Source organism: Pseudomonas sp. DW-iso3 (assembly GCF_058725305.1).
The window spans coordinates 112,742-167,354 of record NZ_JBZXDZ010000007.1 but is presented as its reverse complement, the minus strand read 5'-3'; the positions used below and the strand labels follow the sequence as shown (position 1 = coordinate 167,354).

At 61.6% G+C, this 54,613-nt stretch carries 58 protein-coding genes (1 of these 58 only partly in view); 33 read left to right on the top strand and 25 right to left on the bottom strand.

Annotated elements, in window-relative coordinates:
- The 3 genes in view from AC4PS7_RS21475 to pilG are tightly spaced (at most 46 nt apart) and all read right to left on the bottom strand, a layout consistent with a single transcriptional unit that may run on beyond the window.
- On the bottom strand, window positions 1-324 hold the 5' portion of the coding sequence (locus AC4PS7_RS21475) for a chemotaxis protein CheW (RefSeq protein WP_010207215.1). It extends 201 nt beyond the left edge of the window; only the first 324 of its 525 coding nucleotides appear in the window; the start codon lies at window positions 322-324; the stop codon falls past the left edge of the window.
- Between the two features lie 12 nt (window positions 325-336).
- Entirely contained in the window at window positions 337-702 is a 366-nt protein-coding gene (pilH, locus tag AC4PS7_RS21470) for a twitching motility response regulator PilH (protein WP_010207216.1), read from the bottom strand.
- Between the two features lie 46 nt (window positions 703-748).
- Window positions 749-1,156, bottom strand: coding sequence for a twitching motility response regulator PilG (pilG, locus tag AC4PS7_RS21465; protein WP_010207217.1), 408 nt, complete (start codon window positions 1,154-1,156; stop codon window positions 749-751).
- Window positions 1,157-1,395: 239 nt separating this feature from the next.
- Here pilG and gshB point away from each other — a divergent pair, with 239 nt between their 5' ends.
- From gshB to AC4PS7_RS21430, 7 genes are all read left to right on the top strand, one after another.
- Window positions 1,396-2,349, top strand: a complete 954-nt coding sequence (gene gshB, locus AC4PS7_RS21460) for a glutathione synthase (RefSeq protein ID WP_492179737.1) — start codon at window positions 1,396-1,398, stop codon at window positions 2,347-2,349.
- Between the two features lie 77 nt (window positions 2,350-2,426).
- Complete coding sequence (locus AC4PS7_RS21455; protein ID WP_010207219.1) at window positions 2,427-3,332, top strand: energy transducer TonB; 906 nt, start codon at window positions 2,427-2,429, stop codon at window positions 3,330-3,332.
- Window positions 3,333-3,399: 67 nt separating this feature from the next.
- Window positions 3,400-3,969, top strand: a complete 570-nt coding sequence (locus tag AC4PS7_RS21450; protein WP_010207221.1) for a YqgE/AlgH family protein — start codon at window positions 3,400-3,402, stop codon at window positions 3,967-3,969.
- On the top strand, window positions 3,969-4,406 hold the full coding sequence (ruvX, locus tag AC4PS7_RS21445; RefSeq protein WP_003195067.1) for a Holliday junction resolvase RuvX: 438 nt from the start codon (window positions 3,969-3,971) through the stop codon (window positions 4,404-4,406). Before AC4PS7_RS21450 ends, ruvX begins: the two co-directional genes overlap by 1 nt.
- 81 nt (window positions 4,407-4,487) lie before the next feature.
- Window positions 4,488-4,994 carry a bifunctional pyr operon transcriptional regulator/uracil phosphoribosyltransferase PyrR gene (gene pyrR / locus AC4PS7_RS21440; RefSeq protein ID WP_010207223.1) on the top strand — a complete coding sequence of 169 codons (507 nt, stop codon included), beginning with the start codon at window positions 4,488-4,490 and terminating at the stop codon, window positions 4,992-4,994.
- 24 nt (window positions 4,995-5,018) lie between these two features.
- Window positions 5,019-6,023 (top strand): aspartate carbamoyltransferase catalytic subunit, encoded by a 1,005-nt coding sequence (locus AC4PS7_RS21435; protein ID WP_010207224.1) that lies wholly within the window; start codon window positions 5,019-5,021, stop codon window positions 6,021-6,023.
- Window positions 6,020-7,291: a dihydroorotase gene (locus AC4PS7_RS21430; RefSeq protein WP_010207225.1), complete on the top strand. Its 1,272-nt coding sequence runs from the start codon at window positions 6,020-6,022 to the stop codon at window positions 7,289-7,291. The genes AC4PS7_RS21435 and AC4PS7_RS21430 overlap by 4 nt, the downstream gene beginning before the upstream one ends.
- Before the next feature lie 149 nt (window positions 7,292-7,440).
- Here AC4PS7_RS21430 and AC4PS7_RS21425 read toward each other — a convergent pair whose 3' ends face one another.
- The gene (locus AC4PS7_RS21425; RefSeq protein WP_164673138.1) at window positions 7,441-7,851 is read right to left on the bottom strand and encodes an NINE protein; all 411 of its coding nucleotides are present in this window, start codon (window positions 7,849-7,851) and stop codon (window positions 7,441-7,443) included.
- A gap of 268 nt (window positions 7,852-8,119) precedes the next feature.
- Between AC4PS7_RS21425 and AC4PS7_RS21420 the strand changes: the two genes are divergently transcribed.
- Window positions 8,120-8,758, top strand: a complete 639-nt coding sequence (locus AC4PS7_RS21420) for a C40 family peptidase (RefSeq protein ID WP_021492670.1) — start codon at window positions 8,120-8,122, stop codon at window positions 8,756-8,758.
- Between the two features lie 140 nt (window positions 8,759-8,898).
- Here AC4PS7_RS21420 and AC4PS7_RS21415 read toward each other — a convergent pair whose 3' ends face one another.
- On the bottom strand, window positions 8,899-9,933 hold the full coding sequence (locus AC4PS7_RS21415) for a type IV pilus twitching motility protein PilT (protein ID WP_045791532.1): 1,035 nt from the start codon (window positions 9,931-9,933) through the stop codon (window positions 8,899-8,901).
- Window positions 9,934-9,990: 57 nt separating this feature from the next.
- Between AC4PS7_RS21415 and AC4PS7_RS21410 the strand changes: the two genes are divergently transcribed.
- From AC4PS7_RS21410 to AC4PS7_RS21370, 9 genes are all read left to right on the top strand, one after another.
- A complete protein-coding gene (locus AC4PS7_RS21410) occupies window positions 9,991-10,677 on the top strand; it encodes a YggS family pyridoxal phosphate-dependent enzyme (RefSeq protein WP_010207232.1) in 687 nt (228 codons plus the stop codon).
- 34 nt (window positions 10,678-10,711) lie between these two features.
- Complete coding sequence (gene proC / locus AC4PS7_RS21405; protein ID WP_010207233.1) at window positions 10,712-11,530, top strand: pyrroline-5-carboxylate reductase; 819 nt, start codon at window positions 10,712-10,714, stop codon at window positions 11,528-11,530.
- A 9-nt stretch (window positions 11,531-11,539) separates the two neighbouring features.
- Window positions 11,540-12,130: a YggT family protein gene (locus AC4PS7_RS21400; RefSeq protein ID WP_010207234.1), complete on the top strand. Its 591-nt coding sequence runs from the start codon at window positions 11,540-11,542 to the stop codon at window positions 12,128-12,130.
- A gap of 207 nt (window positions 12,131-12,337) precedes the next feature.
- Window positions 12,338-13,477 (top strand): homoserine O-succinyltransferase MetX, encoded by a 1,140-nt coding sequence (gene metX, locus AC4PS7_RS21395; protein WP_010207235.1) that lies wholly within the window; start codon window positions 12,338-12,340, stop codon window positions 13,475-13,477.
- Window positions 13,478-13,484: 7 nt separating this feature from the next.
- The gene (gene metW / locus AC4PS7_RS21390; protein ID WP_010207236.1) at window positions 13,485-14,105 is read left to right on the top strand and encodes a methionine biosynthesis protein MetW; all 621 of its coding nucleotides are present in this window, start codon (window positions 13,485-13,487) and stop codon (window positions 14,103-14,105) included.
- Window positions 14,106-14,126: 21 nt separating this feature from the next.
- Window positions 14,127-14,561: a DUF4426 domain-containing protein gene (locus tag AC4PS7_RS21385; RefSeq protein WP_010207238.1), complete on the top strand. Its 435-nt coding sequence runs from the start codon at window positions 14,127-14,129 to the stop codon at window positions 14,559-14,561.
- Complete coding sequence (gene rdgB / locus AC4PS7_RS21380) at window positions 14,558-15,154, top strand: RdgB/HAM1 family non-canonical purine NTP pyrophosphatase (protein WP_044288018.1); 597 nt, start codon at window positions 14,558-14,560, stop codon at window positions 15,152-15,154. Before AC4PS7_RS21385 ends, rdgB begins: the two co-directional genes overlap by 4 nt.
- Window positions 15,151-16,353, top strand: coding sequence for a radical SAM family heme chaperone HemW (gene hemW / locus AC4PS7_RS21375; RefSeq protein WP_044288019.1), 1,203 nt, complete (start codon window positions 15,151-15,153; stop codon window positions 16,351-16,353). The genes rdgB and hemW overlap by 4 nt, the downstream gene beginning before the upstream one ends.
- A 19-nt stretch (window positions 16,354-16,372) precedes the next feature.
- Entirely contained in the window at window positions 16,373-16,696 is a 324-nt protein-coding gene (locus tag AC4PS7_RS21370; RefSeq protein ID WP_010207241.1) for a DUF3392 domain-containing protein, read from the top strand.
- 144 nt (window positions 16,697-16,840) lie between these two features.
- Here the strand turns inward: AC4PS7_RS21370 and trmB are convergent, their stop codons facing one another.
- The 4 genes from trmB to AC4PS7_RS21350 form a co-directional block, all read right to left on the bottom strand.
- The gene (gene trmB / locus AC4PS7_RS21365; RefSeq protein WP_010207243.1) at window positions 16,841-17,566 is read right to left on the bottom strand and encodes a tRNA (guanosine(46)-N7)-methyltransferase TrmB; all 726 of its coding nucleotides are present in this window, start codon (window positions 17,564-17,566) and stop codon (window positions 16,841-16,843) included.
- Window positions 17,567-17,575: 9 nt separating this feature from the next.
- Window positions 17,576-18,370 (bottom strand): thiazole synthase, encoded by a 795-nt coding sequence (locus AC4PS7_RS21360; protein ID WP_021492666.1) that lies wholly within the window; start codon window positions 18,368-18,370, stop codon window positions 17,576-17,578.
- Window positions 18,371-18,422: 52 nt separating this feature from the next.
- Entirely contained in the window at window positions 18,423-18,623 is a 201-nt protein-coding gene (gene thiS / locus AC4PS7_RS21355) for a sulfur carrier protein ThiS (RefSeq protein WP_010207247.1), read from the bottom strand.
- 71 nt (window positions 18,624-18,694) lie between these two features.
- Window positions 18,695-19,072 (bottom strand): DUF423 domain-containing protein, encoded by a 378-nt coding sequence (locus tag AC4PS7_RS21350; RefSeq protein ID WP_010207248.1) that lies wholly within the window; start codon window positions 19,070-19,072, stop codon window positions 18,695-18,697.
- A 74-nt stretch (window positions 19,073-19,146) separates the two neighbouring features.
- Here AC4PS7_RS21350 and mtgA point away from each other — a divergent pair, with 74 nt between their 5' ends.
- Window positions 19,147-19,869, top strand: a complete 723-nt coding sequence (gene mtgA, locus AC4PS7_RS21345; RefSeq protein WP_010207249.1) for a monofunctional biosynthetic peptidoglycan transglycosylase — start codon at window positions 19,147-19,149, stop codon at window positions 19,867-19,869.
- Window positions 19,870-19,977: 108 nt separating this feature from the next.
- Here the strand turns inward: mtgA and rpoH are convergent, their stop codons facing one another.
- The 4 genes from rpoH to ftsY all read right to left on the bottom strand — a co-directional run bounded on the left by rpoH (window position 19,978) and on the right by ftsY (window position 24,049).
- Entirely contained in the window at window positions 19,978-20,832 is an 855-nt protein-coding gene (gene rpoH, locus AC4PS7_RS21340) for an RNA polymerase sigma factor RpoH (protein WP_003176698.1), read from the bottom strand.
- Between the two features lie 129 nt (window positions 20,833-20,961).
- Window positions 20,962-21,987, bottom strand: a complete 1,026-nt coding sequence (ftsX, locus tag AC4PS7_RS21335) for a permease-like cell division protein FtsX (RefSeq protein ID WP_010207250.1) — start codon at window positions 21,985-21,987, stop codon at window positions 20,962-20,964.
- On the bottom strand, window positions 21,984-22,655 hold the full coding sequence (gene ftsE, locus AC4PS7_RS21330) for a cell division ATP-binding protein FtsE (RefSeq protein ID WP_003234627.1): 672 nt from the start codon (window positions 22,653-22,655) through the stop codon (window positions 21,984-21,986). The genes ftsX and ftsE overlap by 4 nt, the downstream gene beginning before the upstream one ends.
- Entirely contained in the window at window positions 22,652-24,049 is a 1,398-nt protein-coding gene (ftsY, locus tag AC4PS7_RS21325) for a signal recognition particle-docking protein FtsY (RefSeq protein WP_021492664.1), read from the bottom strand. The genes ftsE and ftsY overlap by 4 nt, the downstream gene beginning before the upstream one ends.
- Window positions 24,050-24,281: 232 nt before the next feature.
- Between ftsY and AC4PS7_RS21320 the strand changes: the two genes are divergently transcribed.
- The 4 genes from AC4PS7_RS21320 (at window position 24,282) to AC4PS7_RS21305 (ending at window position 28,795) form a co-directional block, all read left to right on the top strand.
- A complete protein-coding gene (locus AC4PS7_RS21320) occupies window positions 24,282-25,637 on the top strand; it encodes a M16 family metallopeptidase (RefSeq protein ID WP_010207255.1) in 1,356 nt (451 codons plus the stop codon).
- A complete protein-coding gene (locus AC4PS7_RS21315) occupies window positions 25,630-27,120 on the top strand; it encodes a M16 family metallopeptidase (protein WP_010207257.1) in 1,491 nt (496 codons plus the stop codon). The genes AC4PS7_RS21320 and AC4PS7_RS21315 overlap by 8 nt, the downstream gene beginning before the upstream one ends.
- Window positions 27,120-27,728: a 16S rRNA (guanine(966)-N(2))-methyltransferase RsmD gene (gene rsmD, locus AC4PS7_RS21310; RefSeq protein ID WP_010207259.1), complete on the top strand. Its 609-nt coding sequence runs from the start codon at window positions 27,120-27,122 to the stop codon at window positions 27,726-27,728. Before AC4PS7_RS21315 ends, rsmD begins: the two co-directional genes overlap by 1 nt.
- A gap of 71 nt (window positions 27,729-27,799) precedes the next feature.
- The gene (locus AC4PS7_RS21305) at window positions 27,800-28,795 is read left to right on the top strand and encodes a hydrolase (RefSeq protein ID WP_010207260.1); all 996 of its coding nucleotides are present in this window, start codon (window positions 27,800-27,802) and stop codon (window positions 28,793-28,795) included.
- 29 nt (window positions 28,796-28,824) lie between these two features.
- On the opposite strand, the gene AC4PS7_RS21300 is transcribed toward AC4PS7_RS21305, so the two are convergent.
- Both AC4PS7_RS21300 and AC4PS7_RS21295 read right to left on the bottom strand, forming a co-directional pair.
- A complete protein-coding gene (locus AC4PS7_RS21300) occupies window positions 28,825-29,688 on the bottom strand; it encodes a sulfurtransferase (RefSeq protein WP_010207261.1) in 864 nt (287 codons plus the stop codon).
- Window positions 29,689-29,721: 33 nt separating this feature from the next.
- On the bottom strand, window positions 29,722-30,393 hold the full coding sequence (locus tag AC4PS7_RS21295; protein ID WP_010207263.1) for a TetR/AcrR family transcriptional regulator: 672 nt from the start codon (window positions 30,391-30,393) through the stop codon (window positions 29,722-29,724).
- A gap of 146 nt (window positions 30,394-30,539) precedes the next feature.
- Between AC4PS7_RS21295 and AC4PS7_RS21290 the strand changes: the two genes are divergently transcribed.
- The 5 genes from AC4PS7_RS21290 (at window position 30,540) to AC4PS7_RS21270 (ending at window position 35,171) form a co-directional block, all read left to right on the top strand.
- Window positions 30,540-31,967, top strand: coding sequence for a coniferyl aldehyde dehydrogenase (locus AC4PS7_RS21290; RefSeq protein WP_010207264.1), 1,428 nt, complete (start codon window positions 30,540-30,542; stop codon window positions 31,965-31,967).
- Between the two features lie 28 nt (window positions 31,968-31,995).
- A complete protein-coding gene (locus tag AC4PS7_RS21285; RefSeq protein WP_010207265.1) occupies window positions 31,996-32,541 on the top strand; it encodes a hypothetical protein in 546 nt (181 codons plus the stop codon).
- Between the two features lie 85 nt (window positions 32,542-32,626).
- A complete protein-coding gene (locus tag AC4PS7_RS21280; RefSeq protein WP_042571415.1) occupies window positions 32,627-34,222 on the top strand; it encodes a GMC family oxidoreductase in 1,596 nt (531 codons plus the stop codon).
- Between the two features lie 114 nt (window positions 34,223-34,336).
- Window positions 34,337-34,816 carry a pantetheine-phosphate adenylyltransferase gene (coaD, locus tag AC4PS7_RS21275; RefSeq protein ID WP_003176711.1) on the top strand — a complete coding sequence of 160 codons (480 nt, stop codon included), beginning with the start codon at window positions 34,337-34,339 and terminating at the stop codon, window positions 34,814-34,816.
- Between the two features lie 103 nt (window positions 34,817-34,919).
- Window positions 34,920-35,171, top strand: a complete 252-nt coding sequence (locus tag AC4PS7_RS21270; RefSeq protein WP_003195146.1) for a YfhL family 4Fe-4S dicluster ferredoxin — start codon at window positions 34,920-34,922, stop codon at window positions 35,169-35,171.
- 133 nt (window positions 35,172-35,304) lie between these two features.
- Here the strand turns inward: AC4PS7_RS21270 and mutM are convergent, their stop codons facing one another.
- Both mutM and AC4PS7_RS21260 read right to left on the bottom strand, forming a co-directional pair.
- Window positions 35,305-36,117, bottom strand: coding sequence for a bifunctional DNA-formamidopyrimidine glycosylase/DNA-(apurinic or apyrimidinic site) lyase (gene mutM / locus AC4PS7_RS21265; protein ID WP_010207270.1), 813 nt, complete (start codon window positions 36,115-36,117; stop codon window positions 35,305-35,307).
- Window positions 36,118-36,138: 21 nt separating this feature from the next.
- Complete coding sequence (locus AC4PS7_RS21260) at window positions 36,139-36,951, bottom strand: HDOD domain-containing protein (protein ID WP_175439655.1); 813 nt, start codon at window positions 36,949-36,951, stop codon at window positions 36,139-36,141.
- Between the two features lie 293 nt (window positions 36,952-37,244).
- On the opposite strand from AC4PS7_RS21260, the gene AC4PS7_RS21255 reads away from it, so the two are divergent.
- The 3 genes from AC4PS7_RS21255 to ilvD all read left to right on the top strand — a co-directional run bounded on the left by AC4PS7_RS21255 (window position 37,245) and on the right by ilvD (window position 41,979).
- Window positions 37,245-38,441, top strand: a complete 1,197-nt coding sequence (locus tag AC4PS7_RS21255; protein ID WP_003195152.1) for a class I SAM-dependent rRNA methyltransferase — start codon at window positions 37,245-37,247, stop codon at window positions 38,439-38,441.
- Window positions 38,442-38,574: 133 nt separating this feature from the next.
- Window positions 38,575-39,774, top strand: a complete 1,200-nt coding sequence (locus tag AC4PS7_RS21250; RefSeq protein WP_492179736.1) for an MFS transporter — start codon at window positions 38,575-38,577, stop codon at window positions 39,772-39,774.
- Between the two features lie 363 nt (window positions 39,775-40,137).
- Window positions 40,138-41,979, top strand: a complete 1,842-nt coding sequence (gene ilvD / locus AC4PS7_RS21245; RefSeq protein WP_010207273.1) for a dihydroxy-acid dehydratase — start codon at window positions 40,138-40,140, stop codon at window positions 41,977-41,979.
- Between the two features lie 177 nt (window positions 41,980-42,156).
- On the opposite strand, the gene AC4PS7_RS21240 is transcribed toward ilvD, so the two are convergent.
- Window positions 42,157-43,215, bottom strand: a complete 1,059-nt coding sequence (locus AC4PS7_RS21240) for an HAD family hydrolase (RefSeq protein ID WP_021492660.1) — start codon at window positions 43,213-43,215, stop codon at window positions 42,157-42,159.
- Between the two features lie 241 nt (window positions 43,216-43,456).
- Here AC4PS7_RS21240 and AC4PS7_RS21235 point away from each other — a divergent pair, with 241 nt between their 5' ends.
- The gene (locus tag AC4PS7_RS21235) at window positions 43,457-44,848 is read left to right on the top strand and encodes an L-cystine transporter (RefSeq protein ID WP_021492659.1); all 1,392 of its coding nucleotides are present in this window, start codon (window positions 43,457-43,459) and stop codon (window positions 44,846-44,848) included.
- Between the two features lie 96 nt (window positions 44,849-44,944).
- Here AC4PS7_RS21235 and AC4PS7_RS21230 read toward each other — a convergent pair whose 3' ends face one another.
- A complete protein-coding gene (locus AC4PS7_RS21230) occupies window positions 44,945-45,457 on the bottom strand; it encodes a dihydrofolate reductase (RefSeq protein WP_010207277.1) in 513 nt (170 codons plus the stop codon).
- Between the two features lie 69 nt (window positions 45,458-45,526).
- Here AC4PS7_RS21230 and AC4PS7_RS21225 point away from each other — a divergent pair, with 69 nt between their 5' ends.
- Both AC4PS7_RS21225 and AC4PS7_RS21220 read left to right on the top strand, forming a co-directional pair.
- Entirely contained in the window at window positions 45,527-46,897 is a 1,371-nt protein-coding gene (locus AC4PS7_RS21225) for a DUF2868 domain-containing protein (protein WP_198831506.1), read from the top strand.
- Window positions 46,890-48,257 (top strand): DUF3482 domain-containing protein, encoded by a 1,368-nt coding sequence (locus AC4PS7_RS21220; protein WP_010207280.1) that lies wholly within the window; start codon window positions 46,890-46,892, stop codon window positions 48,255-48,257. Before AC4PS7_RS21225 ends, AC4PS7_RS21220 begins: the two co-directional genes overlap by 8 nt.
- Before the next feature lie 5 nt (window positions 48,258-48,262).
- Here AC4PS7_RS21220 and AC4PS7_RS21215 read toward each other — a convergent pair whose 3' ends face one another.
- The 6 genes from AC4PS7_RS21215 to AC4PS7_RS21190 all read right to left on the bottom strand — a co-directional run bounded on the left by AC4PS7_RS21215 (window position 48,263) and on the right by AC4PS7_RS21190 (window position 54,450).
- Window positions 48,263-48,802, bottom strand: coding sequence for a hypothetical protein (locus AC4PS7_RS21215; protein WP_044288028.1), 540 nt, complete (start codon window positions 48,800-48,802; stop codon window positions 48,263-48,265).
- A gap of 91 nt (window positions 48,803-48,893) precedes the next feature.
- Entirely contained in the window at window positions 48,894-49,448 is a 555-nt protein-coding gene (locus AC4PS7_RS21210) for a phosphonate degradation HD-domain oxygenase (protein WP_492179735.1), read from the bottom strand.
- Window positions 49,448-50,581, bottom strand: a complete 1,134-nt coding sequence (locus tag AC4PS7_RS21205) for a TIGR03364 family FAD-dependent oxidoreductase (RefSeq protein ID WP_492179734.1) — start codon at window positions 50,579-50,581, stop codon at window positions 49,448-49,450. The genes AC4PS7_RS21210 and AC4PS7_RS21205 overlap by 1 nt, the downstream gene beginning before the upstream one ends.
- A gap of 54 nt (window positions 50,582-50,635) precedes the next feature.
- Window positions 50,636-51,649 carry a putative 2-aminoethylphosphonate ABC transporter substrate-binding protein gene (locus tag AC4PS7_RS21200; RefSeq protein WP_010207286.1) on the bottom strand — a complete coding sequence of 338 codons (1,014 nt, stop codon included), beginning with the start codon at window positions 51,647-51,649 and terminating at the stop codon, window positions 50,636-50,638.
- 22 nt (window positions 51,650-51,671) lie between these two features.
- The gene (locus tag AC4PS7_RS21195; RefSeq protein ID WP_031291088.1) at window positions 51,672-53,384 is read right to left on the bottom strand and encodes a putative 2-aminoethylphosphonate ABC transporter permease subunit; all 1,713 of its coding nucleotides are present in this window, start codon (window positions 53,382-53,384) and stop codon (window positions 51,672-51,674) included.
- 1 nt (window position 53,385) lies between these two features.
- A complete protein-coding gene (locus tag AC4PS7_RS21190) occupies window positions 53,386-54,450 on the bottom strand; it encodes a putative 2-aminoethylphosphonate ABC transporter ATP-binding protein (protein ID WP_010207289.1) in 1,065 nt (354 codons plus the stop codon).
- Between the last annotated feature and the right edge of the window lie 163 nt (window positions 54,451-54,613).

Below are 54,613 nucleotides of genomic sequence, written 5' to 3'. Positions count from 1 at the left end.
CACCAACACCCGCCGCTGTTTGCCCGCCTTGGACAGCTCAAGGCCGAGAAAGCCGCCCAGGTCCATTACCGGCAGCAAGCGCCCACGCAGGTTGGCCACGCCCTTGACCCAGGCCTTGACCCCGGGCATCAGCGTGCAACGCGGTTCATGCAGGACTTCGGCGACTTCGCCCATGGGCGCAACATACCAATGCTGGCCCAGGCGAAAGCCGATCCCGCTCCAGCGTTGCAGGCGGGTTTCCTGGGACGGCAGGTCAGCCGCCAGCAGACGGCAACGTTGGTCGATGCCCAACAGCAGCTCGAAGGCGGTTTGCGACTCGGTCATGATGGCGGACCGTCAGCCGGCCAATACCTTGTTCAGGGTGGCAATCAGGGTTTCTTCGTCCACCGGCTTGGTCAGGTAATCCTTGGCGCCCTGGCGCGCGCCCCAGATCTTGTCGGTTTCCTGGTCCTTGGTGGTGATGATGATGATCGGGATGCCGTTGGTTTCCGGCTCCTTGGACAGCTGGCGGGTGGCCTGGAAGCCATTCAGGCCAGGCATCACGATGTCCATCAATACGGCGTCGGGCAGTTCCAGGCGGGCCAGGGCCACGCCATCCGCGCCGTTTTCGGCCTTGAGGACTTGATGGCCATGCTTTTCCAGCATGCCCGTCAGTTTGTACATTTCGGTCGGCGAGTCGTCGACGATCAGAACACGTGCCATGGTTTTCCCCACTACATAGGTGGACGCCGGCCCTTGTGAGGCGGCGTCAGTGTGCTTGTTCTACTGCGGCGAACCCCGGCACGTAGGCCTTGATCGCACCCAGCAGTTCGTCCTTGCTGAAAGGCTTGGTCAAAAACTGATCGACACCGACAATGCGCCCCTTGGCCTTGTCGAACAGGCCGTCCTTGGAGGACAACATGATCACCGGGATCGACTTGAACGCCGGGTTGTTCTTCACCAGTGCGCAGGTCTGATAGCCATCCAGGCGCGGCATCATGATGTCGACAAAAATAATGTGCGGGTGATGATCGACAATCCGGGCCAGGGCATCGAAACCGTCGATGGCCGTGATGACATCGCATCCCACATTCTTCAACAAAGTTTCAGCGGTGCGGCGGATCGTCTTCGAATCGTCGATCACCATCACTCTCAAGGCGTTGGAATGCTGTTCCATATCTGCTCTGCCATCGCCACAGCGAATCGGTTTTCGGTGTGTACTGCCTGATGTTGCACAGGATGAGCGCCACAAGCCTTGGAATTCAAGGGCTGCTGCGCCGTGGCAGTCTTTTTAGCACAGTCTCCGGACGCAATCTATCGAGCAACCGGCCAGGTGGTTTTTCCTTGACCCACAACAGCCACAGCGCCACTCTGACGCCACTTTTATGCGCCCTAATTTGCTAGAGGAAATCCCCCATGAGCGTTCGCGTCGGCATTGTCATGGACCCTATCGCCAGCATTTCCTATAAAAAGGACAGCTCGCTGGCCATGCTCCTGGCCGCCCAGGCCCGCGGCTGGACCCTGTTCTATATGGAACAGCGCGATCTTTACCAGGGCGACGGCGAGGCCCGTGCACGCATGCGCCCGCTGCAGGTGTTTGCCAACCCGCAGAAGTGGTTCGAGCTTGCGGATGAAATCGACAGCCCGCTGAGCGATCTGGACGTGATCCTGATGCGCAAGGACCCGCCGTTCGACATGGAATTCGTCTACTCCACCTACTTGCTGGAGCAGGCGGAGCGCGCCGGGGTGCTGATCGTCAACAAGTCGCAGAGCCTGCGCGACTGCAATGAAAAGCTGTTCGCCACCCTGTTCCCACAATGCACGCCGCCGACCGTGGTCAGCCGCCGCGCCGACGTGCTGCGTGAGTTCGCCGCCAAACATGGCGATGTGATCCTCAAGCCGCTGGACGGCATGGGTGGCACCTCGATCTTCCGTCACCGCGCGGGCGACCCGAACCTGTCAGTGATCCTGGAAACCCTGACCGCCCTGGGCACCCAGCAGATCATGGGGCAGGCCTACCTGCCGGCGATCAAGGACGGCGACAAGCGCATCCTGATGATCGACGGCGAGCCGGTGGATTACTGCCTGGCGCGCATCCCGGCGGCCGGCGAGACCCGCGGCAACCTGGCGGCCGGTGGTCGTGGTGAAGCACGCCCTCTGTCGGACAAGGACCGTTGGATTGCAGCCCAGGTCGGCCCGACCTTGCGTGAAAAGGGCTTGCTGTTTGTCGGCCTGGACGTGATCGGTGAGCACCTGACTGAAATCAACGTCACCAGCCCGACCTGCATCCGCGAGATCGACAATGCGTTTGGCACCAACATCGGCGAAATGCTGATGGCCGCCATTGAGCGCAAGCTGCAAGCCAAGTGATATAGAACAGCCGGACACGCACCAACATTGCGCTATCATGCCCCACCTGTGAAACGCGCGATGTTGGTTTTTTTGTCATGACACTCCCGTCCGAGCTGCCCCCCGAACTCTCCCACAGCGGCGTGCGCCCGGCTGATCGGCTCGGTTTTACCCTGTTTCTGGCAGCGTTGATTCATCTGGCCCTGATCCTCGGCGTGGGTTTCACCATGGTCGAGCCCAAACAGATCAGCAAAACCCTGGAAATCACCCTCGCCACGTTCAAGAGCGAAAAAAAGCCCGAGAAGGCTGACTTCCTCGCCCAAGACAACCAGCAGGGCAGCGGCACCCTCGATAAAAAGGCGGTACCCAAGACCACCGAGGTCGCACCGTTCCAGGACAACAAGGTGAATAAAGTCACCCCGCCGCCGGTGCCCAAGCCGGAGGTCAAGCAGGCCGCGCCCAAGGCTGCGGTGACCACCGTCGCGCCCAAGCCGCAGAAAGCCCCGACCCAGCGCGAAAAGACCAAGACCGAACCCACGCCCGAGCCCGTAAAGCCGGCACCGACATTCGACAGCTCGACGTTGTCCGACGAGATCTCCAGCCTCGAAGCCGAACTGGCCAATGAACAACAGCTGTACGCCAAGCGCCCGCGCATCTACCGGTTGAACGCGGCCTCGACCATGCGCGACAAAGGCGCCTGGTATAAGGACGAATGGCGCAAGAAGGTCGAGCGCATCGGCAACCTCAACTACCCGGAAGAAGCCCGGCGTCAGCAGATTTACGGCAATTTGCGTCTATTGGTTTCAATCAACCGCGACGGCACGTTATATGAAGTGCAGGTGCTGGAATCGTCCGGCCAACCGCTGCTGGACCAGGCCGCCCAGCGCATCGTGCGCCTGGCCGCGCCCTTCGCGCCGTTCAGCGGCGATTTGAACGACGTCGACCGCCTGGAAATTATCCGCACGTGGAAGTTCGCCAAGGGCGATCGGTTGTCGAGCAATTGATGACAATTGCCACCTGCGGCCCATCACCAGCTTGTCAGTTCGCCCCTCCACCGCCACACTATCGAACATGAAAAACGTCAGCCCGACCTACCTCAAGCATCAATTCCTGATCGCCATGCCCCATATGGCCGACCCGAACTTTGCGCAGACCTTGACCTACATCGTCGAGCACACGGCCAATGGTGCCATGGGGCTGGTGGTCAACCGCCCGCAGGAGCTGAACCTGGCGGACATCCTTGAACAACTGCGCCCGGAAGTCGACACACCGGCCCGTTGCCAGGGTGTGCCGATCTACATCGGCGGGCCAGTGCAGACCGATCGTGGTTTTGTGCTGCACCCGACGGGGCCGAAGTTCCAGGCCACGGTCGATCTGGACGGTGTGTCGCTGTCCACCTCCCAGGACGTGTTATTCGCCATCGCGGACGGTGTAGGCCCCGAGCAAAGTGTGATCACCCTCGGATACGCGGGCTGGGAAGCCGGCCAATTGGAAGCCGAGCTGGCCAGCAATGCCTGGCTGACGTGCCCCTTCGACGCGGAAATCCTGTTCAACACCCCCAGCGAACTGCGCCTGGAAGCGGCTGCCGCCAAGCTGCGGGTCAACCTCAGTTTGTTGACCAGCCAGGCGGGGCACGCCTGATGGCTTTACGTCTGATCCTCGGCTTTGACTACGGCACCAAACAGATCGGCGTCGCGGTCGGCCAGGTGATCACCGGCCAGGCCCGCGAGCTGTGCACCTTGAAAGCCCAGAACGGTGTGCCGGACTGGAACCAGGTCGAGGCCCTCATTAAAGAGTGGAAACCCGATGCGGTCGTGGTCGGGCTGCCGTTGAACATGGACGGCACCCCCAGCGACATGTGCCTGCGCGCCGAAAAGTTCGCCCGCCGCCTCAATGGCCGCTACAACCTGCCCTTCTATACCCATGACGAACGCCTCACCACCTTTGAAGCCAAAGGCGAGCGCCGTGACCGTGGCGGACAGAAAGGCAGCTACCGCGACAATCCCGTGGACGCCATCGCCGCCGCCCTGTTGTTGCAGGGATGGCTGGATGAAAACACTGCTTTATTTGAATCCTGACTGACGCGGCTTGCCGCGTCTTTTTACGTTTGAGCCCGGACCTTGCAGGCCCCCGCCGCGCAAGGCCTTGAAGGAGCCACCATGAGCCTGCCGAACCCCGCCGAACTGATCAGCCAGATGGCCACAAGCCTCACGGCCCATCTGCAACACCGCTCTATCAGCGAACCGCGCTTCATCGGCATTCGCACCGGCGGTGTGTGGGTGGCCCAGGCGCTGCTGGAAGCACTGGGCAGCGACTCGCCCCTCGGCACCCTCGATGTGTCCTTTTACCGTGACGATTTCAGCCAGAACGGCCTGCACCCGCAAGTGCGCCCGTCGGCCCTGCCGTTCGAGATCGAGGGCCAGCATCTGGTGCTGATCGACGACGTGCTGATGAGCGGCCGCACGATCCGCGCCGCCATGAACGAACTGTTCGACTACGGCCGCCCGGCCAGCGTGACCCTGGTGTGCCTGCTGGACCTGGATGCCGGCGAACTGCCGATCAGCCCGGATGTGGTCGGCGCCACACTGTCGCTGCAAGCCCACCAGCGGGTAAAATTGTCCGGTCCCACGCCGCTCGAACTCGAACTGCAAGACCTCGCCCTTTAAACCGCCTTGTAAAGAGTCCCCGCGATGACGCCTCTAGATGCCAAGCGCCCGCTGCAGCTCAATGCTCAGGGCCAGTTGCAACACTTCTTGTCCCTCGACGGTTTGCCCCGCGAACTGCTCACCGAAATCCTCGACACCGCCGACTCGTTTCTCGAAGTCGGTGGCCGCGCGGTGAAGAAGGTCCCGCTGCTACGCGGCAAGACCATCTGCAATGTGTTCTTCGAGAACTCCACGCGCACCCGCACCACGTTTGAACTGGCGGCCCAGCGGCTGTCGGCCGACGTGATCACGCTGAACGTGTCCACCTCGTCGGCGAGCAAGGGCGAAACCCTGCTCGACACCCTGCGCAATCTGGAAGCCATGGCCGCCGACATGTTCGTGGTCCGCCACGGCGATTCCGGTGCCGCGCACTTCATTGCCGAACACGTGTGCCCGCAGGTGGCGATCATCAACGGCGGCGATGGCCGTCACGCTCACCCGACCCAGGGCATGCTCGACATGCTGACCATCCGTCGGCACAAGGGCAGCTTTGAAAACCTCTCGGTGGCCATCGTCGGCGACATCCTGCACTCGCGGGTTGCGCGCTCGAACATGCTGGCCCTCAAGGCCCTGGGTTGCCCGGATATCCGCGTGATCGCACCCAAAACCCTGCTGCCGATCGGCATCGAGCAGTACGGTGTGAAGGTCTACACCGACATGGCCGAAGGCCTCAAGGATGTGGACGTGGTGATCATGCTGCGCCTGCAGCGCGAGCGCATGGCCGGTGGCCTGTTGCCGAGCGAAGGCGAGTTTTACCGCCTGTTCGGCCTGACCACCGCGCGCCTGGCCGGCGCCAAGCCGGATGCCATCGTGATGCACCCGGGCCCGATCAACCGTGGGGTGGAGATTGAGTCGGCAGTGGCCGACGGCCCTCAATCGGTGATCTTGAACCAGGTCACCTACGGCATCGCCGTCCGCATGGCCGTGCTGTCCATGGCCATGAGCGGGCAAACCGCGCAACGTCAATTCGAGCAGGAGAACGCCCAGTGAAGCTCAGCATCCTCGGCGCCCGCGTCATCGATCCGGCCAGCGGCCTGGATCACGTCACCGATCTGCATCTGGAAGCCGGAAAGCTCATCGCCATCGGCGCCGCCCCCGCGGGTTTCAGCGCGACTGAAACCATTGACGCCAACGGCTTGGTGGCCGCACCTGGCCTGGTCGACCTGAACGTTGCCCTGCGCGAACCGGGCTACAGCCGCAAGGGCAACATCACCAGCGAAACCCGCGCCGCAGCAGCCGGCGGCGTGACCAGCCTGTGCTGCCCGCCGCACACCAAACCGGTTCTCGACACCTCGGCCGTGACCGAGCTGATCCTCGACCGCGCCCGCGAAGCCGGCAATTGCAAGGTGTTCCCCATCGGCGCCCTGAGCAAAGGCCTGGAAGGCGAACAACTCGCTGAACTGATCGCCCTGCGTGACGCAGGTTGCGTGGCCTTCGGCAATGGCCTGGAAAGCTTTCGCAGCACCCGCACGCTGTTACGCGCCCTGGAATACGCAGCGACCTTCGACCTGACGGTGATCTTCCATTCCCAGGACCGCGACCTGGCCGAAGGCGGCCTGGCCCATGAAGGCGCCGTGGCCAGCTTCCTCGGCCTGCCGGGCATTCCGGAAACCGCCGAGACCGTGGCCCTGGCCCGTGACCTGCTGCTGGTGGAGCAAAGCGGTGTGCGCGCGCACTTCAGCCAATTGACCAGCGCTCGCGGCGTCGCCCTGATCGCCCAGGCCCAGGCCCGTGGCTTGCCGGTCACAGCGGATGTGGCGCTGTATCAGCTGATTTTGACGGATGAGGCGCTGATCGATTTCTCCAGCCTGTACCACGTGCAACCGCCGCTGCGCACCCTGGCCGACCGTGAAGGTTTGCGGGCGGCGGTCAAGTCCGGTGTGGTCTCGGCGATTTCCAGCCATCACCAGCCCCATGAGCGAGATGCCAAGCTGGCACCGTTTGGCGCGACAGAGCCTGGCATCAGCAGTGTCGAACTGTTGCTGCCACTGGCGATGACGTTAGTGGAAGATGGACTGCTGGACTTGCCGACACTGCTGGCACGCCTGAGCGCCGGCCCGGCCGAGGCCTTGCGCCTGCCGGCCGGTAAGTTGGCGGTGGGTTCGGCGGCGGATCTGGTGCTGTTTGATCCGGCCAGCTCGACGATTGCCGGGGAACAGTGGCTGTCCAAGGGTGAGAACTGCCCGTTCATCGGGCATAGCCTGCCGGCGACGGTGCGTTACACCTTGGTGGATGGGCGGATCAGCTACCAGGCCTGATAGAACACATCCAATGTGGACACGGCCCATGTAGGAGCTGGCTTGCCTGCGATAGCATCACCTCGGTTTGGCTCAAAGACCGAGGTGTCTGCATCGCAGGCAAGCCAGCTCCCACACAAGCCAGCTCCCAGATTTGATTGTGTGCAGACTTACCGTCCGGCGTTGCGCTCGGCATTGCGGATCGAAATCTGCGTATTCAACGTCCAGAAGTCATACAGCACCCCCACCAGGAACAAACCGCCGGTCAGCAGGTAGATCAGGCCGGTGATCCATTTGCCCTGGTACATGCGGTGCACGCCAAACACGCCTAGAAACGCCAACAGGATCCAGGCCACGTTGTATTCGATGGGTCCGGCGGTAAAGCGCAGGTCCGCTTCACGGTCCATGGCCGGGATCAGGAACAGGTCGATCAGCCAGCCGATACCCAGCAAGCCCAAGGTGAAAAACCAGATCGTGCCGGTCACCGGCTTGCCGTAATAGAAGCGATGCGCCCCGGTAAAACCGAAAATCCACAGCAGGTAGCCGATCACCTTACTGTGGGTATCTTGCTGCGGACCAATCTGCTGATAGGTGTTCATCGCGTACCTCTTTTGCTTCGATAGATAAATTTTTTCACTTTCTTTGTGACTTTTTTACAGGCGCCCGACGTACGGCAAATGGTATCTTCCCTGCCCTGAAAGCCTTATGCCACCTGACTTGTGTAGGACAATTGCGGCGAATCGTCGCGTTTTTCCTGATTTTGACGTCAAGGTTCAGTCGACAAACGGCCTGAGAACGACACAAAAAGCTGTTATAAAGTTGCGCGCAAACCCATAAGAGCCACGCCTAATGCGACCATTTTTCAAGACATGGCTAACCATTTGCCTATTAATGCCACTGGCCGCCCACGCCACCAATCGTGAGCAACGACTTCCTAACGTTAACGGTTTCACCCCTAAAGTCCACAGCACGCCAAGCACCGCCAAATCGGTAAAGCTGACCGTCAACCGCCCGACTCAAGTGAGCAAGGCCCACAACGGCAAAGCAGTTCCAGGCCTGGTCGGCGTCAACACCAAGCAGAGCAGCACCGTCCTCAGCCGCGCCGTCAACGTGCTCGGTACTCCTTATCGTTGGGGCGGCAGCAGCCCAAGTAAAGGGTTCGACTGCAGCGGCTTGGTAAAATACGCGTTCAACGACGTAGCCGCCGTGGACCTGCCGCGTACTTCCAATGCCATGGCCGCTGGCCACGGGCAGAAGGTTGATCGCAAGGACTTGAAACCAGGTGACCTGCTGTTCTTCAAACTCAAGAGCCGCCAGGTGAACCACGTTGCCATTTACCTGGGCAATGATCGCTTCATCCACGCACCGCGCCGTGGCAAATCGGTCAGCATCGACACGCTGAAGAAGCCGTTCTGGAACAAGAACTACGTGATTGCCAAGCGGGTGCTGCCGAAAGAGCAGAATAACCTGCGGATCGTTCAGCGCTGATTTCAGGCTGAAATGCAGTACCCAATGTGGGAGCGGGCTTGCTCGCGAAAGCGGAGTGTCAGTCAACAGACTAATCGACTGATCTAACGCTTTCGCGAGCAAGCCCGCTCCCACATTTGATTTACATCGCTCTAAAGACCTCATATGTCTGTCGGTACCCTCGCCTTCTCCCGCGCGTCTTCCCGGCTGACCAGCCCCTCCCCGACCAGCACCTTCAAGCTCATATCCAACGTCTTCATCCCCAACGCCCCACCCGTCTGGATCGCTGAGACCATCTGCGCCACCTTGTCCTCGCGGATCAAATTCCGAATGGCCGGCGTGCCCAGCATGATCTCGTGAGCCGCCACCCGCCCGCCGCCGATCTTCTTCACCAGCACCTGGGACACCACCGCTTGCAACGACTCCGACAACATCGAGCGGACCATGGCCTTTTCCCCGGCCGGGAACACATCCACCAGCCGGTCTACGGTCTTTGCGGCCGAACTGGTGTGCAGGGTGCCAAATACCAGGTGCCCGGTCTCGGCCGCCGTCAGCGCCAGGCGGATGGTCTCCAAGTCACGCAGTTCGCCCACCAGGATCACGTCCGGGTCTTCCCTCAGGGCCGAGCGCAGGGCAACCGAAAAGCCATGGGTGTCGCGATGCACCTGGCGTTGGTTGATCAACGCCATTTTCGGCGTGTGGATAAATTCGATGGGGTCTTCAAGGGTGAGGATGTGATGGCGCCGATGCTGATTGAGAAAATCAATCATCGCCGCCAGGGTGGTGGACTTGCCTGAACCGGTCGGGCCGGTGACCAACACGAGGCCCCGGGGCAGTTGGGCGATACGCTGGAATACTTCACCGAGACCAAGGCTTTCCAAGCTCCGGACTTCGGACGGTATGGTACGAAACACCGCGCTCAGCCCGCGATCCTGCCGGAACACATTGGCCCGGAAACGCGCCACGTCGGGCAACTCGAACGCAAAATCCGTTTCAAGAGATGTTTCGAAATCCTTTTGTTGATGCTGATTGAGCAAAGGGCTCAATAAGTCCGCTACTTGCGTAGGTGAAAGCACCGGCCCCTCCAGCGGCCAGACCTCGCCATCAACCCGCAGCATCGGCGCCAGGCCGGCGGACAAATGCAGGTCGGAGGCGCCACGGCGCACGCTGGCCGTGAGTAGTTCAGTGATATCCATAGGGCTTTCCATTTCCAGTAGAATGCCGCGGACTCCATATCCACGGGCGCATCTTGAATGTCGACGATAGCAGACAACATCGGCCAAGTTGGCCAGCGCATCCGCGCCGCAGCCGACGCCGTGCAACGTGACGCAAGCAGCATCCACCTGCTGGCCGTGAGCAAGACCAAACCCGCGCAAGCCGTGCGCGAAGCCTATGCCGCCGGGATGCACGACTTTGGCGAGAACTACCTGCAGGAAGCGCTGGGCAAACAGGTCGAATTAACTGACCTGCCCTTGAGTTGGCACTTCATCGGCCCCATTCAATCGAACAAGACGCGCGCTATCGCCGAGAACTTCGCTTGGGTGCATTCCGTGGATCGCCTGAAAATCGCTCAACGTTTGTCCGAACAACGCCCGGCCGACCTGCCACCGCTGAATATCTGCATCCAGGTCAATGTCAGCGGCGAAGCCAGCAAGTCCGGCTGTACGCCCGCCGACCTGCCGGCCCTGGCCCATGCAATCAGTGCCCTGCCGCGCCTGAAGCTGCGTGGCTTGATGGCGATTCCTGAGCCGACTGAAGATCGGACCGCGCAAGACGCAGCGTTCGCCGCGGTACGCGACCTGCAAAACAGCCTGAACCTGCCGCTGGACACACTTTCCATGGGCATGAGCCACGACCTTGAGTCGGCCATCGCCCAAGGCGCCACCTGGGTGCGGATCGGTACCGCCCTGTTTGGCGCCCGCGACTACGGCCAGCCATGAACATGGCTGACTTCCCTCTGAGTAAGGACCTGTCATGAGCAACACGCGTATTGCCTTTATCGGCGCCGGTAACATGGCGGCCAGCCTGATCGGTGGCCTGCGGGCCAAGGGCCTGGACGCCGCGCAGATCCGCGCCAGCGACCCAGGCGCCGACACCCGCGCCCGCGTCAACACCGAGCACGGCATTGAAACCTTTGCCGACAACGCCGAGGCCATCCAGGGCGTCGATGTCATCGTACTGGCCGTGAAGCCGCAGGCCATGAAAGCCGTGTGCGAGAGCCTGCGTCCGAGCCTGCAGCCGCACCAACTGGTGGTGTCCATCGCCGCCGGTATCACCTGCGCCAGCATGAACACCTGGCTCGGTGCCCAGCCGATCGTGCGCTGCATGCCTAACACCCCCGCACTGGTCAGCCAAGGCGTGAGCGGGCTGTACGCCACCGCCGAGGTGACCGCCGAACAACGTGACCAGGCGCACGAGTTGTTGTCCGCCGTGGGCATCGCCCTGTGGCTGGAGCAGGAGCAGCAACTGGATGCGGTCACCGCCGTGTCCGGCAGCGGCCCGGCGTACTTCTTCCTGCTGATCGAGGCCATGACCGCCGCCGGCGTGAAGCTGGGCCTGTCCAAGGACGTTGCCGAGCAACTGGCCGAGCAGACTGCCCTGGGCGCCGCGCATATGGCGGTTGCCAGCGATGTGGACGCCGCCGAGTTGCGCCGTCGCGTAACCTCGCCTGGCGGCACCACACAGGCGGCCATCGAGTCGTTCCAGGCCGGGGGCTTTGAAGCCCTGGTGGAAAAAGCATTGGGTGCCGCTGCGCACCGCTCGGCGGAACTCGCCGAACAACTGGGCAAATAAGGAGCCAACATGATTGGTTTGAACACCGCGGCCGTCTACGTGCTGCAAACCCTCGGCAGCCTGTACCTGTTGATCGTGCTGTTGCGCTTCGTGCTGCAACTGGTGCGTGCGAACTTCTACAACCCGCTCTGCCAGTTCATCGTGAAGGCCACCCAGCCGCTGCTCAAGCCGCTGCGCCGGGTGATCCCGAGCCTGTTCGGCCTGGACATGTCGTCGCTGGTCCTGGCGATCCTGGTACAGCTGGCCTTGATGGCGCTGACCCTGTTGCTGACCTACGGCACCACCGGTAATTTCCTCCAGTTGCTGGTCTGGGCCATCATCGGCGTGACCGCGCTGTTCCTGAAGATCTTCTTCTTCGCCCTGATCATCAGCGTGATCCTGTCCTGGGTCGCACCGGGCAGCCACAACCCTGGCGCCGAGCTGGTGAACCAGATCTGCGAACCGGCCCTGGCGCCATTCCGCCGCCTGCTGCCGAACCTGGGCGGCCTGGATATTTCGCCGATCCTGGCGTTCATGGTGCTCAAATTGCTGGACATGCTGGTAATCAACAACCTGGCGGCCATGACCGGAATGCCAGAAATCCTGCGACTGCTGATCTAACGATCGGCGCGATAACGTGTGGGAGCTGGCTTGCCTGCGATAGCGATGTATCAGTCAACGGATTGGCTGACTGGCACGCCGCTATCACAGGCAAGCCAGCTCCCACATTTTGTATCTGCATATTGAATTCAATCCTGGCCGGCCTTTGCTTGCCGCTGGGTGCAGCGGTCTTTAGACTTACGCCTCATTTAAACGAGAGCAGGGTCGATGCCAACTGCCTTCCCCCCCGATTCTGTTGGACTGGTCGTGCCCCAAGTGGCGCACTTCAGCGAACCGCTGGCCCTGGCCTGCGGGCGTGCGCTGCCTGCCTATGACTTGATCTATGAAACCTACGGCCAACTGAACGCCACGGCGAGCAACGCCGTGCTGATCTGCCACGCCTTGTCCGGCCATCATCACGCCGCCGGTTTCCATTCGGTCGACGAGCGCAAGCCCGGCTGGTGGGACAGTTGCATCGGCCCCGGCAAGCCCATCGACACCAACAAGTTCTTCGTGGTCAGCCTGAACAACCTCGGCGGCTGCAACGGTTCCACCGGCCCTAGCAGTATCAATCCGGAAACCGGCAAGCCGTTCGGCGCCGATTTCCCGGTACTGACCGTGGAAGACTGGGTGCACAGCCAGGCCCGCCTCGCCGACCTGCTCGGCATCAACCAGTGGGCCGCCGTGATCGGTGGCAGCCTGGGCGGCATGCAGGCGCTGCAATGGACCATCACCTACCCGGATCGCGTGCGCCATTGCCTGGCCATCGCCTCGGCCCCCAAGTTGTCGGCGCAGAACATCGCCTTCAACGAAGTGGCGCGCCAGGCGATCCTGACCGACCCGGAGTTCCACGGCGGTTCGTTCCAGGAAGCCGGTGTGATTCCCAAGCGCGGCCTGATGCTGGCGCGGATGGTCGGGCATATCACCTACCTGTCCGATGACTCCATGGGCGAGAAATTCGGCCGTGGCCTCAAGAGCGAGAAGCTCAACTACGACTTCCACAGCGTCGAGTTCCAAGTGGAAAGCTACCTGCGTTATCAGGGCGAGGAGTTCTCCGGGCGTTTCGACGCCAACACCTACCTGCTGATGACCAAGGCGTTGGACTACTTCGACCCGGCGGCCAACTTTGATGACGACCTGGCGAAAACGTTCGAAGGCGCCACCGCCAAGTTCTGCGTGATGTCGTTCACCACCGACTGGCGCTTCTCGCCGGCCCGCTCCCGCGAGCTGGTGGATGCGCTGATGGCCGCGCGCAAGGACGTCTGCTACCTGGAAATCGATGCGCCGCAAGGCCACGACGCCTTCCTGATTCCGATCCCGCGTTATTTGCAGGCGTTCGGCAATTACATGAACCGGATTACTGTGTGAGAACGCCATGAGAGCCGACCTGGAAATCATCCAAGAATGGATCCCCGCCGGCAGCCGCGTGCTCGACCTGGGCTGCGGCGATGGCGAACTGCTGAGCTGGCTGCGCGACAACAAGCAAGTCACCGGCTACGGCCTGGAAAACGACCCGGACAACATCGCCCAGTGTGTGGCCAAGGGCATCAACGTAATCGAGCAGGACCTGGACAAGGGCCTCGGCAACTTTGCCAGCAACAGCTTCGACATCGTGGTGATGACCCAGGCCCTGCAGGCGGTGCACTATCCGGACCGGATCCTCGACGAAATGCTGCGCGTCGGCCGCCAGTGCATCATCACCTTCCCCAACTTCGGCCACTGGCGCTGCCGCTGGTACCTGGCCACCAAGGGCCGCATGCCGGTGTCGGATTTCCTGCCCTACACCTGGTACAACACGCCGAACATCCACTTCTGCACCTTCGAAGACTTCGAAGCCTTGTGTGGCGAGCGTGAAGCCAAGGTGATCAACCGCCTTGCCGTCGATCAACAGCACCGCCACGGCTGGGCGAGTAAGCTATGGCCCAACTTGTTGGGCGAAATTGGTATTTACCGGGTCAGCAGTCCTGGCCTGACCGACCACAAGATTGCCGTCTAATCATCTTCAAGAGGGACGCTCATGAGTCGTTTGGCTATTTTTCTATTGACCGCCTGCCTGGGCGCCAGCGCCATGGCCGCGGACGCTATAGACGCTAACCGCAAGAAAGACTTCGGTGATATCACCGTGCACTACAACACCTTCACCTCCAGCTTCCTGCAACCGGAAACCGCCCAGGCTGTGGGCGTGGTACGCAGCAAGGAAAAGGGCCTGATCAACGTGACCGTGATCAAGGGCGTGACCCCGGTGGCCGCGCAGGTCACAGGCACCATCAAGGACCTGGGCGGCAAGAGCGAGATCCTTACCTTCAAGCAAATCAACGAAAAAGGCGGCGTCAACTATCTCGCGCCCTACTCCGTGACCCAGCGGGAATACAAGACGTTTACCATCAACGTTGAAACCGGCGGCAAAGCCCATAGCTTCCAATTCAACCAAGAACTGTTCCCGGCCGAATGATGAACCTTACTCAACTCGTACTGGCCAGCCATAACGCCGGCAAACTCAAAGAGCTGCAGGCGATGCTCGGCGACGCCGTGCAACTGCGCTCCATTGGCGAATTCAGCCAGGTGGAGCCGGAAGAGACCGGCTTGTCCTTCGTCGAGAACGCCATCCTCAAGGCACGCAACGCTGCACGCATTTCCGGCCTGCCGGCGCTGGCGGATGACTCGGGCCTGGCGGTGGACTTCCTCGGCGGCGCCCCTGGCATCTACTCGGCGCGTTATGCCGACGGCAAGGGCGACGCCGCCAACAACGCCAAACTGCTGGATGCGCTCAAGGACGTGCCGGACGCCGAGCGTGGCGCGCAGTTCGTCTGTGTGCTGGCTTTGGTGCGCCACGCCGATGACCCGCTGCCTATCCTGTGCGAAGGCCTGTGGCACGGGCGCATCCTGCATGCGGCCAGCGGCGAACAGGGTTTTGGCTATGACCCGCTGTTCTGGGTGCCGGAGCGCAATGTCTCCAGCGCCGAACTGAGCCCGGTCGACAAGAACCAGATCAGCCACCGTGCTCGCGCAATGGATTTGCTGCGCCAACGCTTGAGCCTGAAATGACCCAGAACACCTCTGCGCAGCCGCTGATCCACGGCGGCGCGCAAACACCTCGGGCGGCCTTGCCGGTACTGCCGCCCCTGTCGCTGTATATCCACATTCCGTGGTGCGTGCGCAAATGCCCTTATTGCGACTTCAACTCCCACACCGCCAGTAAAGTGCTGCCGGAAGAAGAGTATGTGGACGCACTGCTGGCCGACCTCGATCAGGACCTGCACGCCGTGTACGGTCGCGAGCTGAGTTCGATCTTCTTTGGCGGCGGTACGCCAAGCCTGTTCAGCGCCGCCGCATTGGGCCGCCTGCTCAAGGGTGTGCAAGCGCGTATCCCGTTTGCCAGTGATATCGAAATCACCCTGGAAGCCAACCCAGGGACGTTCGAGCAAGAGAAGTTCGTGGCCTATCGCACGCTGGGGATCAACCGCCTGTCCATTGGCATCCAGAGCTTCCAGCAGGAAAAACTCCAGGCCCTCGGCCGCATCCACAATGGCGACGAAGCCGTGCGCGCCGCCGGCATGGCGCGTCAGGCCGGATTCGACAACTTCAACCTGGACCTGATGCACGGTTTGCCCGATCAGTCCCTGGACGACGCCCTGAGCGACCTGCGCCAGGCCATCGCGCTGAGGCCGACGCACCTGTCCTGGTATCAACTGACCCTGGAGCCCAACACCGTATTCTGGAACCAGCCGCCTGCGCTGCCGGAAGACGACACCTTGTGGGACATCCAGGAGGCCGGCCAGGCGCTGCTCGCCGAACACGGTTACGCGCAATATGAAGTGTCGGCCTACGCACAACCGGGTCGCCCGGCGCGGCACAACCTGAATTACTGGAGCTTCGGCGACTTTATCGGCATCGGCGCCGGTGCCCACGGCAAGCTTAGCCACCCCGACGGGCGCATCGTGCGCACCTGGAAGACCCGAGCACCGAAGGACTACCTCAACCCGGCCAAAAGCTTCCAGGCCGGCGCGAAAGAACTGACCAACGAAGAACTGCCGTTCGAATTCCTGATGAACGCCTTGCGCCTCACCGACGGCGTCGAGGCCAAGCTCTACGCCGAGCGTACCGGCCTGGAGCTGGCCAGCCTGGATGAAGGCCGTCGCGAGGCAGAACAAAGTGGCTTAATGCAGGTCGAACCGTCACGCCTGGCGGCGACCGACCGTGGGCAACTCTTTCTCAATGACCTGTTGCAGAAGTTTTTGAGCTGATCGCTCTTAAGGAAATCGAATGGATTTGGTACTCGACCTGCTCGCCACCGTATCCCGCTGGAGCCGTAGCAACCTGTCGGAAATCTCCCTGGCCCTTGTGGGCTGCCTGCTGGTGCTGTTTGGCGCCGATATCAAGGGTTGGGTGGAAGCGCGTTTGGGCAGCGTCGCAGGCGCATTGCGCGTCCCGTTAATGGCGTTGCTGTGCATGATCGGCAGCGGCGCGGCGCTGATCTACGCCACGCCGTGGATTGTGCGGGGGTTGAGCCAGTTCAATAACTACAGCCTGGCGCCGGTGTTGGTGGTGGTGCTGGTGTTGATTGGCGTAGTCGCTGACCGCCGCTGACCTCCGCTACAACACAGAAGCAAATGTGAGAGCGGGCTTGCTCGCGAATACGGTGGATCAGTCGACATTTTCAGTGACTGACACACCGCATTCGCGAGCAAGCCCGCTCCCACATTGTTGACTGCATTCCAAGCGAGTGGCCTGTCAGTCAACCTTTTCGAATTTCAGATCCCACACCCCATGCCCCAACCGCTCGCCGCGGCGTTCGAACTTGGTGATCGGGCGCTCAGCCGGGCGTGGCACGCATTTGCCGTCTTCGGCGATGTTGCGGTAGCCAGGGGCGACGTTCATCACTTCCAGCATGTATTCCGCGTAGGGTTCCCAGTCGGTGGCCATGTGCAGAATGCCGCCGACCTTGAGCTTGCTGCGTACCAGCTCCGCGAAGGAAGCCTGGACGATACGGCGCTTGTGGTGACGGGCTTTGTGCCATGGGTCGGGGAAGAACAGCATCAGGCGGTCGAGGCTGTTGTCGGCGATGCAGCGGTTGAGCACTTCGATCGCGTCGCAGTCGTAGACGCGCAAGTTAGTCAGGCCTTGGGTCAGCACGCCGTTGAGCAGCGCGCCAACACCTGGGCGGTGCACTTCCACACCGATGAAGTCCTGGTCCGGCGCAGCGGCGGCCATTTCCAGCAGGGAGTGGCCCATGCCGAAGCCGATTTCCAGGGAACGCGGGGCCGAACGGCCGAACACCTGATCGTAGTCCACCGGCGCGTCGGCCAGGGGCAACACGTACAGCGGCGCACCTTGCTCCAGGCCTTTTTGCTGGCCTTCGGTCATGCGACCAGCACGCATCACAAAACTCTTGATACGGCGGTGCTTGGACTCGTCACCGGTTTCCAGGGTGTTCGGCGTTTCGTTTGATTCAGTCATCAATGGCTCTTACTTGATCAGACCATCCAGCGGCGAGGAGGCGCTGGCGTAGAGTTTTTTCGGCATGCGACCGGCGAGGTAGGCCAGGCGGCCCGCGACGATGGCGTGATTCATGGCTTCGGCCATCATGACCGGTTGCTGGGCATGGGCGATGGCGGAGTTCATCAGCACCGCGTCGCAGCCCAGTTCCATGGCGATGGTTGCGTCGGAGGCCGTGCCCACGCCCGCATCCACCAGCACCGGGATCTTGGCTTCTTCGAGGATGATCTGCAGGTTGTAGGGATTGCAGATACCCAGGCCCGAGCCGATCAGACCGGCCAGCGGCATCACGGCAATGCAGCCGATTTCCGCCAGCTGGCGCGCGATGATGGGGTCATCGCTGGTGTAGACCATCACGTCGAAACCTTCCTTGACCAGGGTTTCAGCGGCCTTGAGGGTTTCGATGACGTTGGGGAACAGGGTTTTCTGGTCGGCCAGCACTTCCAGCTTCACCAGGTTGTGGCCGTCGAGCAGCTCACGGGCCAGGCGGCAGGTGCGCACGGCTTCGATGGCGTCGTAGCAACCGGCGGTGTTCGGCAGAAAGGTGTAGCGATCCGGCGACAGCACTTCGAGCAGGTTTGGCTCGCCTTCGATCTGGCCGAGGTTGGTGCGGCGCACGGCGAAGGTCACGATCTCGGCGCCCGAGGCTTCGATGGCCAGGCGGGTTTCTTCCATGTCGCGGTACTTGCCGGTGCCGACCAGCAGACGGGACTGGTAGGTACGACCGGCCAGGACGAAAGGCTTGTCGCTACGAACGATGCTCATGGGAAATCCTCGAAATGGGGTGAGGTTCTGCAGAATTCAGGAAGCTGCGCGATTAGCCGCCGCCGATGGCGTGGACCACTTCGACCTGGTCACCCTCGGTGAGCGCAGTGTCGGCGTGCAGGCTACGCGGGACGATATCCAGGTTGAGTTCCACTGCGACGCGACGCCCGGTCAGGTCCAGGCGGGTCAGCAGGGCCGCAACGGTTTCGCCGTCGGGCAGTTCAAAGGATTCGCCGTTCAACTGAATGCGCATGCCACGGGCCGCCATCGTTTTAAGGGGCCCGCATTCTAGCCCGATTGGGGTTGCTGGCCCAAGCCCCTTGGTCAGGCGGCCTGTAGACGCCACGCTGCCAAACCGAGGAAAAACCAGCCCAGCAGGAAGGCCAGCCCGCCAAACGGGGTGATGATCCCGAGTTTGCTGATTCCGGTCAGGGTCAGCACGTACAGGCTGCCGGAGAACAGCAGGATGCCAAGGGTAAACGAGATGCCTGCCCAGCTGACCAATCGGCCAGGAATATGTGCCGCCAGCAACGCCACGCCGAACAATGCCAGGGTGTGCACCAACTGGTAGGTCACGCCGGTGTGGAAGATCGCCAGGTACTCGGCGCTCAGGCGGTTTTTCAGGCCATGGGCGGCGAACGCGCCGAGAGCGACACCCGTGAAGCCGAAAAAGGCAGCCAACATCAGAAAGCCACGCAACATGAGGAACTCCAGTCAGACTCAAAGGGCCGGGTCTGTATAATGGCCCGCTCAACGGGTTCGGCCAAGCCATCTCTATGCTGCGTCTCCTTTTCAAACGCTTTCTCAACGTCGTGAAATGGTTTGCCATCGGCAGTGTGCTGCTGGTGCTGCTGTTTCGTGTCGTCCCGCCGCCCTTCACCGCGCTGATGGTAGAGCGCAAGGTCGAATCCTGGTTCGACGGCGAGCCCATTGACCTGCAGCGCAGCTGGGTGCCGTGGGATGAGATCTCCGATGACCTCAAAGTGGCGGTGATGGCCGGTGAAGACCAGCGTTTCCCGCAGCATTGGGGTTTTGATTTCGGCGCGATCCAGGCGGCCATCCTGCACAACGAGCGCGGTGGCTCGATCCGCGGCGCCAGTACGTTGAGCCAGCAGGTGTCGAAGAACCTGTTCCTGTGGGCCGGCCGCAGTTATCTGCGCAAAGGGCTGGAAGCCTGGTTTACCGGGTTGATCGAGGTGTTGTGGCCCAAGCAACGGATCCTTGAGGTCTACCTCAACAGCGTTGAATGGGATGAAGGGGTGTTTGGTGCGGAAGCGGCTGCACGGCATCACTTTGGGGTCAGCGCCAAGGGTCTTTCACGGCAGCAGGCCAGCTATCTGGCTGCCGTATTGCCTAACCCGCGGGTCTGGAGTGCCAGTCATCCGACGGCGTATGTGGCAAGGCGCGCGGCGTGGATTCGGCAGCAGATGAGCCAGTTGGGTGGGGATGGATATCTGGCTGAGTTGAATAACGCCCGCAAGGCCCCTTGGTCCGACTGACCCAACCTCTCTCGCCAGGGCTCGACAGCTGTTACGGTCAGTAAATAGATGCAAACAAAAATGCCCCGATCTTTTGATCGGGGCATTTTTTTGGCTTTTCGCAGCGTTTTAGGCGGCGATCGACAACTTCAGCTTGTTCATCGCGCTTTTCTCAAGCTGACGAATCCGCTCGGCCGACACGTTGTACTTCTGCGCCAGGTCGTGCAGCGTGGCTTTTTCTTCCGCCAGCCAACGCTGGTAGAGGATGTCACGGCTGCGGTCGTCCAGCACTTCCAGCGCTTCGTGCAGGTTGTGATTGGAGTTGTCGCTCCAGTCGGCGTCTTCCAGTTGACGCGCCGGGTCGTACCGGTGGTCTTCCAGGTAGTTGGCCGGTGATTGGAAGGCGCTGTCGTCGTCCGCTTCGGCGGCCGGGTCGAAGGCCATGTCATGGCCGGTCAGGCGGCTTTCCATCTCACGCACTTCACGGGGTTCCACACCGAGGCTTTCGGCCACGCGGTGGACTTCCTCGTTGTTCAGCCACGCCAGACGTTTCTTCTGGCTGCGCAGATTGAAGAACAGCTTGCGCTGGGCCTTGGTGGTCGCGACTTTCACAATGCGCCAGTTGCGCAGGATGAACTCGTGGATTTCCGCCTTGATCCAGTGCACAGCAAACGACACCAGACGCACACCCATTTCAGGGTTGAAACGTTTCACGGCCTTCATCAGGCCGACGTTGCCTTCCTGGATCAGGTCAGCCTGGGCCAGGCCGTAGCCACTGTAGCTACGGGCGATATGTACGACAAAACGCAGGTGGGCGAGCACCATCTGCCGAGCCGCCCCCAAATCCTGCTCATAGTAGAGACTCTCGGCCAGTTCACGCTCCTGCTCAGGCGTCAGCAATGGAATGCTGTTGACCGTGTGCACGTAGGCTTCCAGGTTCGCACCCGGGACCAAGGCATAGGCAGGTTGCAAAGAAGTGGTCATACGAAAAAACCTCCGACTCACATAACTCGTGCAGTGAAGCACTGCGAAAATTGACCGGGAACCGTAGGACAAGTTCCCTAAACCACCAATACGGTCAATACAAACGAAACCACATTAATCTGACATTAACTACTTCGGTGCCAACTCGCGTAAATGACGAGCGACCGCAATCCACGCACCGATATACCCCAACAATACCGCGCCAAGCAAGAGACTCAGACCATCGGCTACCGGCACACCGGCCAGTGCGAAATCACTGCCGTAGAGTCCGGCAAGCCCGACAACCGCGTCGTTCAGCCAGTCCAGGCCAAATGCCAGCACGCACCAGGACAAAATCCCGGCGCCGAAGCCATAAAGCGCGCCCATGTACAGAAAAGGACGACGCACATAGCTGTCCGTGCCGCCGACCAGTTTAATCACTTCTATCTCGGTGCGACGGTTTTCAATATGAAGACGAATGGTATTACCTATCACCAAAAGTAATGCAGACACCAACAGCACCGTCAGGCCGAACACAAAGCGGTCGCCCAGCTTGAGGATGGCCGCCAGGCGCTCTACCCAGACTAGATCAAGTTGCGCCTGTTGCACCTTGGGCATCTCTGCGAGTTTTTGTCGCAGGGCTTCCAGCGCCGGCTTGTCGACTTCATTCGGCGTTACCAGCACCACACCCGGCAGCGGGTTCTGCGGCAGCTCCTTGAGCGCCTCGCCCAGGCCGGATTGTTGCTGGAACTCCTCAAGGGCCTGATCGCGGCTGATGTACTCGGCATCCGCCACGCCTGGAATGTTCTTGATGTCGTCGCGCAACGCTTCGCCATCTTTGGCGCTGGCATCGATGTTCAGGTACAGGGAAATCTGCGCTGCGCGCTGCCATGAACCGCCCAGGCGCTCCACATTATTGAGCAGCAGCGACAGGCCCATCGGCAGGCTCAGGGCCACCGCCATTACCAGGCAGGTGAAAAAGCTGCCGATCGGCTGCTTGCCCAGGCGGCGCAGACTGTCGACCAGGCTGGCGCGATGGCTTTCGATCCAGGCGCGCAGCAAGGTACTGAAGTCCGGGCCGTCATCGTCGTGATCGTGTTTTTTCTTCGGTGGTTGCGGGTCGGCCGGTTTCGGCGCCACGCGCTCGGAAACTTTAGGGCTGCGTGTCGCACTCATACGCCGGCCTCCCCGTCACCGATCAAGCGGCCGCGTTGCAAGGTGAGCATGCGATGGCGCATGCGCGCGATCAGCGCCAGGTCGTGACTGGCGATCAGCACGCTGGTGCCCAGGCGGTTGATGTCTTCGAACACGCCCATGATCTCGGCCGCCAGGCGCGGGTCGAGGTTACCGGTGGGTTCGTCCGCCAGCAGCAGGGCCGGGCGGTGGACGATGGCGCGGGCGATGCCGACGCGCTGTTGCTGGCCGGTGGACAGGTCGCCAGGGTAGAGATCGGTTTTGTCCGACAGCGCCACGCGCTCCAGGGCCGAATCCACACGTTTGACGATCTCGGCCTTGGACAGCCCGAGGATCTGCAACGGCAGTGCCACGTTGTTGAACACGGTGCGATCGAACAGCAATTGGTGATTCTGGAAAACCACGCCGATCTGGCGGCGCAGGAACGGAATCTGTGCATTGCTGATGGTGGCCAAGTCCTGGCCCGCCAGCAGTAACTTGCCGGTGGTCGGGCGTTCCATGGCCAGCAGCAGGCGCAACAAGGTACTTTTGCCGGCGCCTGAGTGGCCGGTTACAAACAGAAACTCGCCGCGACGCACCCGAAAGCTCAGCTCATGCAAGCCCACATGCCCGTTGGCATAGCGTTTACCGACCTGCTCGAATCGAATCATGAACGCTCCCGCTCGGCAAACAGTGCCTGTACAAAGGGTTCGGCTTCAAAGGTGCGCAGGTCGTCGATGCCTTCACCGACACCGATATAACGAATCGGCAACCCGAACTGTTTGGCCAGGGCGAAGATCACGCCGCCCTTGGCTGTGCCGTCGAGCTTAGTCAATGCCAGGCCGGTCAGTTGTACCGTCTGGTTGAATTGTTTGGCCTGGCTGATGGCGTTCTGGCCGGTGCCCGCGTCAAGCACCAACAGCACCTCGTGCGGCGCGTCTGCATCCAGCTTGCCGATCACGCGGCGGACCTTTTTCAGTTCTTCCATCAAATTGTCTTTGGTGTGCAGGCGTCCGGCGGTATCGGCGATCAGCACGTCGATGTTACGGGCCTTGGCGGCTTGCACGGCGTCGAAGATCACCGAGGCGGAATCGGCGCCAGTATGCTGGGCGATCACCGGGATCTTGTTGCGCTCGCCCCAGACCTGCAGCTGTTCAACCGCTGCGGCACGGAAGGTGTCGCCCGCCGCCAGCATGACTTTCTTGCCTTCGGACTGCAGTTTTTTGGCCAGCTTGCCAATGGTGGTGGTCTTGCCGGCGCCATTGACGCCGACTACCAGGATTACAAAGGGTTTTTTCGGGGTGATCATCAGCGGTGCTTCCACCGGCTTGAGCATGGCGGCCAACTCAGCCTGCAGGGATTTGTACAGGGCGTCAGCGTCGGTCAGCTGCTTGCGCGCGACCTTCTGGGTGAGGCTCTGGATGATCACGGCGGTGGCTTCTACGCCTACGTCGGCAGTGAGCAGACGGGTTTCGATGTCTTCCAGCAGTTCGTCATCAATGACCTTTTTGCCGAGAAACAGGCTGGCCATGCCTTCGCCGATGCTGGCGCTGGTCTTGCTCAGGCCTTGCTTGAGACGGGCGAAGAAGCCGGTCTTGCTGGTTTCAACAGGAGCGGCAGGTTCTTCGACGATGACGGGAGCCGCAATCGCTGGCTCGACCGTCACGGGTGCGGGTGCGGGTGCGGGTGCTTCAGCGACAACCGGCTGTGGCTCAATGACCAGCGGAATCGGCGGAACCACATGCTCGGCCTGCACATCTTCAACCAGTGCCACGGGCTCTTCCGCTACCGGCAGTTCCGGCCACGGCTTGTGCGCGGGTTCCGGCTCAGGTTCAGGCTCCGCCTCGGCGAGCGGCTGCAGAACCGGCTCAGCCATCGGCAACACCACCGGCGCAGGCGTTTCGGCGACCGGTTCGGCTTCTACTATAGGCTCAGGGACCGGTTCAGTTTGAACCTGTGGCTGTTCGTCGACGGTTTCCTGCGGCTTTTTGCGCAGCCATCCGAACAGGCCTTTTTTCTCGCCAGCCGCAGCTGGGGTCTTCTTGTCGTCGTTGGAACCAAACATGGAGACGGCTATCTCAAGGTAGCGACGCGCCACGGGGCGCGTCGGTAAATAAAATTCGATGCGTAACAGACTGTTTTTTAGCCAGCTCGTTCATGCGCAACATTTTGTAAGGCCAAAATGGGGCCTTAACAGGACAGCCGCAGTGGCCGTCCCTAAGTCGGATCAGTATCCTAGCACCTCCTCGCCCGCCGACGCTAAGACCAAGCGGGCAGCCCAACAGGTTTAAAAACGAATGAATGCTCTAGCCCGCTGCGCCGCAGGCCTGCTGTTCAGCACAGTTTGTCTGCCTCTTTCAGCCTTGGCTGCCGACCCACAACCCACCCATGAATTCACCCTGGATAACGGCCTGAAGGTGGTCGTGCGCGAAGATCATCGCGCGCCTGTGGTGGTTTCCCAGGTCTGGTACAAGGTGGGTTCGAGCTACGAAACCCCGGGCCAGACGGGTTTGTCCCACGCCCTGGAACACATGATGTTCAAAGGCAGCGCCAAGGTCGGCCCTGGCGAAGCCTCGCTGATCCTGCGCGACCTGGGTGCCGAAGAGAACGCCTTCACCAGCGACGACTACACCGCCTACTACCAGGTACTGGCCCGTGACCGCCTGGGCGTCGCCTTCGAGCTGGAAGCCGACCGCATGGCCAGCCTGCGCCTGCCGGCCGACGAATTCAGTCGCGAAATCGAGGTAATCAAGGAGGAGCGCCGCCTGCGCACCGACGATAACCCGATGTCCAAAGCCTACGAGCGCTTCAAGGCCATGGCATTCCCGGCCAGCGGCTACCACACGCCGACCATCGGCTGGATGGCCGACCTGGACCGCATGAAGGTCGAAGAACTGCGCCACTGGTACCAATCCTGGTACGTGCCGAACAATGCCACGTTGGTGGTGGTCGGCGACGTCACCCCAGACGAGGTGAAGAACCTGGCCCAGCGCTACTTCGGCCCGATCCCCAAGCGTGACGTGCCACCGGCCAAGATCCCGATGGAATTGGCCGAGCCTGGCGAGCGCCTGCTGACCATGAAGGTGCAGACCCAACTGCCCAGCGTGATCCTGGGCTTCAACGTGCCAGGCCTGGCCACCGCCGAAGACAAACGCTCGGTACAGGCCCTGCGCCTGATCTCGGCCTTGCTGGACGGCGGCTACAGCGCACGGATCTCCGAACAGTTGGAGCGCGGTGAAGAGCTGGTCTCCGCGGCCTCCACCAACTACGACGCCTACACCCGTGGCGACACCCTGTTCATGTTGACCGCCACCCCCAATCAGCAGAAGAAAAAGACCGTCGCCCAAGCTGAAGCCGGCCTGTGGCGCCTTCTGGAAGAACTGAAGGCCAAGCCTCCGACCGCCGAAGAACTGGAACGTATCCGCGCCCAGGTCATTGCCGGCCTGGTCTACCAACGTGACTCCATTACCAGCCAGGCTACGGCCATTGGCTCCCTGGAGACCGTCGGCCTGTCCTGGAAGCTGATGGACACGGAGCTTGCCGACCTGCAAAGCGTGACCCCGGAAGACATCCAGAAAGCCGCGCGTACCTATTTCATCCGCGAACGTCTCAGCGTCGCCCATGTCTTGCCTCTGGAGACCGCTCATGAGTGATCGCAAAAGCAGCCGCCTGATCTTCCCCGGCCTGATCGTTGTCACCCTGATCGCCGCCAGTGCCGTGTATTTCCTGCGTCCGAGCGACTCCGTCGCCAGCCCCGCGCTGGAAAAAGCCCAATCGAGCAACACGCTGCAATCGCTGGCGGAACTGGACGACAAGGCACCGACCAACCGCAAGCTCGACGTGCAAACCTGGACCACCGCCGAAGGCGCCAAGGTGCTGTTCGTGGAAGCCCATGAACTGCCGATGTTCGACGTGCGCATCCTGTTCGCCGCCGGCAGCAGCCAGGACGGCAACGTGCCAGGCCTGGCGCTGATGACCAACGCCATGCTCAACGAAGGCGTGCCGGGCAAGGATGTAAGCCAGATCGCCCGTGACTTCGAAGGCCTGGGCGCAGATTTTGGCAATGGCGCTTATCGCGACATGGCGCTGGTGTCCCTGCGCAGCCTCAGCGCCAGCGACAAACGTGACGCAGCCCTTACCCTGTTTGACCAGGTAATCGGCAAGCCGACCTTCCCGGCCGACTCTCTGGCGCGGATCAAGAATCAGATCCTCGCCGGCTTCGAGTACCAGAAACAGAACCCCGGCAAGCTGGCGAGCCTTGAGTTGTTCAAGCGGCTGTACGGCGACCACCCTTACGCGCACCCGAGCGAAGGTACGCCGCAGAGCGTTCCGAAGATCACCCTGGCACAGTTGCAGGCGTTTCACGCCAAGGCCTATGCGGCCGGCAACGCAGTGATCGCGGTGGTGGGTGACCTGACCCGCGCCGAGGCCGAAGCCATGACGGGCAAGATTTCCGCCTCGCTGCCTAAAGGCCCGGCGTTGCCGAAAATCGCCCAGCCGACCGACCCCAAGCCGGGTCTGAACCGCATCGAATTCCCCTCCAAGCAGACTCACCTGCTGTTCGCCCAACTGGGGATCGACCGTGCCGACCCGGACTATGCAGCCCTGTCCCTGGGCAACCAGATCCTCGGCGGCGGTGGTTTCGGCACCCGCTTGATGAGCGAAGTGCGCGAGAAACGCGGCCTGACCTACGGTGTGTACTCCGGCTTCTCGCCGATGCAGGTGCGTGGCCCGTTCATGATCAACCTGCAAACCCGTGCAGAAATGAGCGGCGGCACCCTGCGCCTGGTGGAGGACGTGGTAGCCGACTACCTCAAGACCGGCCCGACGCAAAAGGAACTCGATGACGCCAAGCGCGAACTGGCCGGCAGCTTCCCGCTGTCGACCGCGAGCAACGCCGATATCGCCGGGCAGCTGGGTGCCATGGGTTTCTATAACCTGCCGCTGACCTATCTGGAAGATTTCATGAAACAATCCCAGGCCCTGACCGTAGAGCAGGTCAAGGCTGCAATGAACAAACACTTGAGCGCCGACAAGATGGTCATCGTGACCGCCGGCCCGACGATTGCGCAAAAGCCACTACCGCCCCCCACTGACAAAATCGCCGAGCAGCCGCTCGGGGTTCCGGAGCATTAATGGCCAGTTCATCTCGCCCGAAAAAACCCGTCCACAACGTGCATAACGGTGTGGGCCAGCTGCGCATCATTGGCGGCGAATGGCGCAGCCGCAAGCTGAGCTTCCCCGACGTGGTGGGCCTGCGCCCGACGCCGGACCGTGTGCGTGAAACCCTGTTCAACTGGCTCGCGCCGTACATTGCCGGGGCCAAGGTGCTCGACCCCTTCGCCGGCAGCGGCGCGCTGTTCCTGGAGGCACTGTCCCGTGGGGCCGCCCTGGGCCAGGCGCTGGACGCCAGCAACGTGGCGGTCTCCAGCCTCAAGGAACACTTGGGCACGCTGCGCTGCACCACCGGTCAGGTCCAGACCGCCGACGCCCTGCGCTACCTGGAAACCCAGCCGGCCAGCGAATACGACGTGGTGTTCCTCGACCCGCCGTTCAACCAGAACCTGCTGCCAACCGTGTGCGCACTGCTGGAAGAACGTCAGTGGCTGGCACCGGATGCGTGGATCTACACTGAAAGCGAGACCGCGCCCTCTACCCTGGGCCTGCCGGCAGCGTGGCGCCTGCACCGGGAACAGAAATCCGGGCGGGTGTACTACGCGTTGTGGCACCGCAGCGCCGCCTGACCTCCGGGCGAGCGAGCTTTTGTGGTGAGCGGGCTTGTCGAATCGTCGCACCGCTCATTACAGAGATCGGCATGAACCCTTGCGCTAACACATTCACCCCCGCCTTCGGCCTCGGCAACCCCCACTTGCAAACGCTGTGGGGGCCGCTGTGGCGCCCCACTACTCATATCGAACGCCAACGCGAACGCCTGTGGCTGGAAGACGGCGACTTCCTGGACCTCGACTGGCATGGCCCCCACGACGCGCAAGCGCCGTTGGTGCTGGTGCTGCACGGGCTGACCGGTTCCTCCAACTCGCCCTACGTGGCCGGCCTGCAGAAAGCCCTGGCCGCGCAAGGCTGGGCCAGCGCTGCATTGAATTGGCGTGGTTGTTCGGGCGAACCGAATCTGTTGGCGCGCAGCTATCACTCGGGTGCCAGCGAAGACCTGGCGGCGGCGATTGCCCATCTGCGGGCCAAACGGCCGTTGGCGCCGTTGTATGCCGTGGGTTATTCACTGGGCGGCAATGTGCTGCTCAAGCATTTGGGCGAAACCGGCTCGGCATCAGGGCTGCAAGGCGCGGCGGCGGTGTCGGTGCCGTTTCGTCTGGACCAGTGTGCGGATCGCATCGGCCTGGGCTTTTCGCGGGTTTATCAAAAGCATTTCATGCGTGAAATGCTGGCGTATATCCGCGTCAAGCAGAGCCGTTTCCTGCTGGACGGCCGGACAGACGGGCTCAAGGCATTGGAAGACCTGGGCCCACTGGAAAAGATGCGCACGTTCTGGGATTTCGACGGCCGGGTCACCGCGCCTCTGCACGGGTTTCTGAGTGCCGAGGACTATTACCGCCGTGCATCGAGCCGCTATTACCTGGGCGATATCCGCACCCCAAGCCTGATCATCCAGGCCGCCGATGACCCCTTTGTGTTCGCCCACAGCCTACCTGAAGCGAGCGAACTGTCGGCGTGCACGGAGTTTGAGCTGCTGGCCAAGGGTGGGCATGTCGGATTTGTCGATGGCACCCTGAAACGCCCGGGTTACTACTTGGAGCGGCGTATTCCTCAATGGCTGCTGGCACAACACGGTTAACCCTGTGGGCGCTGGCTTGGGTTTACATCTCAACTGACTGAGTCGCCTGTAGCGATTTCGCGCTTTGGATCGGTAATCCATTCGCTCCATGAACCTGCGTACAACTTACCCAACGGGTAACCCGCCAGGCTCAGGGCGAACAGGTTGTGGCACGCCGTCACGCCCGAACCGCAATACGCCACCAGCTCATCCGGCGAACGTCCCTGCAACTGGGCAGCGAAGCGCTGCTTGAGCTGTGCAGCCGGCAGGAAGCGGCCGTCGGTGTCCAGGTTTTCATTGAACGCCGCACATTGCGCTCCAGGGATATGCCCTGCGATGGGGTCGATGGGCTCCACGTCACCGCGAAAGCGTGGTTGAGCGCGGGCATCGATCAGTGTCAGTTCCGGCTGGCCCAAGCGTTTTTCCAGCTGTTCGGCGTCCAGCAACAGTCGGTTGTCCGGCGTACCGGCGAATGTCCCAGGCGCCACCAGCGGCGCGTCCAGACTCAGTGGGAAACCTGCGCCGTGCCAGGCCTTGAGGCCGCCATCCAGGATAAACACGCCATCACGCTTACCCAGCCAGGCCAGCAGCCACCAGGCGCGGGCGGCATAGGCGCCGGGGCCGTCGTCATACAACACGATATCGGTGTCAGCGCTGATGCCCCACGCCCGCAATCGCTGAACCAACGTCTCTGCCGCCGGCAATGGATGACGCCCGGTCACGCCCTTGATCACCGTGCCACTGAGGTGTCGGTTCAGGTCGGCGTATTGCGCGCCCTCGATATGCCCTTCGGCATAGCTGCAACGCCCGTAGTCCGGGTCTTCCAGGGCAAAGCGGCAATCCAGGATCACCACCGAGGCGGCCTTCTGGCGCTCGGCCAGTTGCTGGGGGCTGATCAATTGGGCAAGCGGCATGACGGACTCCTATGAACAGATTCGGGAAAGGTCCTACTTCACTTCTTCCAATGCCTGATTCAACGGCACGTAAAACTCTTTGAATAATGCATCCACGGCGTCCTTGGCCTGAGGCGTGACAAACCCAGCCTCCAGCACCAACACCTGATAGACCCCGCGTTTGATCGCCTCAGCACTCAAGTGGGCAGAGTTTTCGTTGGTGGTGCACAAGAAACGCACCCAGGAGGTGAGGATGATCCAGGCATTGAGGGTCAGGGCTTCGGTTTGCACCGGGTCCATATTGAGGATGCCGGCGTCGACAAACCCTTGGTAAATAGCGCCCCCCTGGGTCAGGCAGCGCTGGGAGAAGCGCCGATAGCCGGTCGCCAGCTCCGGGTCGCTTTCCAGCAGGTGCTCGAGGTCGCGGTGCAGGAAACGGTAGCGCCACATGCCGGCCAACACGGCCTGCAGGTAGAAACGTTTGTCTTCGACGGTGACGGCGCGACCTTGGGGCGGGCGCAGGAAACTGTCCACCAGAGCTTCGTATTCGCGAAACAGCACGGCGATGATCGCCTGCTTGTTGGGGAAGTGGTAGTACAGGTTGCCCGGCGAAATTTCCATATGGGCGGCAATGTGGTTGGTGCTCACACTGCGCTCGCCCTGCTGGTTAAAAAGCTCCAGGCTGGTTTGCACAATGCGCTCGCTGGTCTTTACTCGTGGTGCCATAGGGGATCAGCTTCTGTACACGTGATAAGGCATCTTACGGCCTATTCTTACAGGGATAAATCCGCATCTGGGCGTAATGACATTTGACAATTTAGAGTAATGACTCTAAAAACCCAGGCAGACCTATAACAATCGGGAACGCCGCCATGTCTGCCAACGTTGCCTATCTGCAAGATACCCAGGTGCTGGACCAGCTCCAGGCGCTGTTCGACACCCAACGCCGTGCCTACGCCGCCAACCCGATGCCGCCAGCCGCACAGCGCCAGCAATGGCTCAAGGCCCTGCGTGACCTGCTCAGCGACGAGCGCCAGGCGCTGATCAATGCGATCAGCCAGGATTTCAGCCACCGCAGCGCTGACGAAACCCTGTTCGCCGAACTGATGCCCAGCCTGCATGGCATTCACTATGCCAGCAAACACCTCAAGGGCTGGATGAAACCTTCCCGCCGCGCCGTAGGCATTGCCTTCCAGCCCGCGTCAGCCAAAGTCATCTATCAACCCTTGGGCGTGGTCGGTGTGATCGTGCCCTGGAACTACCCGCTGTACCTGGCCATCGGTCCGTTGGTCGGCGCATTGGCGGCGGGTAACCGGGTGATGCTCAAGCTGAGCGAATCCACGCCTGCCACCGGCGAGCTGCTCAAGGCGCTGCTGGCGAAGATCTTCCCCGAGGACCTGGTGTGCGTGGTGCTGGGTGAGGCCGAAGTCGGCATGGCGTTCTCCAAGTTGCCCTTCGATCACTTGTTGTTTACCGGGGCCACCAGCATTGGCAAGCATGTGATGCGTGCGGCGGCCGAACACCTTACGCCGGTCACGCTGGAACTGGGCGGGAAGTCGCCCGCCATTGTGTCCGCCGATGTACCGCTCAAGGACGCCGCCGAGCGCATCGCCTTCGGTAAAGCGCTGAACGCCGGCCAAACTTGCGTAGCACCGGACTACGTGCTGGTGCCGGAAGATCGCGTCGAGGGATTTGTCGAGGCCTACACCCAGGCCGTTCGCGGGTTTTATCCGACCCTGGCCGACAACCCGGACTACACCGCCATCATTAACGAGCGACAGCTCGCGCGACTCAATGCCTACGTCAAGGACGCCACCGACAAAGGCGCCACCTTGATTCCACTGTACGACCAAGGCCAGGCGCGGCGCATGGCCCACAGCCTATTGTTGAACGTCAGCGATGACATGACCGTGATGCAGGACGAAATCTTTGGCCCGGTGCTGCCGATCGTGCCGTATCGCGGCATCGACCAGGCCTTTGCCTACATCAACCAGCGCCCTCGCCCGCTGGCCCTGTATTACTTCGGCTACAACAAGGGCGAGCAAAACCGCGTGCTTCACGAAACCCATTCCGGCGGTGTGTGCCTGAACGACACCCTGCTGCACGTGGCCCAGGACGACATGCCGTTTGGCGGTATCGGCCCGTCGGGCATGGGCCACTACCACGGCCATGAAGGCTTCCTCACGTTCAGCAAAGCCAAGGGTGTGCTGGTGAAACAGCGCCTGAACGCAGCGAAGTTGATCTACCCGCCCTACGGAAAATCGATCCAGACGTTGATCCAAAAGCTGTTCATCCGCTGAAACCGCCACTCACGGGATAACAACAACAATGAACCCTAGCCTGACTGATTCACCCGCGTTGACGCGGCGCGGCGTCCTGAAAATCGGCCTGTGTGCCAGCGCCTTCCTGGCTACCGCCGGGCTGGGCGCCAGTCTCACGGGTTGTTCCAGCAGCACGCCGGCCAGCGGTTTCGTGATGTTGCGTAGCAGTGATCTGCCGTTCCTGCGCGCGGTGATCCCTGTGTTGCTGGAAGGCGTGGCCAGCGCCCAGGCGGTTGCGAGCGGCATTGAGGGCACCCTCAAAAAACTCGACTTCAGCCTGCAGCATCTGTCGCCAGAGATGTTCAAGCTCACCCAGCAACTGTTCGACGTGTTGGGCATGGCCATCACCCGTGGGCCCTTGACCGGGATCTGGGGCAGTTGGGAAAACGCCAGCAGCGAGCAGATCCGCAACTTCCTGCACCGTTGGGAAAACAGCTACCTGAACCTGCTGCGCATGGGCCAGGGCTCGCTGCTCAAGCTGGTGATCATGGCCTGGTACTTCCAGCCGACGTCATGGGCGCACTGCGGTTATCCAGGCCCGCCGAAGATTTAGCCTTGATAACCCAATCAAATGTGGGAGCTGGCTTGCCAGCTCCCACATTGACCGCAACTCCGTACAAAAATAAGAGTGCATTCCTATGCCCGTACCTGATCTGTTCCGCGACGGCATGGCCCGTGGCTGGAAAACCCACAATGGCGCCACCCTCGACAACGACCTGACCTTGGAAGCCGACGTCGTGATCATCGGCAGCGGCGCCGGTGGCGGCACCACCGCCGAAATCCTCAGTGCCGCCGGTTACAAGGTGCTGCTGATCGAAGAAGGCCCGCTCAAGACCAGCAGCGACTTCAAGCTGCTGGAAGACGAGGCCTACACCAGCCTCTATCAGGAAGGCATCGGCCGCATGAGCAAGGATGGCGCGATCACGATCCTGCAAGGTCGCGCGGTAGGCGGCACGACGCTGATCAACTGGACGTCGAGCTTCCGTACGCCGGACGCCACCCTCAGCCACTGGGCCAGCGAATACGCGGTGAAGGGCCATAGCAGCGCCGAGATGGCGCCATGGTTTGAAAAAATGGAGCAACGCCTGGGCATCGCGCCCTGGGCTCTGCCGCCCAACCCCAACAACGACGTAATCCGCAAAGGATGCGAACAGCTCGGTTACAGCTGGCATGTCATCCCTCGTAACGTGCGCGGCTGCTTCAACCTGGGGTATTGCGGTATGGGTTGCCCGGTCAATGCCAAGCAATCGATGCTGGTGACCACGATTCCATCCACCCTGGAAAAGGGTGGCGAACTGCTCTACCTGGCACGCGCCGAACGGCTCGTCTACAGCGGTGACACGATTAGCAGCCTGGAATGTGTGGCCATGGATAGCCTGTGCGTGGCGCCGACTGGCCGCAAGATCACCGTGAAGGCCAAGCACTACGTGCTCTCCGGCGGCGGCATCAACAGCCCGGCGCTGCTGATGCGCTCGGACGCGCCTGACCCGCATACGCGGCTGGGCAAACGCACCTTCCTGCACCTGGTGAATTTCTCCGCCGGGTTGTTCGACGAGGTGATCAATCCGTTCTACGGCGCGCCGCAATCGATCTATTCCGATCACTTCCAGTGGCAGGACGGCACCACTGGCAAAATGTCATACAAGCTGGAGGCACCGCCCTTGCACCCGGCGTTGGCCAGCACCCTGCTCGGCGGCTATGGCGCCCAGAACGCCCTGGACATGAGTCAGTTGCCCAACACCCACGCGATGCTGGCGCTCCTGCGCGACGGCTTCCACCCCGACAGCCCGGGCGGCAGTGTGGAGTTGCGCGGCGATGGCACGCCGGTGCTCGACTACCAGGTGTCGGCCTACGCCTGGGATGGCTTGCGCCGTGCGTTCCACAGCATGGCCGAGATCCAGTTCGCGGCCGGCGCCAAGTCGGTCAAGCCGCTGCATCACGATGCGCGCTACGTCAAAACCCTCGGCGAAGCTCGCACGATGATTGACGACCTGAACCTGGAGTTGCACCGCACCTGCCTGGGCAGCGCTCATGTGATGGGCGGTTGCGCCATGGGTGAAGACCCGAAAAACGCAGTGGCCGACAGCCTCGGGCGCCATCACCAACTGCGCAACCTGTCGATCCATGACGGCTCTTTATTCCCCACCAGTATTGGGGCCAACCCACAATTATCGGTGTACGGTTTGACCGCCCAACTGGCGACAGCATTGGCCGAACGTCTGAAAACAGCGTGAAAAAACACGGTATTCGTCATGTCTATAGTGCTTTCTTCTGCATAAGTTGACTTTCCCGACCGGGATGGCTGCGATACCATCCGGTTCCCCAACGGACTCCGCCAGGACGACGCGATGAACCGAGTGTTGTACCCAGGAACCTTCGACCCGATTACCAAAGGCCATGGCGATCTGGTCGAACGTGCCTCACGCTTGTTCGACCATGTGATCATCGCGGTCGCAGCCAGCCCCAAGAAAAACCCGCTGTTTCCCCTGGAACAGCGCGTGGAGCTGGCGCGCGAGGTCACCAAGCACCTGCCCAACGTGGAAGTGGTGGGCTTTTCGACGCTGCTGGCGCATTTTGCCAAAGAGCAGAACGCCAATGTGTTCCTGCGCGGCCTGCGTGCGGTGTCGGACTTCGAATACGAGTTCCAGCTGGCCAACATGAACCGCCAACTGGCGCCGGATGTGGAAAGCCTTTTCCTCACGCCGTCGGAGCGCTATTCGTTCATTTCCTCGACGTTAGTCCGTGAAATTGCCGCTTTGGGCGGAGATATCACCAAGTTCGTGCACCCGGCCGTGGCCGATGCGCTGACCCTGCGCTTCAAGAAGTAAGACCGCTGAATCGGCGCCTGCTCGCACTGCGGGCGCCAATGCGGCACAATTGCGCGCATTAGTTTTTCAGATGCCTTGGCTGACTGCCGCGGCAGGAGTTTCCATGTCCTTGATCATCACCGACGATTGCATCAACTGCGACGTCTGCGAACCCGAGTGCCCGAACGCCGCGATTTCCCAAGGCGAAGAGATCTACGTGATCGACCCTAACCTGTGCACCCAGTGTGTCGGCCACTATGACGAACCTCAGTGCCAGCAGGTGTGCCCGGTGGATTGCATTCCGCTGGATGAAGCCCATCCGGAGACGGAAGAGCAGTTAATGGAGAAGTACCGGAAGATTACCGGTAAGGCTTGAGCTTTTTCAGTACCTGTTGGTGCCCCATCGCAGGCAAGCCAGCTCCCACACTTGACCGCATTCAACCTGAAGAAACTCGGTCAATGTGGGAGCGGGCTTGCTCGCGAAGGCTGCATCAGCCATCACTCATCAATCAGCGCTGGCACTTAGGGCAAAACACACTCGCCCGCTGCCCCAGCACCACATTGCGCAATTCGCTCCCGCACACTTTGCACGCCTCACCGCCCCGGCCATAGACGAACAGTTCCTGCTGGAAATACCCCGGCTGCCCGTCGCCGCCGATAAAGTCACGCAACGTGGTACCGCCGCGCTCGATGGCAGCAGCCAGCACACGTTTGATCTCTATGGCCAGCTTCAAGTAACGCCCGCGCGAAATGCCGCCAGCGGCCCGACGCGGATCAATCCCTGCCGCAAACAGCGCTTCCGTCGCATAGATATTGCCCACGCCCACCACCACCGCGTTATCCATGATGAAGGGCTTCACCGCCATCGACTTGCCACGGGACAGTTGGAACAGGCGCTCGCCGTCAAACAGGTCAGTCAGCGGCTCGGGCCCCAGGCGGATCAGCAGTTCGTGGTTGTGCGGGTCCTGGCTCCAGAGCATCGCGCCGAAACGCCGAGGGTCGGTGTAGCGCAGGGCCAGGCCCGACTCCAATTCGATGTCCACATGCTCATGCTTGGCCGCCGGCATGCCGACCTCCACCAGGCGCAAGTTGCCGGACATGCCCAAGTGGCTGATCAAGGTGCCCACTTCGGCATTGATCAGCAGGTACTTGGCCCGCCGCTCCACTAGCACGATGCGCTGCCCGGACAGGCGCACATCGAGGTCTTCCGGGATCGGCCAGCGCAGGCGCCGTTCGCGCACCACCACGCGGCTGACCCGCTGGCCTTCCAGGTGCGGCGCGATTCCACGCCGGGTGGTTTCGACTTCGGGTAACTCGGGCATGTGTACCTCGTGAAGAAAGGGTCAGTGGGCACCCAGTTCGCGGATCGACAACTTCATGCTTTCGAAGTCGTAGTCCGACAGGCCCACGTAGTCCAGCACCAAATGGCCGATGGCATTCCACTCATGGTCCACCGCCTGGTTGCCCAGCACCCGATAGGACGAGCAGATGTGCTCGGCCATCTTCAGGATCGCCAGCAGGTTTTTCAGTTGCGAATTGCGCGATGACTCATCGCTGAACACCGCCAAGGCGTTGTGGTGATTGGCGATGGCGTCGGTCACATGCTCCGGCAGACGCCAGGACTTGGCGGTGTAGTAGCCGACCACGGCATGGTTGGTGTTGAACGCGTTGTTTTCGGTGTCGACCACGCGGCTGTCGGGGCCGGCATTGGCATAAGCCTGCTCCAGTACCGACATGTAATTGGGGAAACGCTTAAGCATCAGCGGCACGCCGCAATCGTGGAACAGGCCCAGGGCATAGGCTTCGTCCACCGCCTGGGCGCCGGTACGCTTGGCCAGGGTGAGGCAGGTCATCGCCACATCCTGAGCGGTGTCCCAGAAGCGGTTGAGGGTAACGATGGTGTCGTCGCTCATTTCGCCCTTGATCGACAGCGCGTTGATCAGGTTGATGATCGAACGGCTGCCCAGCAGGTTCACCGCACGCTGGATCGAGGCGATCTTGTTGCTCAGGCCGAAATACGACGAGTTGACGATCTTCAGCAGTGCACCGGACAGGCCCGGGTCTTGAGAGATCAACCGCGCGATCACTTCCAGGTCCGGGTCGGGCATGTACTGCTCCATCTGCAAATCCACCATGATTTGCGGTTGGGGCGGCACGCTGATGCCTTGCAGGGCCTGTTGGATCTGTTCGGCGGAAAGCTCTTGGGACATAAGTACACACTCTGGGCTAGGCGGGGATTCTAACCTCTATAGGAACCTGACTGACACCTCAAAAACCGATGGGAACCGGACCAAATGTGGGCGCTGGCTTGCCTGCGATGCAGGCGCCTCGATATAGCGGTCATACCGAGGTGATGCCATCGCAGGCAAGCCAGCTCCCACATGTCCGGCGGCGTCACAGAGTCCTATACAACAAGGTATACTCCCGCTCTTTTTTCCGGAGCGACGTCATGTCCCTGCCAAGCCTGCGTCTCAAAGCCAACGCCGATCGTCGTTTGCGCAACGGCCACCTGTGGGTCTACAGCAACGAAATCGACGTGGCCGCCACCCCACTCCACGGCTTCCAGGCGGGCGACCAGGCCATCCTCGAAGCGGCCGGCGGCAAGACCCTGGGCATCGTGGCCATGAGCCCGAACAACCTGATCTGCGCCCGCCTGCTGTCGCGCGACATCAAGTTGCCGCTGGACAAGTCGCTGCTGGTGCACCGTCTGAACGTCGCCCTGTCCCTGCGTGACCGCCTGTTCGACAAGCCGTTCTACCGCCTGGTCTACGGCGACTCCGACCTGCTGCCGGGCCTGGTGGTCGACCGTTTCGGCGACATCCTGGTGGTGCAGATCGCCTCGGCGACCATGGAAGCCCATAAAGAAGACGTGATTGCTGCACTGACCCAAGTGCTCAAGCCGAGCGGCATCCTGTTCAAGAACGACTCCGCCGCGCGCGACGCCGAAGGCCTCAACCGCTACGTCGAAACCGTGTTCGGCCTGGTACCGGAGTGGGTCGCGCTGGAAGAAAACGGCGTGAAATTCGAAGCCCCGGTGATCCAGGGCCAGAAGACCGGCTGGTTCTACGACCACCGCATGAACCGCGCGCGCCTGGCCCCGTATGCCAAAGGCAAACGCGTGCTGGACCTGTACAGCTACATCGGCGGCTGGGGCGTGCAAGCCGCGGCCTTCGGCGCCAGCGAAGTGTTCTGCGTCGACGCCTCCGCCTTCGCCCTCGACGGCGTGGAGCGCAATGCCGCACTGAACGGCTTTGCCGAGAAAATGACCTGCATCGAAGGCGACGTCTTTGAAGCGTTGAAAGAACTGAAAGCCAGCGAAGAACGCTTCGACGTGATCGTCGCTGACCCACCGGCCTTCATCAAACGCAAGAAAGACATGAAAAATGGCGAAGGCGCCTACCGCCGCCTGAACGAGCAAGCCATGCGCCTGCTCAGCAAGGACGGCATCCTGGTCAGCGCGTCGTGCTCCATGCACCTGCCGGAAGACGACCTGCAAAACATCCTGCTGACCAGCGCCCGTCACCTGGACCGCAATATCCAGATGCTCGAACGCGGCGGCCAGGGCCCTGATCACCCGGTGCACCCGGCGATTGCAGAGACGCGTTACATCAAGAGCATTACTTGCCGGTTGTTGCCAAATAGCTAACTAACACCGCCCCCTGTAGGAGCCGGCTTGCCGGCTCCTACAGGGGATTTGCAGGCTTCATGGCGTTATTGGTTGAATTCCATTGTTCGCAGACTAGTATCGGTTTCTGGAATTACTCCGGAAAACAAAAACAATGTCTGAGTCCACCTACTCGCCCCGGCTCAGTGGCGAGATAAAACGCCAACAACTCTCCCGCTTCATCCTCATCACCTGCATCTCCCTGATCAGTTTTTTCCCGATCAATATCCTGCTGCCCTCCTTCCCTGCCTTGGCTGAAAGGTTCGATACGCCCACCGCCGAGGTCGCGCTGTCCATCAGCCTGTTCACCCTGGTCTTTTCCATTTCTCAACTGGTCACCGGCCCGCTGTCGGACAAATGGGGGCGCAAGGAAGTCCTGCTCGGGTGCATCACGCTGTCGATCCTGGGTGCCATCGGTTGCGCACTGGCGACGGACTACCTGACCTTCCTGCTGTTTCGCAGTGTCCAGGCCATGGGTTGCGGGTTCTTCGTATTGGGCCACGCACTGGTGGAAGACCTGTTCGAGGAGCAAGACCGCGCTCGCGTGCGCCTTTACTACTTGACCCTGAGCGGTTCATTCGTTGCGCTGTCGCCGTTGATCGGCTCCTGGCTGCAAACCACCTTCGACTGGCAAGGCAGCTTTTATGGGTTCGCCGTAATGGCACTGGGCATGTTGATCCATGCCCTCTGCATCCTACCGTCCAAATCCGCCAGCCCACACCGCACGCCGGTGTCGATCATCGGCACGCTGAAAGCCGTCGCCCGTAATCGCGACTTCCTGCGCTACTGGTGGATCGCCGCACTGGTATTCGCCTGCTACTTCGCCTTGATCAGCGTGACACCGCTGATTTTCATGGACACGCTGAAGCTCTCCGAATACCAGTATGCGTTGGTGTTGATGGTATATGGCGTGGCCTACTTGCTTGGTGGCGTTGCGGCCTCGTACCTGCAAAAGCGGATTTCGCTGTCCCGGCAAATCAATATCGGCCTGGGACTTCTGCTCGTCGCGGGCGTGCTGTTAACACTGATCGTCAGCCTGGATGCCATCACCCCAGTGACGTTGCTCATCCCGATGCTGATAAGCGCGCTGGCAGTGACCCTGGTTCGTCCGGCGGCGATTTCTGCGGCAATGCTGCTGTTCTCAAGCAGTGCGGGTACTGCTGCCTCGGCGGGCAACAGCATCATGTTCCTGACCGCCGCCGTCAGCAGTGCCGCCCTGGCGCAGACCGGGTCCAACCTATTGATCACCATCGCCCTGAGCTTCATCGTCTTTAGCCTGTGGGGCTGGCTGACCAATGCCAGAACTGGACGCTAACCGACTGTAGGAGCCAGCTTGCCGGCGATGGCGTTATGCCTGGCGCTGCATCAGCGCCTGACCCACCGCTATCGCCGGCGAGCCGGCTCCTACAGTGGGTTGTGGATCTCCCACACGTCCTGTAGCCGCTATCTTCACGGTTCCGGCCATTCCCTCCAGCCGCCAGCGGTGTAGAATCGGCCTTATTCATCGCCAGTCATCCCCCGGCGGGTTTATGAGCTCGAGGCCCAAGCACGCGGCGATCCCGCGACGCGAGTGGCAACTTCCGGACACACGGCCATTTTTCGAGTGTTCCAGTCGTCAATTAGAAGCTCACTCCCCTTTGCACCTGATTAATAAGTGATTAGCCGCCCGGAGTGCTCCATGCCAGATTACCGCTCGAAAACATCCACCCACGGCCGCAACATGGCCGGCGCCCGCGCACTGTGGCGTGCCACGGGGATGAAAGATGACGACTTCAAGAAGCCGATCATCGCGATTGCCAACTCGTTCACCCAGTTCGTACCGGGCCACGTCCACCTCAAGGACCTGGGCCAACTGGTCGCCCGCGAGATCGAACGCGCTGGCGGCGTAGCAAAAGAATTCAACACCATCGCCGTGGACGACGGCATCGCCATGGGCCATGACGGCATGCTGTATTCCCTGCCGAGCCGCGAGATCATCGCCGACTCCGTGGAATACATGGTCAACGCCCACTGCGCCGACGCCATCGTGTGCATCTCCAACTGCGACAAGATCACACCTGGCATGCTGATGGCCGCCCTGCGCCTGAACATCCCGGTGATCTTCGTCTCCGGCGGCCCGATGGAAGCCGGCAAGACCAAGCTCGCGTCCCACGGCCTCGACCTGGTCGACGCCATGGTCATCGCCGCCGATTCCAGCGCTTCTGACGAGAAAGTCGCGGAATACGAGCGCAGCGCTTGCCCTACCTGTGGTTCGTGCTCCGGCATGTTCACCGCCAACTCGATGAACTGCCTGGTGGAAGCCCTGGGCCTGGCCTTGCCGGGCAACGGTTCGACCCTTGCCACCCACAGCGACCGCGAGCAGCTGTTCCTGCAGGCCGGCCGTACCATTGTCGAGCTGTGCAAGCGTTACTACGGCGAGAACGATGAGTCGGTGTTGCCGCGCAACATCGCCAACTTCAAGGCGTTCGAAAACGCCATGACCCTGGACATCGCCATGGGCGGTTCCACCAACACCATCCTGCACTTGCTGGCCGCCGCCCAGGAAGCCGAGATCGAATTCGACCTGCGCGACATCGACCGCCTGTCCCGCCACGTGCCGCAACTGTGCAAAGTCGCGCCGAACATCCAGAAGTACCACATGGAAGACGTGCATCGCGCCGGCGGGATCTTCTCGATCCTCGGCTCGCTGGCCCGCGGCGGCCTGCTGCACACCGACCTGCCGACCGTGCACAGCAAGTCCATCGCCGAAGGCATCGCCAAGTGGGACATCACCCAGACCGACGACGAAGCCGTGCACACCTTCTTCAAGGCTGGCCCAGCCGGTATCCCGACGCAAACGGCGTTCAGCCAGTCCACCCGCTGGGACACGCTGGACGACGACCGTGAAAACGGCTGCATCCGCAGTGTCGAGCACGCCTATTCGAAAGAAGGCGGCCTGGCCGTGCTGTACGGCAACATCGCGCTCGACGGCTGCGTGGTGAAAACCGCCGGTGTGGATGAATCCATCCACGTGTTCGAAGGCAACGCGAAGATCTTCGAAAGCCAGGACAGCGCCGTACGCGGCATCCTCGCTGACGAAGTGAAAGCCGGCGACATCGTGATCATCCGCTACGAAGGCCCGAAAGGCGGCCCGGGTATGCAGGAGATGCTGTACCCGACCTCCTACCTGAAATCCAAAGGCCTGGGCAAAGCCTGCGCGCTGCTGACCGACGGTCGTTTCTCCGGCGGCACCTCAGGCCTGTCCATCGGCCACGCTTCGCCGGAAGCCGCTGCGGGTGGCGCCATTGGTCTGGTGCAGGATGGCGACAAGGTACTGATCGACATTCCAAACCGTTCGATCAACCTGTTGATCAGCGATGAAGAACTGGCCGCACGCCGGGTCGAGCAGGACAAGAAAGGCTGGAAACCGGTGGAGAAGCGTCCGCGCAAAGTCACCACGGCGTTGAAGGCTTACGCCCTGCTGGCCACCAGTGCCGACAAAGGCGCAGTGCGTAACAAAGCGATGCTCGACGGTCTGTAAGCTTCGCCCAAAAAAAATGCCCCGCCATGTGCGGGGCATTTTTTTGCCTGGAGATAATCTTCCCAAACAAAGGAGATCAACAGTGGGAGCTGGCTTGCCTGCGATGCTGACACCTCGCTATGCCTGATACACCGCGTCGATGCAATCGCAGGCAAGCCAGCTCCCACACTGATTGTGTTACTGAATCTCCTCCGGCTTGACGATCACCCAATTCTTGTCCGCCGTCACCGGCAACCCTTCCTTGGCCTGCGCCGCCGCATGCTTGGCGATCATGCCGTTCAGTTGGGTCATGTATTTGTCCTTGCGGTTGATCCACAGGTGGATGCCGCCCTTGGCCACGTCCACATCGTGGAACAGCATGTAGCCATCGCTGGTCGGCGTGTCGCCACCTACCAATACCGGTTTTTTCCACTCGTCGATGTAGGTGAGGATCGCCGCGTGCTTGCCGGCCATCCAGGTCGCCGGGGTCCACAGGTAAGGGGTGAGTTCCAGGCCGAGGTTGGCCTTCTCGTCATACTTGCCGGCCGTGATCTGTTTGCGCGCGGTGGTCAGCTCGCCGGTCTTGCGGTCCTTGAGCAGGGTGGTCACGCCGATGACGTTCTCGGGTTTGACGTTGTAGCCGTACTTCGGATCGGCAGCGACCATGCGCACCAGCTCTTCCGAAGCGGCGGTCATTACATACACCTCGATGCCGTTTTCCATCAGCTTGTTGTACAACTCTGCCTGGCCGGTGAAGACTTTCGGCGGTTGCACCTCAGACTTCTTCACCACGTCGCCTTCGAAATAGCTGACGGGCACGGGTTTGCCGGAGGCCATCAGCTCATCGACCTGCACCTTGAGTTCCTTGAGGGTGAAGCCCGAGAACACCTGAGCGACCCACGGGTAGCAGACCATGTCGTCCACTTCGCAGAGGCGATAGTAGTAACTGAACAGACTTTCCTTATGGTCGGCGGTGTCTTTGAACGGCATAAGCTTGAGCGACGGATCAAGGCTGTCACGGGTGATCAAGCCCTTGTTTTCCATGTAGGGCAGCAGGGATTCTTCAAGGTCGTAGCGGTAGCTGGTGTTGTCCATGTCAAACACCGCGTAATTACCCTTGTTGGCGTTGGCGGTGATCATTTTGCTCAGTTGCTCGGCGGCCGGGGCCGGCCAGTGTTTCAACTCGGTGGCGGCCATGGTTTGTCCGGCAAGGCCCAGACACAGCGCTGCGGCAAACAATCTCGAAGCAAGCTTCATATGCGTTTTCTCCCTGAGTTAAAAACATCGACGCTAACAAATCCCTGTGACAGTTACCGCCCGAGCGCGACCGCTTGCGTCGTGATAGCGCCAACGGCATGTGCCTGAGCGTCAAATGCTTATTCCAAAAACGACGGTCACCATTCCATATCGGTATTAAATCATTATATTTCAAGCTGTTAGGATTTTCGGTTCGCAATCGCAGGCTCACGCGATTGGCTGCCTTCTGAACGGAGCTTCAATGAATCTGCCCCTGATTCTCAACTTATTGGTGTTCGTAGCCCTGCTGCTGGGCCTGGCACAAACCCGTCGCACAACCTGGAGCCTCGCCAAGAAGGTGTTATGTGCCCTCGTACTTGGCGTGGTGTTCGGCACTGTCTTGCACACGATCTACGGCGACGGTAACCCGGTGCTCAGGGCCTCCATCGGCTGGTTCGACCTGGTCGGTAACGGCTATGTGCAACTGCTGCAAATGATCGTGATCCCGCTGGTATTTGCCTCGATCCTGAGTGCAGTGGCGCGTCTTCACAACGCATCGTCCCTGGGCAAGATCAGCTTCCTGACCATCGGTACCTTGCTGTTCACCACGGCCATTGCGGCGCTGATCGGTATCGGTCTGACCAACCTATTCGGCCTCACCGCGGAAGGCCTGGTAGCCGGCACCCAGGAAATGGCGCGCCTGCAAGTGATCCAGAGTGATTACGCAGGCAAGGTCGCCGACCTGAATATCCCGCAACTGCTGCTGTCGTTCGTGCCGGCCAACCCGTTCGCCGACCTGGCCCGGGCCAAGCCAACCTCGATCATCAGCGTGGTGATCTTCGCCGCCTTCCTGGGGGTTGCCGCACTGCAACTGCTCAAGGATGACGTGGAGAAAGGCCAGAAAGTCCTCAACGCCATCGACACCCTGCAAGCCTGGGTGATGCGCCTGGTGCGCTTGGTGATGAAGCTCACGCCTTACGGCGTATTGGCGCTGATGACCAAAGTGGTGGCCGGTTCCAACTTGCAGGACATCATCAAGCTCGGCAGTTTTGTGGTGGTGTCGTACCTGGCCCTGGGCCTGATGTTTGTGGTGCACGGCCTGCTGCTGTCCCTGGCCGGGATCAACCCGCTGCGCTTCTTCCGCAAGGTGTGGCCGGTGCTGACCTTCGCCTTCACCAGCCGCTCCAGCGCGGCGGCGATCCCGCTGAGCATCGAAGCGCAGACCCGTCGCCTGGGTATCCCGCAATCCATCGCCGGTTTCGCCGCGTCGTTTGGCGCGACCATTGGCCAGAACGGCTGCGCCGGCCTCTACCCTGCGATGTTGGCGGTGATGGTCGCGCCGACCGTAGGCATCAACCCGCTGGACCCGTTGTGGATCGCGACCCTGGTGGCGATTGTGACCTTGAGTTCCGCAGGCGTCGCCGGCGTGGGCGGCGGTGCGACCTTCGCCGCGTTGATCGTGCTGCCGGCCATGGGGTTGCCGGTGTCACTGGTGGCGCTGCTGATTTCCGTAGAGCCGCTGATCGACATGGGCCGTACGGCGCTGAACGTGAATGGTTCGATGACGGCGGGTGCGATCACCAGCCAGGTCATGGGCCAGACGGATAAGGCGTTGCTGGGTGCGGATGAGCACGCCGAGTTGGCGCAGGCCTGATAGGCCGTATTCGCTAGCAAGCCCGCTCCCACCTTTTGACCGCATTCTCATGTTGGAACTCGGTCAAATGGGGGAGCGGGCTTGCTCGCGAAGCTCTTAGGCTTTCTCCCAGACCTCGAAGTTGTACGCCGGCTTATCCCCTTGCGCCGCATTCTCCAGATTGGACACCAGCTTCCACTGGCCCACATCAAACTCCGGAAACCAAGCATCCCCTTCCGGGCTCAGCGCCACACGCGTCAAATACAGGCGATCCGCCTGCTCCAGCCCCTGCGCATACAACTGCGCACCGCCGATCAACATCAGCTCGTCAACGCCTTGCGCCTTGGCCCATTCCTCAGCGCGCTCTACTGCCGCGTCCAGTGACGGAAAAACTTCCGCACCTTCCAGCACCAGATCGGTCTGACGGCTAACCACAAGGTTCAAGCGTCCCGGCAGCGGTCGGCCCAGGGAATCCCAGGTCTTGCGCCCCATGATGATCGGCTTGCCCAAGGTGGTGGCCTTGAAATATTTGAAATCCCCCGGCAAGTGCCAGGGCATGCTGTTGTCGACGCCGATCACACGGTTTTCACCGAGGGCCGCGATCAGGCTTAAAGGGAGAGTTTTTTTCATGGCGACGAGAATACCAGAGCCCCGAGTCAGAGGTTATGCTCCAGGCTCACAAACACAACAGGACAACGCGTGACTCCTCTGCACACACTTTGGCTGACAGAAACCGTGCGCCTGCGCGAAGAACACGCGGGCCCGCTGGAAGACCTGGAAGCCAACCGTCTGGCCCGCACGGCCGGTGGCGACCTGCCGACGCGCATTCAGCAGCGTGCCCTGCACTTGGCCGAGCGCGATGGGCTCACGGTTGCTCTCACCCGCTGGTTGCAGGGCGCACGTCTGGCGCTGTTGCTGCTGGCGATTGTCGCCGTGATCAGCGGCGCAGGGCTGGCGTTTGCAGCATTGGGCAACGGCATCAACCCGGTAAACGTGTTCTGGGCTCTCGGCAGCCTGCTCGGGTTGAATCTCATCCTGTTGATCAGTTGGGCCCTGGGCCTGCTGTTTGCCGGTGAACACAGTGCCAGCCTTGGGCGACTGTGGTTATGGCTCAGCGAGAAACTCGCCCGTGATGCCAAAGCCGCACAACTGGCCCCAGCACTGTTACTGCTACTGCAACGGCAGAAGCTCAATCGCTGGGCCGTGGGCGTGCTGGTCAACAGCCTGTGGTTGCTGGCGTTGCTCAGCGCCATGGTGATTCTTCTTACGCTGCTCGCCACCCGTCGCTACGGCTTCGTGTGGGAAACCACCATTCTCGGCGCTGATACTTTCGTCGCTGTGACCCAGGCCCTCGGCACGCTGCCCGCTCTGCTGGGCTTCAACGTGCCGACCGTCGAGATGATCCGCGCCAGCGGCGACTCCGCCCTGAATATCGAAAGCGCCCGCCAAGCCTGGGCCGCCTGGCTGGTGGGTGTGTTGCTGGTCTATGGCCTGCTGCCCCGCCTGATCCTCGCCCTGCTGTGCCTGTGGCGCTGGAAACGTGGGCGCGCCGCCCTGCGCCTGGACCTCAACCTGCCCGGCTACAGCCAATTGCGCGAACGCCTGATGCCGAGCAGCGAACGTCTTGGCGTCAACGATGCCGCGCCCGAACAGCTGCACCACGTCAGCGGCGGCGTCAATGAACTGGAAAGCGATGGCGCCCTGCTCGTCGCCATCGAACTGGACGACCAACATCCCTGGCCCCCCAAACTGCCCGCCAGCGTGAAGAACGCCGGCATCCTCGACAGCCGAGAGTCGCGCAACAAACTGCTGGAACAACTCACACGCTTCCCACCCGCGCGCCTGGCTATCGCCTGCGACCCACGGCGTTCGCCGGATCGCGGCAGCCTGGCGCTGATCGCCGAACTCGCCCGCAGCGCCACCGCCACCCGCGTCTGGCTGCTGCAAGCGCCGCCCGGCCAGGCGCTGGACGCCGAGCGCCTGGGTGACTGGCACACCGCGTTGCAGCAACTTGAGTTGCCTTTCGCCGACTGCGCGCCGTTGAACTGGTTGGAGACTGGCCATGACTAAGCCCCTGAAACTCGCCGTGGTCGGCCACACCAATGTCGGCAAGACCTCGCTGCTGCGCACGCTCACACGCGACGTGGGTTTCGGCGAAGTCTCCCATCGCCCCAGCACCACGCGGCATGTGGAAGGTGCGCGGTTGTCGGTGGACGGCGAGGCCTTGCTGGAACTGTACGACACGCCCGGCCTGGAAGACGCCATCGCCCTGCTCGATTACCTGGAGCGCCTGGACCGCCCCGGCGAACGCCTCGACGGCCCGGCCCGCCTGGCGCGCTTCCTGGAAGGCAGCGAAGCCCGCCAGCGTTTCGAACAGGAAGCCAAGGTGCTGCGCCAACTGCTGGCCTCCGACGCCGGCCTTTATGTGATCGACGCCCGCGAGCCGGTGTTGGCCAAGTATCGCGACGAGCTGCAGGTACTGGCCAGTTGCGGCAAGCCGTTGCTGCCCGTGCTCAATTTCGTCAGCAGCAGCGACCACCGCGAGCCGGACTGGCGCGAAGCCCTCGCCCGCCTTGGCCTGCACGCATTGGTGCGATTCGACAGCGTGGCACCGCCGGAAGACGGCGAACGGCGCCTGTATGAAAGCCTCGCCCTGCTGCTGGAAACCGCGCGGCCGCAGCTGGAGCGGTTGATTCTTGACCAGGAAGCTCAACGCAAGGCCCGCCAGCAAAGCGCTGCGCGACTGATCGCGGAGTTGCTGATCGACTGCGCCGCCTGTCGCCGCAGTGTGGTCACTGAAGATGAGCAACAAGCCATCGGCGACCTGCGTAAAGCCGTGCGGCAACGCGAACAAAAATGCGTGGAGGCGCTGCTCAAACTGTTCGGCTTCCGCCCGCAAGATGCCGCTGCCAGCGACTTGCCGCTGCTGGACGGGCGGTGGGGCGATGACCTGTTCAACCCGGAAACCCTCAAGCAACTCGGCGTGCGCGTCGGCGGTGGAATCGCCGCAGGCGCGGCGGCCGGTGCGGGGGTGGATCTGCTGGTCGGCGGCCTGACCCTGGGCGCCGCCGCCCTGGCCGGCGCGATTGCCGGTGGCGCGCTGCAAACTGCCCGCAGCTATGGCAGTCGGTTGCTGGGCAAGATCAAAGGCCAGCGCGAACTGACCGTCGACGACAGCGTGTTGCGCCTGCTCGCCCTGCGTCAGCGACAGCTGCTCAAGGCCCTTAACCTGCGCGGCCATGCGGCGATGCACAGCATCAAGGTCGACACGCCCCAAGACAAGACGTGGCGCGAAGGCAAGTTGCCGGACGCACTGCACAAAGCCCGCGCCCACCCGCAATGGTCGTCCCTCAACCCTCACGCCAGGTTGAGCCAGGCCGAACGGCAGGATCAGGTCGAAGCCCTGGCCGCTCGGCTTGATGAGACCTGATCGGGTTATTGCTTAAACCACCCAAACGCCAGGAAGGCCGTGCAGAGCGAGCGAATCAGCTCTTTATCGGCTGTATTGGCTATTCCGTTGCGGTCGATGTCGCTATTGGTGAAAGACTCCAACACCCCGTCACTGTCGCCGTCATAAGCAGCCGCTTGGTAAACCAGCGACGACGTGCACCCAGACGTCGTGCGCTCATGGAAGTCGAGTTTGATCGCGTTGGGCATCCCGGTTTTACCGAAGTGATCGACGTACATCGTCAACGTACGCTGCCAATGGCTGCGCTGATTGAACCAGCCCAGTTTCAGGAAACTGTCGGCAAAGCTATCCACCCGCTCGGTATCCAGCATGCGCGACCGGCTGGCGGGGTTCAGATCCTCCGCCCAATGTAGATCGACACGGCCATCGGCACTCATGTCCACCGCGAAGATCTCGTGAACCAGTTCATCCGGGCAACCCACCTGATGCTCATAAAAATGCAGGATGACCGTATCGGCGCGGCCATTACCACTCATGTCCTGAGCATTGGCTTTCAAGTAACGCATCAGTGTTGCTCCTTAAGATAAGAAACACACACCTTAATGACGCGTTGCACCCGCCTCCAGACGGCGAGTCTGCGTTAGGTGTAAGGCCTGTCTACGCAGCCAGTAGCCGCGCAGCCATGGCCTTGAGCACCTGCAGGTCAAGCACCGGCACATGCATCTGCTTGGCCTGTTCGTCCCAATGACGCATGCGCAAACTGACAGCACACAACGGGGCCTGCTCGAAGGCATGAGCCTCATCGGCGCTCATCGCCCCGCCCTGGTACGCCAGGGTACGGCGACTGGCTTCGCTCAGGCAGGCGTAGTAGTCCGGCTGACTGAAGGTCAGATAACGCTTGGCCTGCACGTGATACTCCACCAACTTGGCCATGCGCTCGCTGAACCCTGCGCGACGCAGATAATCCGCCCCCAGCCGTTCGTGGCTGACCACGCCAAAACCGCCCATGTTTTCCCCACCCTGGCCACAGATATGCCCGATGTCGTGGAAAAACGCCGCCAGCACCACTTCCTCGTCAAAGCCTTCGGCCATGGCCAGCTGCGCAGCCTGGGACATGTGCTCGATCTGCGACACCGGCTCGCCGATGTAATCCGCCGTGCCGTGTTGCTCATACAAGCCGAAGATTTCGGCGAGGGTCTGTTGCGGGTTCATCACGCGCCGCCCCACAGTGTTGTGATATTCCGCTCGGCCATCGCCGGCCCCACGCTCATACCCACGCCGGTGTGCATCAACGCCGCGCTCAGCCCAGGCGCAGCCCGCAGGAATGAAAACGGCCCCGGCCCCCGCGAGCCGTACACACCCTGCCAACGCTCTACCACCTGGATCTTGCAGCCCAAGGTCTGTTCAGCCAGTTCGATCATCCAGTCATCCACCTGCTCGGCATTGAAGGGCGACGCGTCGCTGCCGTAGTCATGGGAGTCGCCGATGATCAGCTCCCCATGGGGCGTCGGGCTGATCAGCAGGTGAATGCCGTGTTCGTGCAGGTGCGGCGCCTCCTGCAGGATGTGCGCCTGCACCGGCGCCGCTTCCGGCAGATCGGCGAAGGCACCGTAATGCACGCAGCTCAAACCGGTGAGCAATGCGTGTTGCAGGTTCAGATTGAACGCGGGCCGGGCACGCAACATTTGCAGGCGGCAGATGCTCGGGTTGAGTGCGGCCATCGCGTCGGCCAGCAGGGTTTGGTAGTCATGGCCGGAGCACACGATGATCTGCTCGCCGCGAAAGGTCCCCGCAGTACTGTGCAACTGCCCCGGCTCGACGTCGCGCACCAAGGTGGAGAAGTAAAACTCCACGTTCAGCTCTTGCGCCAGGTAGTTGATCAGCGCCGGGATCGCTTCACGGGAATACAGTTGCTGATCTTCCTTGCCGTGCAGCGCGGCGCGGTGATGGCGGAACTGGCCACCGTACAGCGCCTTTATCGCCGCGCCCTGCAGCAGCTCGACATTGTAGCCGTGCTCTTTTGCACGCCCTTCACAGAAGGCTTCCAGCAAGTGTTCTTCTGCTTCGGTACGGGCGAACAGGTACGAGCCGTTGCGCTTGAGTTGCAGCCCGGCGACCTGCGCCCAATGGCCCCAGATTTCACGGCTTTCCCGTGCCAGCTCCAGCATCGACCCCGGCGGTTGGCCGGTGACCAGGGCCTGGCCGAAATTGCGTACCGAGGCGCCCAAGGGGGTGGCGCTGCGTTCGAACACCTTGACCTTGAGGCCGCGCTTGGCGGCGGCGAAGGCGTGGGACAGGCCGAGGATACCGGCGCCAATAATCAGTAGATCACTGTGCTTCGTCATGGATTTCGCAGTCCTCTGCAGGAGCGAGCCCGCGCCTGCAGGTAGAGGTGAACATTATTGTTTTTCCGACTTGCCGTCATAGCGCTTGCGCCACTCGGTCAGGATACTGTCGCGGTTTTTCGAAGCCCAGGCGAAGTCATTTTTGATCAGGCGCTGCTCGTAGTCGGCCGGTAATTCGGTCTGCGGCTTGGCAATGCCCGGCTGGGCGAGGACGGCGAAGTTGTCCTTGTACAGGTCCATGGCGGCCGAACTGGCGGAGAAATCAGCGAGTTTTTTTGCGGCGTCGGCGTGAGGCGTGCCTTTCATGACGGCAGTGGCTTCGATGTCCCAACCCAGGCCCTCTTTCGGCAGGATGATATCCAGTGGCGCCCCCTGGCGCTTCAACTGCACAGCCGGGTATTCGAAGGAAATGCCGATCGGGAATTCACCCGAAGCCGCCAGCTTGCAGGGCTTGGAGCCGGAGTGAACGTACTGGCCGATGTTCTGATGCAGGTCGTCCATGTACTGCCAGCCTTGCTTCTCCCCGTAGGTCTGCAACCAGGCGCTGACATCCAGGAAACCGGTGCCGGACGAGGCCGGGTTGGGCATGACGATCTTGCCCTTGTACTCAGGCTTGGTCAGGTCCTGCCAGCTCACCGGCTTGGTCAGGCCCTGCTTTTCGGCTTCGACGGTGTTGAAGCAGATGGTCGCGGCCCACACGTCCATGCCGACCCACGCCGGCGGGTTGGCGGCATCGCGGTAGTTCTTGCCGATCTTCTCCAGGTCCTTCGGCGCGTAATTGTCCAGCATGCCCTGCTGGTCGAGGATCGCCAGGCTGGAAGCTGCCAGGCCCCAGACTGCGTCGGCCTGCGGGCGATCTTTCTCAGCCAGCAGCTTGGCGGTGATGATGCCGGTAGAGTCACGCACCCACTTGATCTCAATGTCGGGGTTAGCCTGTTCGAAAGCCTTTTTGTAGGTCTTCAACTGCTCGGCTTCGAGGGCCGTGTAGACGGTCAACTCGGTCTTGGCGAAGGCATTCAGGCTGAATGCAGTCAGTACGGCAGCGACCAGCGCCAGGGGCTTGAACATGGAGCACCTCCTTCAGGGATGTTTATTGGCCGGGTGCGCTCTGGCGCCAGGCTTGGGAGCGACGCAACGCGCCACGTGAAGCCCACGCCAGCAGCAGCGAGACGCTGGCCGAGGTGAACAGGATCAGGGTCGACATGGCCGCCGCGCCGCCCACGTTGCCGGCATCGTCCATGTTCAACACGGCGACGGCGGCGAGGAGGGTGTCGGGGCTGTAAAGGAAGATTGCGGCGGACACGGTGGTCATCGCCGACACAAACAGGTAGCGCACGATGTCCAGCAGCGCCGGCAGGCAGATCGGCACCGTCACTTTCAGGTAATGGCGGTACAACGGCGCCTTGAGCGACAACGCGGCGGCTTCGAACTCGGCGTCCAGTTGACGCAGCGCCGTGGTCGCGGTCATCTGCGCGGTGGTCAAATAGTGAGCAATGGTGCACACCACCAGCAACGTCATGGTGCCGTAGAACACATGCAGCGGGTTGCCATTAAGATTGAAAAAGAACACATAGCCCAGGCCCAGCACCAAGCCCGGTACAGCCATTGGCACGAAACTGAGCATGCGCAGGGCCAGGTTGAGGCCCTTCTGGCCCTTGGTCTTTTCCATCAGGTACGCGCCGGTGAAGATCAACACGCTGCCGATCAACGCCGTGCACAACGCCATGGTCAGGCTGTTGCGATAGGCCAGCCAGCCGCCGCCGGCCGTGTCTTCGAACTGGTAATGGTTGAGCGACAACGACAGGTTGTAGGGCCAGAACTTCACCAGCGACGAATACACCGCCATGCCGAACACCAGCAGCAACACCGCGCAGATCAGCAGGACGATGGCCAGGTAGCAGGCATCCCTCAAGCGCGACGGCGCCGGCTGGAACACTTGGGCACGACCGCTCATGGCGTCGCCGTGACGGCGGCGCAGCCAGGCATCCACAGCAAAGCTGAACAGCGCCGGCAGCAGCAACACCATGCCGATCAACGCGCCGCGACCAAACTGTTGCTGGCCGACCACCGCCTTGTAGGCTTCCAGCGCCAGCACTTGATAGTCCCCGCCCACCACCACGGGCACGCCGAAGTCGGTAATGGTCAGTGTGAATACCAGGCAGAACGCAGCGAACACCGCCTGACGCGTGGCCGGCCAGGTAATACTGCGAAACGCCCGCGCCGGACTGGCGCCCATGCTGGATGCGGCATCAAACAAGCGCGCATCCGCCAGGGACAGCGCCGACAGCAGAATCATCAAGGCGTGTGGGAAGGTGTAGATCACTTCGCCCAGCACAATGCCCCAGAAGCCGTAGATATTGTCCGAGAGCAACCCGCGCAGCATGCCTTGGTTGCCGAACAGATAAACCAGCGCAATGCCCGGTAACATCGACGGCGCCATCAGCGGCAGCAGCGACATGCCGCGCCAGATCGCCTTGCCGGGGATCAACGTGCGCTGCAGAGCGTAGGCAAACAGGTAAGCCAGCGGTACGACAATGGCCGCGACGCTGAGCGAGACTTTCAGGCTATTGCCCAGCAGCCAGTGGAAGTTGTCACTGGTGAGCAGTTCCCGCGCCGCCACCAGACCACCGCCCTGCCCGGCTTCGCTGCTGAAGCCGCGCCAGAAGATCGCCAGCAATGGCAGCAGTACGGCAATCCCTAGCAGCAACAGCCACACCAGTTTGCCGCCGACCACGAAAATGCGGTCGCCCCTTTCAGCGCGGGAAACTTCACGCGGCATGGGCAGTGTCATCTCGCTGGCCATCTCAGGCAAACACCTGCAGGCTGCGCGGCGGTAAGGCGACCCAAATATCCTGGGCACCCAGACGTGGCATGGCTTCCGGAGCCACTTCGGCCAGCAGCGGATGGCCGGGCAATTGCTCCAGCTCGAAGCTCATGCGGCAGCGGTTGCCGAGAAAGGTGATTTCGCGGACCTTGGCCGGGAAAAGGTTTTCTTCGTGCACCGCCGGGTTGACGCTGATCGCTTCCGGGCGGCAGAACAGACGGCCGGACTTGGCGATGCCAGCATCGTCGGCCAAGCGCATGTTCATCCCGCCGACCTGGGCATGGCTGGCACTGTTGCGACTGAACGGCAGCCAATTACCCTGGCCGACAAACTCCGCCACGAACGGAGTGGCCGGACGGTCGTAGATCGCCTGGGGCGTGGCGTATTGCTCGACCTTGCCATTGTTCATCACGGCGATGCGGTCGGCCATCAGCATGGCTTCGTCCTGGTTGTGGGTGACCATCAACGTGGTGATGCCCAGGCGGCGTTGCAGTTGGCGCAGCTCGGTGCACAGATGCTCACGGACGCGGGCGTCGAGGGCAGACATCGGTTCGTCCAGCAACAACAACGACGGTGCAGGCGCCAACGCGCGGGCCAAGGCGACGCGCTGTTGCTGGCCGCCGGAGAGTTGACCGGGGTATTTCTTCTCACTGCCGACCAGGCCGACCAGTTCAAGCATCTGCCCGACGCGCAGGCGTACTTCCTCACGGCCGCTGCCGGTGAGACCGTAGCCGATGTTCGCTTCGACGGTGAGATTGGGAAACAACGCGTAGGACTGGAACAGAATGCCGTAGTCCCGCGCCTGGGGCGGCAGCAGAGAAACATCACGACTGCCCAGGTACAGTTCGCCGCTGTCCTGGCGCTCAAGGCCGGCGATGCAGCGCAGCAAGGTGGTCTTGCCGCAACCGGACGGGCCCAGCAGGCACACCAGCTCGCCGGCGGCGACGTCCAGGGAGACGTTGTCCAGCGCGGTAAAGGCGCCGAAGCGTTTCTGGATACCGCGCACCTTCATAGGCGCGCCGGGTTGGGTCAGGGCTGTGTTCATGCAAGGCACCTCATCAAACTGATGAAGCCCATGCTAGGCAGGCAATGCGTCCCTCATGTGGCAGAAAGGCAAAACGCAGTGATAGTGGTATTGGTGGATTTGGGTAGGACGGGCGGGGATTTGCTGCCTGCCCTGACCCCATCGCGGGCAAGCCCGGCTCCCA

Excerpts from the sequence above, each read along its gene's own strand:
- pilH (WP_010207216.1), bottom strand. The coding sequence starts at position 702 with ATGGCACGTGTTCTGATCGTCGACGACTCGCCGACCGAAATGTACAAA.
- pilG (WP_010207217.1), bottom strand. The coding sequence starts at position 1,156 with ATGGAACAGCATTCCAACGCCTTGAGAGTGATGGTGATCGACGATTCG.
- gshB (WP_492179737.1), top strand. The coding sequence starts at position 1,396 with ATGAGCGTTCGCGTCGGCATTGTCATGGACCCTATCGCCAGCATTTCC.
- AC4PS7_RS21455 (WP_010207219.1), top strand. The coding sequence starts at position 2,427 with ATGACACTCCCGTCCGAGCTGCCCCCCGAACTCTCCCACAGCGGCGTG.
- AC4PS7_RS21450 (WP_010207221.1), top strand. The coding sequence starts at position 3,400 with ATGAAAAACGTCAGCCCGACCTACCTCAAGCATCAATTCCTGATCGCC.
- ruvX (WP_003195067.1), top strand. The coding sequence starts at position 3,969 with ATGGCTTTACGTCTGATCCTCGGCTTTGACTACGGCACCAAACAGATC.
- pyrR (WP_010207223.1), top strand. The coding sequence starts at position 4,488 with ATGAGCCTGCCGAACCCCGCCGAACTGATCAGCCAGATGGCCACAAGC.
- AC4PS7_RS21435 (WP_010207224.1), top strand. The coding sequence starts at position 5,019 with ATGACGCCTCTAGATGCCAAGCGCCCGCTGCAGCTCAATGCTCAGGGC.
- AC4PS7_RS21420 (WP_021492670.1), top strand. The coding sequence starts at position 8,120 with ATGCGACCATTTTTCAAGACATGGCTAACCATTTGCCTATTAATGCCA.
- AC4PS7_RS21415 (WP_045791532.1), bottom strand. The coding sequence starts at position 9,933 with ATGGATATCACTGAACTACTCACGGCCAGCGTGCGCCGTGGCGCCTCC.
- AC4PS7_RS21410 (WP_010207232.1), top strand. The coding sequence starts at position 9,991 with ATGTCGACGATAGCAGACAACATCGGCCAAGTTGGCCAGCGCATCCGC.
- proC (WP_010207233.1), top strand. The coding sequence starts at position 10,712 with ATGAGCAACACGCGTATTGCCTTTATCGGCGCCGGTAACATGGCGGCC.
- AC4PS7_RS21400 (WP_010207234.1), top strand. The coding sequence starts at position 11,540 with ATGATTGGTTTGAACACCGCGGCCGTCTACGTGCTGCAAACCCTCGGC.
- metX (WP_010207235.1), top strand. The coding sequence starts at position 12,338 with ATGCCAACTGCCTTCCCCCCCGATTCTGTTGGACTGGTCGTGCCCCAA.
- metW (WP_010207236.1), top strand. The coding sequence starts at position 13,485 with ATGAGAGCCGACCTGGAAATCATCCAAGAATGGATCCCCGCCGGCAGC.
- AC4PS7_RS21385 (WP_010207238.1), top strand. The coding sequence starts at position 14,127 with ATGAGTCGTTTGGCTATTTTTCTATTGACCGCCTGCCTGGGCGCCAGC.
- rdgB (WP_044288018.1), top strand. The coding sequence starts at position 14,558 with ATGATGAACCTTACTCAACTCGTACTGGCCAGCCATAACGCCGGCAAA.
- hemW (WP_044288019.1), top strand. The coding sequence starts at position 15,151 with ATGACCCAGAACACCTCTGCGCAGCCGCTGATCCACGGCGGCGCGCAA.
- AC4PS7_RS21370 (WP_010207241.1), top strand. The coding sequence starts at position 16,373 with ATGGATTTGGTACTCGACCTGCTCGCCACCGTATCCCGCTGGAGCCGT.
- trmB (WP_010207243.1), bottom strand. The coding sequence starts at position 17,566 with ATGACTGAATCAAACGAAACGCCGAACACCCTGGAAACCGGTGACGAG.
- AC4PS7_RS21360 (WP_021492666.1), bottom strand. The coding sequence starts at position 18,370 with ATGAGCATCGTTCGTAGCGACAAGCCTTTCGTCCTGGCCGGTCGTACC.
- thiS (WP_010207247.1), bottom strand. The coding sequence starts at position 18,623 with ATGCGCATTCAGTTGAACGGCGAATCCTTTGAACTGCCCGACGGCGAA.
- AC4PS7_RS21350 (WP_010207248.1), bottom strand. The coding sequence starts at position 19,072 with ATGTTGCGTGGCTTTCTGATGTTGGCTGCCTTTTTCGGCTTCACGGGT.
- mtgA (WP_010207249.1), top strand. The coding sequence starts at position 19,147 with ATGCTGCGTCTCCTTTTCAAACGCTTTCTCAACGTCGTGAAATGGTTT.
- rpoH (WP_003176698.1), bottom strand. The coding sequence starts at position 20,832 with ATGACCACTTCTTTGCAACCTGCCTATGCCTTGGTCCCGGGTGCGAAC.
- ftsX (WP_010207250.1), bottom strand. The coding sequence starts at position 21,987 with ATGAGTGCGACACGCAGCCCTAAAGTTTCCGAGCGCGTGGCGCCGAAA.
- ftsE (WP_003234627.1), bottom strand. The coding sequence starts at position 22,655 with ATGATTCGATTCGAGCAGGTCGGTAAACGCTATGCCAACGGGCATGTG.
- ftsY (WP_021492664.1), bottom strand. The coding sequence starts at position 24,049 with ATGTTTGGTTCCAACGACGACAAGAAGACCCCAGCTGCGGCTGGCGAG.
- AC4PS7_RS21320 (WP_010207255.1), top strand. The coding sequence starts at position 24,282 with ATGAATGCTCTAGCCCGCTGCGCCGCAGGCCTGCTGTTCAGCACAGTT.
- AC4PS7_RS21315 (WP_010207257.1), top strand. The coding sequence starts at position 25,630 with ATGAGTGATCGCAAAAGCAGCCGCCTGATCTTCCCCGGCCTGATCGTT.
- rsmD (WP_010207259.1), top strand. The coding sequence starts at position 27,120 with ATGGCCAGTTCATCTCGCCCGAAAAAACCCGTCCACAACGTGCATAAC.
- AC4PS7_RS21305 (WP_010207260.1), top strand. The coding sequence starts at position 27,800 with ATGAACCCTTGCGCTAACACATTCACCCCCGCCTTCGGCCTCGGCAAC.
- AC4PS7_RS21300 (WP_010207261.1), bottom strand. The coding sequence starts at position 29,688 with ATGCCGCTTGCCCAATTGATCAGCCCCCAGCAACTGGCCGAGCGCCAG.
- AC4PS7_RS21295 (WP_010207263.1), bottom strand. The coding sequence starts at position 30,393 with ATGGCACCACGAGTAAAGACCAGCGAGCGCATTGTGCAAACCAGCCTG.
- AC4PS7_RS21290 (WP_010207264.1), top strand. The coding sequence starts at position 30,540 with ATGTCTGCCAACGTTGCCTATCTGCAAGATACCCAGGTGCTGGACCAG.
- AC4PS7_RS21285 (WP_010207265.1), top strand. The coding sequence starts at position 31,996 with ATGAACCCTAGCCTGACTGATTCACCCGCGTTGACGCGGCGCGGCGTC.
- AC4PS7_RS21280 (WP_042571415.1), top strand. The coding sequence starts at position 32,627 with ATGCCCGTACCTGATCTGTTCCGCGACGGCATGGCCCGTGGCTGGAAA.
- coaD (WP_003176711.1), top strand. The coding sequence starts at position 34,337 with ATGAACCGAGTGTTGTACCCAGGAACCTTCGACCCGATTACCAAAGGC.
- AC4PS7_RS21270 (WP_003195146.1), top strand. The coding sequence starts at position 34,920 with ATGTCCTTGATCATCACCGACGATTGCATCAACTGCGACGTCTGCGAA.
- mutM (WP_010207270.1), bottom strand. The coding sequence starts at position 36,117 with ATGCCCGAGTTACCCGAAGTCGAAACCACCCGGCGTGGAATCGCGCCG.
- AC4PS7_RS21255 (WP_003195152.1), top strand. The coding sequence starts at position 37,245 with ATGTCCCTGCCAAGCCTGCGTCTCAAAGCCAACGCCGATCGTCGTTTG.
- AC4PS7_RS21250 (WP_492179736.1), top strand. The coding sequence starts at position 38,575 with ATGTCTGAGTCCACCTACTCGCCCCGGCTCAGTGGCGAGATAAAACGC.
- ilvD (WP_010207273.1), top strand. The coding sequence starts at position 40,138 with ATGCCAGATTACCGCTCGAAAACATCCACCCACGGCCGCAACATGGCC.
- AC4PS7_RS21240 (WP_021492660.1), bottom strand. The coding sequence starts at position 43,215 with ATGAAGCTTGCTTCGAGATTGTTTGCCGCAGCGCTGTGTCTGGGCCTT.
- AC4PS7_RS21235 (WP_021492659.1), top strand. The coding sequence starts at position 43,457 with ATGAATCTGCCCCTGATTCTCAACTTATTGGTGTTCGTAGCCCTGCTG.
- AC4PS7_RS21230 (WP_010207277.1), bottom strand. The coding sequence starts at position 45,457 with ATGAAAAAAACTCTCCCTTTAAGCCTGATCGCGGCCCTCGGTGAAAAC.
- AC4PS7_RS21220 (WP_010207280.1), top strand. The coding sequence starts at position 46,890 with ATGACTAAGCCCCTGAAACTCGCCGTGGTCGGCCACACCAATGTCGGC.
- AC4PS7_RS21215 (WP_044288028.1), bottom strand. The coding sequence starts at position 48,802 with ATGCGTTACTTGAAAGCCAATGCTCAGGACATGAGTGGTAATGGCCGC.
- AC4PS7_RS21210 (WP_492179735.1), bottom strand. The coding sequence starts at position 49,448 with ATGAACCCGCAACAGACCCTCGCCGAAATCTTCGGCTTGTATGAGCAA.
- AC4PS7_RS21205 (WP_492179734.1), bottom strand. The coding sequence starts at position 50,581 with ATGACGAAGCACAGTGATCTACTGATTATTGGCGCCGGTATCCTCGGC.
- AC4PS7_RS21200 (WP_010207286.1), bottom strand. The coding sequence starts at position 51,649 with ATGTTCAAGCCCCTGGCGCTGGTCGCTGCCGTACTGACTGCATTCAGC.
- AC4PS7_RS21195 (WP_031291088.1), bottom strand. The coding sequence starts at position 53,384 with ATGGCCAGCGAGATGACACTGCCCATGCCGCGTGAAGTTTCCCGCGCT.
- AC4PS7_RS21190 (WP_010207289.1), bottom strand. The coding sequence starts at position 54,450 with ATGAACACAGCCCTGACCCAACCCGGCGCGCCTATGAAGGTGCGCGGT.